The sequence below is a fragment of the Streptomyces sp. NPDC020681 genome (assembly GCF_044334895.1).
Classification (GTDB): Bacteria; Actinomycetota; Actinomycetes; order Streptomycetales; family Streptomycetaceae; genus Streptomyces.
Genome location: NZ_JBIRTX010000015.1, coordinates 113,412 through 171,082, shown reverse-complemented (window position 1 = coordinate 171,082; position 57,671 = coordinate 113,412). Strand labels below are relative to the sequence as shown.

The following is a 57,671-nucleotide window of genomic DNA, read 5'->3' as shown; positions in this document are numbered from 1 at the left end:
TCTCGTACAGGTCGCCGCCGTCGCGGGTCCAGCCACGGCCGCGCAGCGTCGTGCCGCGTACGTCCAGACCCACCGCGATCTTGTCGCCGTGCTCGGCGATGACCTTGGCGACCCACTCCGGCGTCTCCAGCGCGGCCGTGCCGAGGTTGACCCGGGTGCAGCCGGTGGCGAGGGCGGCGGCCAGTGAGGCGTCGTCGCGGATGCCGCCGGACAGTTCGACCTTGATGTCCATGGCGCGGGCGACCTCGGCGATCAGCTCCCGGTTGTCGCCGGTGCCGAACGCGGCGTCCAGGTCGACCAGGTGCAGCCACTCCGCGCCCGCGCGCTGCCAGGTGAGGGCGGCCTCCAGCGGGGAGCCGTACGAGGTCTCCGTGCCGGACTCGCCGTGCACGAGGCGGACGGCCTGGCCGTCACGGACGTCGACGGCGGGGAGGAGTTCGAGAGTGGTGCTCACAGGGTTCCGATCCAGTTGGTCAGCAGCTGGGCTCCGGCGTCGCCGGACTTCTCGGGGTGGAACTGCGTCGCCCACAGCGCGCTGTTCTCCACGGCGGCGACAAAACGCTCGCCGTGGGTGGCCCAGGTGACCTGGGGCGCGCGGATGGCGGGGTTGGTGACTTCCAGCTCCCAGTCGTGGGCGGCGTAGGAGTGCACGAAGTAGAACCGGGCGTCGGCGTCGAGACCGGCGAAGAGCCGGCTGTCGGCGGGTGCCTCCACGGTGTTCCAGCCCATGTGCGGCACGATCGGGGCCTTCAGCGGGCCCACGGTGCCGGGCCATTCGTCCAGGCCCTCGGTCTCCACGCCGTGCTCGATGCCGCGCGCGAAGAGAATCTGCATACCCACGCAGATGCCCATGACCGGGCGGCCTCCGGCGAGGCGGCGGCCGACGATCCACTCGCCGCGGGCCTTCTTCAGGCCCTCCATACAGGCGGAGAACGCGCCGACGCCGGGCACCAGAAGTCCGTCGGCGTTCATGGCCTTGTCGAAGTCCCGGGTGATCTCGACATCCGCGCCGACCCGGGCCAGTGCCCGCTCGGCGGAGCGGACATTGCCGAATCCGTAGTCGAAGACGACGACTTTCTTGGCAGCGCTCATTCCCAGATCCCCTGAATCCGCAGGACGCCGGCGACCAGGCACATCACCGAGCCTATGCCGAGGAGCACGATCAGGCCCGTGGGCATCTTCTGCTTGGAGAAGGAGTACACACCGCCGGCGAGGAAGAGACCGACGACGATGAGGATGGTGGAGAGGCCGGTCATGGGGTTACAGCGCGCCCTTCGTGGACGGAAGAATTCCGGCGGCGCGCGGGTCGCGCTCGCAGGCGTAACGCAGGGCGCGGGCCAGCGCCTTGAACTGGCACTCCACGATGTGGTGCGCGTTGCGGCCGTACGGGACGTGGACGTGCAGTGCGATCTGCGCCTGCGCGACGAAGGACTCCAGGATGTGCCGGGTCATCGTCGTGTCGTACGCGCCGATCATCGGCGCCATGTTCTCGGGCTCGGTGTGCACGAGGTACGGACGGCCGGAGAGGTCCACGGTGACCTGCGCCAGCGACTCGTCGAGCGGGACGGTGCAGTTGCCGAAGCGGTAGATACCGACCTTGTCGCCGAGTGCCTGCTTGAAGGCGGCGCCGAGCGCGAGCGCGGTGTCCTCGATGGTGTGGTGCGAGTCGATGTGCAGATCGCCCTCGGTCTTCACGGTGAGGTCGAACAGGCCGTGCCGGCCGAGCTGGTCGAGCATGTGGTCGTAGAAGCCGACGCCGGTCGCGACATCGACCTTTCCGGTGCCGTCGAGGTCGACCTCGACGACGACGGACGTCTCCTTGGTGGTGCGTTCGACACGGCCAACCCGGCTCATGCGTCGTACTCCTTCTTCAGCTCACGAACCGCGTCGAGGAACGCGTCGTTCTCTTCTGGCGTGCCTGCGGTGACGCGGAGCCACCCCGGCACTCCGTTGTCACGGACCAGGACGCCCCGGTCGAGGATCTTCTGCCAGGCCTCGTGGCTGTCGGCGAAACGGCCGAACTGGACGAAGTTGGCGTCCGATTCAGTGACCTCCCAGCCGATCGCCCGCAGCTCGCTGACCAGCCGGTCCCGCTCCTGCTTCAGCTGCTCGACGTACCCGAGCAGCGTATCGGTGTGCTCCAGCGCGGCGAGCGCGGTGGCCTGGGTGACGGCGGACAGGTGGTACGGCAGCCGCACCAGCTGTACGGCGTCGACGACCGCCGGGTGCGCGGCGAGGTAGCCGAGGCGCAGTCCGGCGGCGCCGAAGGCCTTGGACATGGTGCGCGAGACCACCAGGTTCGGCCGGCCCTCGATCAGCGGCAGCAGCGATTCGCGGTGGCTGAATTCCACGTATGCCTCGTCCACCACGACCAGCGAGGGCTTGGCCGCCTGCGCGGCCTCGTACAGCGCGAGGACCGTCTCGGCCTCGACCGCGGTGCCGGTGGGGTTGTTGGGCGAGGTGATGAAGACGACGTCCGGCGCGTTCTCGGCGATGGCCTGCCCGGCCGCCGCGAGGTCGATGGTGAAGTCGTCGTTGCGCGGGCCGGAGATCCAGCCGGTGCCGGTGCCGCGGGCGATGAGCCCATGCATCGAGTACGAGGGCTCGAAGCCGATCGCGGTACGGCCGGGGCCGCCGAAGGTCTGCAGCAGCTGCTGGATGACCTCGTTGGACCCGTTGGCCGCCCATACGTTCTCGACGGCGACGCGGTGCTTGCCGGTCCGGGTCAGATACGCGGCGAGCTCGGTGCGCAGCTCGACCGCGTCCCGGTCGGGGTAGCGGTTGAGGCCGCGCGCGGCCTCCGCGACCCGTTCGGCGATCCGCTCGACGAGCGGCTCGGGCAGCGGGTACGGGTTCTCGTTGGTGTTCAGCTGCACCGGCACGTCCAACTGGGGCGCGCCGTACGGGGACTTGCCGCGCAGCTCGTCCCGTACCGGAAGGTCGTCGATGCCCGTCATGCCCTCGGCACCTTCCACTCGAAGCGCGCCTTCATGGCCGCTCCGTGCGCCGGCAGGTCCTCCGCCTCGGCCAGCGCCACCACGTGGTGCGTGACCTCGGCGAGGGCGTCCCGCGTGTAGTCCACGACGTGGATGCCGCGCAGGAAGGACTGGACGGACAGACCGGACGAGTGGCAGGCGCAGCCGCCGGTCGGCAGTACGTGGTTGGAGCCCGCGCAGTAGTCGCCGAGCGAGACCGGGGACCAGGGGCCGACGAAGATCGCGCCGGCGTTGCGGACCCGGGCGGCGACCGCGGCGGCGTCAGTGGTCTGGACCTCCAGGTGCTCGGCGCCGTAGGCGTCGACGACCCGCAGGCCCTCGTCGATCCCGTCGACCAGGACGATCGCGGACTGCCTGCCGCGCAGCGCGGGCAGGATGCGGTCCTCGACGTGCTTGGTCGCGGCGACCTGCGGCTCCAGCTCCCGCTCGACCGCGTCCGCCAGTTCCACGGAGTCGGTGACGAGTACGGCGGCGGCCAGCGGGTCGTGCTCGGCCTGGCTGATCAGGTCGGCGGCGACATGCACCGGGTCGGCGGTGGAGTCGGCGAGGATCGCGATCTCGGTCGGGCCGGCCTCGGTGTCGATGCCGATCCGGCCGGTGAAGTACCGCTTGGCGGCGGCGACCCAGATGTTGCCGGGGCCGGTGACCATGTTGGCGGGGGCGCAGTCGTCGGTGCCGTACGCGAACATCGCGACGGCCTGGGCGCCGCCCGCGGCGTACACCTCGTCCACGCCGAGCAGCGCGCAGGCGGCCAGGATCGTCGGGTGCGGCAGGCCGCCGAACTCCTTCTGCGGCGGGGACGCGAGCGCGATCGACTCGACGCCCGCCTCCTGCGCCGGAACCGCGTTCATGATCACGGAGGACGGGTAGACGGAGCGGCCGCCGGGCGCGTAAAGCCCCACGCGCTGAACGGGCACCCACTTCTCGGTCACAGTTCCGCCGGGCACGACCTGCGTGGTGTGCTCACTGCGGCGCTGTGCGCGGTGCACGATCCTGGCCCGCCGGATCGACTCCTCCAGTGCGGCCCTGACCTCGGGATCGAGCTGCTCCAGGGCCTCGGCGAGCGCCGCCGCCGGCACCGGGATCCGCTCCAGCGTGACCCCGTCGAACTTCTCCGCGTACTCGATCAGCGCCGCCGTCCCGCGATGATGCACGTCCTCGCAGATGGGCCGCACCTTCTCCAGGGCGGCTTCCACGTCGAACTCAGCACGGGGCAGCAGGTCGCGCAGAGCGCCGCCTTCGGGGAGGGCGTCGCCGCGCAGATCGATTCGTGAGATCACGAACCAATTCTCTCAGACCGGATTCGGCCGATGGTCACGCGTATCACTGGCTGATACACATCACTGGCCGATCTTCGGCACCAGATGTTGTTCATGACCACTAGCGTTCAGTCCGTCACGCAGCGGGAAGAACAGCTGTACGAGCGAAGATGCGGAGGGGCGGCAGTGACCGAGCCGCTGGACGACGGGCCTCCGGACGGGCTGAGCCCGACCGAGGAGCGCATGTGGAACGCCTTCAGGAACGGCAGCACGTACGACCTGAGCGATCCCAATCCGCTGCTGAACGATCCGTTCTCACCGCGTCCCTGGGGCCCCGAGCGCAGCGTCCGCGCGTCCATCGTCGCCCGGCTGCTGCTCAGCGGCCCGTCCGCGCGGCCCGGCCGGGTCGCCGCGCTCAAGCTGCGCGGGGTCCAGATCACCGGCACGCTCAAGCTCGCGGGCGGCAGCGTCGCGCCCTATGTCGAGCTGAACGGCTGCCGGTTCGAGAGCGAAATCCTGATGCCCGAGGCGCACTTCACCACGGTGCGCATGGTCGGCTGCGCGATCCCGCGGATCGAGGCGGCCCGGCTGCGCACCGAAGGTGATCTGCATCTGCCGCGCTGCCGCGTCGAGCACGGCATCCGGCTCACGGACGCGCAGATCGGCACGGATCTGCTGATCAACCAGATCCATGTACGGCCGGACCGGCGGGGCCGTGCGATCACCGCGGACGGCATGTCGGTCGCCCAGGACTTACAGGCCGAACTGATCGAGACCTACGGCGAGTTCAGCCTGCGCGGCGCGAAGGTCGGGGTCTCGCTCAGTCTGCGCGGCAGCCGGCTGCGGGCCGCGGCCGAGCGGCGGGCGCTCAACGCGCCGCAGCTCAGCGTGGAGCGGACGCTCTACATGACCGGCGCTTGGGTCAGCGAGTCCACCGGAAATCAGGGCTCGACGCCGCCGTTCGGCATCGGCCGCAACGGCGCGGCGACGCGCGGCACCCGGCTTCAGCCCTTCGAGTGCCACGGCGGTGTGCGCCTCGACGACGGCCGGTTCGGCGACGCGGTCGATCTGCACCGGGCGCGCTTCGTGCTGAACTCGCGCGAGGAGCTCTCGCTGCGCCGGATCGCCACACCGGAGCTGCGGTTCAACGCGGAGCGGCCCGAGGAGGGCCGGGTCGTGCTGAACGGCGCGAAGGTGGTGACGCTGATCGACCTGGCGGCGAGCTGGCCCGGTCCGGGCGGCCTCGCGATGGGCGGCTTCGTGTACGAGAACCTCGTGCCGTACGAGGAGTTCCCGCTGGGCCGCCGGCTCGAATGGGTGGCCTCGGCGACCCCGGAGTACTCCCCGGAGCCGTACGAGCGACTCGCGACCGTGCTGCGCAACAGCGGAGAGGACGCGGACGCCCGCGAGGTGCTGCTCGCCAAGCAGCGCCGCCGCCGCGAGACGCTGCCGCTGGCCGCGAAGCTCTGGGGCTATCTGCAGGACTGGACGGTGGCGTACGGCTACCGGCCCGGGCGGGCGGCGCTGTGGATGGCGGTGCTGTGGGCGATGGGCACGGTGGCCTTCACGCAGGTGAGCCCGGCGCCGATCAAGCAGGACGAGCATCCGCAGTGGAACGCCGCGCTGTACGCGCTGGACCTGCTGGTGCCGGTGATCAACCTCGGCCAGGACGGCTACTGGCGGCTCGACGGCCACTGGCAGTGGGCATCGGCGTCGCTGGTGCTGCTCGGCTGGATCCTGGCGACGACGGTGGCGGCGGGCGCTTCGAGGCTGCTGCGGCGCGGCTGAGCGGGCGGGGGCGTCGGGAAGCGGGCCGGGAGCGTCGGGCCGGAGCGTCAGGGAGCGGACACGCAACCCGGGCGCGCGCCGGGGTGCGACAACCATGCGAGTCCCGCCCGTCACGCCGGGGCCGGGCCACTTTCTTTACGCTCTCTTGGCTTTTGCCAGGACAACCATTCTGCCCCTACCAAAGCTTCACAGCAGCCCTCTGGCGCAGCCCCCACCTGCAGCTTTCAATGGTCCGCACCATGTCATTGCTGCAAGCCATGATCCGTACCGCGCGGATGATCCGCCATACGCCGCGGCTCGCCGACGGACTGCCCCCGGACCAGGCAGTACTGCTCGACGCCCCCGACGAGCGGCTCAGCCCTGCGCTGGTCGCGGCCGCGCTCGGCGAGTACGAACCGGCCGCCAAGCTGCTGGCGACCACGCGCGAGTCGGCCGAGTGGGAGAACCGCGACCGGTACGTCATGCGGCTCGCCGCCTTCGCACACAACCGCGACGAGTGGCTCACCTCCTGGCTGGCGGCCGCGCCCCGCGACCCCGACGCGCTGGTGGTCAAGGCGGAGCTGGCGGTCCGCAAGGCCTGGGAGTCGCCGGCCCGCGCCGAACGGCTGCGCGAGGTCGGTCCGCTGATCGACGCGGCGGCGGAGGGCGATCCGAAGGATCCCGTGCCGTGGCGGATCTCGCTGGACCACGCCCGCGGCACGCACGCCACGCACACGCACTTCGAGTCGCTGTGGGAGCAGGCGGTGCGCCGCTCCTCGCACCACTACGGCTGCCATGTCGCGGCGCTGCAGTATCTGTCCGCGCAGTGGTACGGCTCGCACCGCGAGTGCTTCGACTTCGCCGAGCAGGCGGCGGCGGACGCGCTGCCGGGCTCGCTGGTGCAGGCGCTGCCGGTGCGGGCGGCCTTCGCCCAAGTGCTGAGCGGGGACACCAACTCCGTACAGGACGACCGGATCGACGCAGCGGCCGATCTGGCGATCACGCTCTCCGCGGACTACGCGGCCGGTGATCCCTGGCCGGCCGAGGTGCGGAATCTGACGGCGTACGTGCTGGTGGGGCGGGGGCGGTGGGAGGCGGCACTGGAGCAGTTCCGACTTATCGGCCCATACGCCACATCCTTCCCATGGGGCTACTTCTCGGACGATCCGCTCGGTCAGTTCCTCGACGCGCGGGACGGCGTACGGCTCCAGCTCGCGTCCGGGACGCCGCTGCGGACGAGGGTGCGCACGGGAGCGCGGACAAGGGCCGGACGAAGCGGCTCCGCGGACCATTAGGCTTGACCGTTGTGACCACCGCTCGTCTCCCCCTTTTCCCGCTGAACTCGGTACTGTTCCCGGGCCTCGTGCTGCCCTTGAACGTGTTCGAGGAGCGGTATCGCGCCATGATGCGCGAGCTGTTGAAGACCGACGAGTCCGAGCCGCGCCGCTTCGCCGTGGTCGCCATCCGCGACGGCCTCGAGGTCGCGACGACCGCACCCGGGATGCCGGACCCGACGGCGCTGCCGGAGCGCGGTCCGTCCGCGGGCTTCGGCGACGATCCCCTCAAGGCGTTTCATCCGGTGGGCTGCATCGCGGACGCGGCGACGATCCGGGAGCGCGCCGACGGCAGCTTCGAGGTGCTCGCGACCGGTACGACGCGGGTGAAGCTGCTCTCGGTCGACGCGAGCGGTCCGTTCCTGACGGCCGAGCTCGAGGAGATCCCGGAGGAGACCGGCGACAGCGCGGGCGCGCTGGCCGAAGGTGTGCTGCGGGCCTTCCGCAGCTACCAGAAGCGGCTGGCGGGGGCACGGGAGCGGTCGCTGTCCACGGGCGCGGATCTGCCGGACGACCCGTCGGTGGTGTCGTATCTGGTCGCGGCGGCGGCGGTACTGGACACTCCGGCGAAGCAACGGCTGCTGCAGGCGCCGGACACGGCGGCGAGGCTGCGCGAGGAACTGAAGCTGCTGCGCGCGGAGACCGCGGTGATCCGGCATCTTCCGTCGCTGCCCGCGGTCGATCTGACCCGGGCGCCGACGAGTCCCAACTGAGGAACCCGCAGAAACCTGAAGGACCCCGAAGGAGCTCCCTCCCGTGGCCAAGAAGGCGAAGTCACGTCCCTCCGGCGGCACACCCGCGACGGTCGCGCTGACCGCGGCGGGCACGGCCTTCACCGTGCACGCGTACGACCACGACCCCGCCTCGCCCTCGTACGGCGAGGAGGCAGCCCAAGCGCTCGGCGTCTCGCCCGACCGGGTCTTCAAGACGCTCGTCGCGGACGTCGACGGCGAACTGACGGTCGCGGTGGTCCCGGTGGCGGGCCAGCTGGACCTCAAGGCACTCGCGTCCGCGGTCGGCGGCAAGCGGGCGACGATGGCGGACCCGGCGGCCGCGGAACGGACGACGGGTTACGTCCGCGGCGGCATCTCACCTCTGGGCCAGCGCAAACGCCTGCGCACGGTGCTGGACGAGTCGGCGACGTCCCACGAGACGATCTGCGTCTCGGCGGGCCGCCGGGGCTTGGAGGTCGAACTCGCGCCGTCGGACCTGGCGACGCTGACATCGGCGGTGCTGGCGCGGATCGGGCGGGTTTAGGGTCTCGACGCTCTGCCGGTCCTCGGCTACGACCGTAGAACGCGGTACTCACTCCGAGGGGAAGGCGACCCCATGTCCAAACGCACCCGCAAGCGCAAGTGGCGCACCCGCAAAGCCAATCACGGCCGCCGCCCGGCGTAACCGGTCCTCAACCGCCGGAACACTCGCGCCGCCTCAGTGCCGCCCGTACCGACGGGGACGGCACTCGGGGCGGCCGGGGCGCGAAACTGCTCAGGTATCCCGGGCTAGTGCGGTGGCGGTGGCGGCGGTGGCGGGCCGAACGGGGGCCATTCCGGTTCCGGGTCCCTCGGGCCGAACAGCGCCGTCAGGCCGAGATGGACCACCATCGCCGCCACCGACCACGCCAGCAACGCGCCATGCGCGTTCAGCTCCAGCGGTGCGTCGAACGTGACGCCCTCGCCGACCGCCCTCGCGTGCGCCACCACGTCGCCCGTCGGGCCGAACCAGACGCCGATGCCCCATGCCAGCAGCGAGCCCAGCAGGCCGCCCAGCGCCAGGGCCACGACCAGCGCGATGCCGCCGCGGCGGCGCAGCCAGAAGACCGCTGCCGCGCTGACCGCGCCGAACCCGAGGGCCAGCAGCGCGAACGTGCCGTCCGCGCCCACCGCCTCCTCGCTCTCCGTGTCCTTGAGGAACACCGCCTTGTCGCTGGAGATCAGCGGCACCCGCGGCGCCAGCCACAGCCACAGCAACCCCAGCGCGACGCCCGCGACCGCCACGGCCACCAGCACAATGGCCCCGTCCCGCAGGTCTGTCTTCAAGTCCGGGTCAGGGTTCATCTCGTCATCCGCCTGCATGGCGTACATGGGCGCGGGGCCGTGACCGGCGCCGGGGCCGGTCGGCGGTTGAGGTCGCGGTGTCAGAGGTGCTGTCACCCCGCCATGGTGCCAGGCGTGCCTGAGCAGCGCCTCACCGGACCGCCGCACGCCGGTACGCCCATGTCGCGACCGTCAGCGAAACGACACCGACCGCCGCGCAGACTGCGAGGTCCAGTCCGACGACCGCCCAGTCCGGACGCGCGTCGAAGGTCTTGGCGAGGGCCTCGACGCCGTACGTCGACGGCAGCAAGTCACGTGCGTACGAGATCGGCCCCGGCAGCCGGTCGGCCGGCAGCACGCCCAGCAGCAGCGCAGCCGACATGCCCAACTGCCCGAGCAGCGTGGCGAGTTCCTGGCGCGGCGCGAGCAGTCCGAGAGCCGCGCCGAGTCCGGCGAGCGCGGCTCCGGAGAGCGGGATCACCGCGGCGAGCACCCACAGATGCGTCAGCGGCAGCTGGAACAGCACGCTGCCGGCGATCGCGGTGACGACCGTGCCGGGCACGGTGAAGGAGGCGTACGCACCGGCCGCGCCGAGCACGACCGCGGCCGGCGGCACCGGCAGCGTGGCGTAGTGGTCGAGCCCGCCGCCCGCCCGCAGCTGTCCGAAGTACTGAGCGAGAAGGTTGAGTGCGACAAACGCGACCACGAGCACGCTCGACCCGGCGACCACGGCCCGCGCCTCGTCGCCGCCGTCGACGACGCCACGCATCAGGACCATGATCCCGATGGACTGGAAGGTCGCCACGAAGAGCAGCGGGATCCGGGCAACCCGCGCGCGTGACAGCTGCGCGCGGTAGACGGCGCCGAGCGCGGGCAGCAGCCGCGCACGCGGCGCGAGCGGCGCGGCGACGATCGCCGCGACCCCGCTCTCCACTCTCACCTGGCTGGTTTTCCCGGACACCGCCTCCGCGGGAACGATGCTCACGCCTTGACCAGCCCCTTCGTCGCGTTCCCGCCGAGCGCCAGGTACACGTCCTCCAGGCTGGGCGTGGCCAGCGTGAAGTCGTCGAGTGCGGCGAACGCCGCGCCCCCGGTCACCGCGGCGACCGCCGCCCGCGCCTCGTCCGGCGCGAGCCTGAGCACCCAGCGGCGTCCGGATTCCTGCGCGGATCCGCGCAGCGCGGCGACCTCGGGCACGTCGAGCGGCGCCCGGTCGCGCCACACCAGCTCGACCCGTACTTCTCCGGCGACCTGTTCCTTGAGTCCGGCCGGGGTGTCGCAGGCGATGACCTTGCCCCGTTCCAGGACGGCGACCCGGTCGAGTACGGTCTCGGCCTCGATGACGTTGTGCGTGACGAGCACGACGGTCGCTCCGTGCTCGGCCCGGCGCCGGTCCACCGCGGCCCACACCGCGCGCCGCGCGACGGGGTCCATGCCGGTGGTCGGCTCGTCCAGGACCAGCAGCGGCCGCGCGCCGACCAGCGTCGCGGCGAAGCAGGCGAGCCGCCGCTGTCCGCCGGAGAGCTTCTTCAGGGAACGTCCGGCGAGGGAGGTCAGGCCGAGCTCTTCCAGTACGCCGTCCCGCTCGGCCCGGGCGTCGCGCGCGGACAGTCCGCGCAGCCGGCCCGTGGTCTCGGCGGCGAGCGCGACCGTCAGTTCGTCGAGGGCGGTGGATTCCTGCCCGAGGTAGCCGATGAGCCGGGAGGCCCGCTCCGGGTGGCGCACGAGATCGTGTCCGAGCACCTGAACGCTGCCGGAGTCCGGCCGCATCAGACCGGTGAGCTGCCGTACGAGCGTGGACTTGCCGGCGCCGTTGGGGCCGAGCAGTCCGAAGATCTCGCCGCCGAGTACATCCAGGCTGATCCCGTCGGTGGCGCGCACCTCCGGCGTCGCGGGAGTGCCCCTTCGGGCGCGCGCGGCGGGGTACGTCTTGACCAGCTCCCGCACCACGCACACCGTACTCACGAGGTACGAGACTACGGGGTCGCCCGGCCTACTCCCCTGCCGGGGCGTGTTCCGCCGCCGCCCGTACGTCGATCTCGCGCCAGAATCCGGCCCGGATCGCGTACCGGTCGTGCTCGTCGATCTGGTCGTCCTTGTGCGCCAGCAGACCGAAACGTGCTGCGTACCGCAGCAGTTCGCCGTCGATGCGGTGCGGGATGCGCGGATACATGGTGGACAGCTTCTGCACATGGCCCGTCTCCGGCAGCCGTTCCATCCAGCGGCGGGCGAACACCTGGCCGACCTCGAACGGGTCACCGCCGACGGTCGTGATGTCCTCCTCGCGGTCGGCCCAGCGCTGCTCGGCGCTGGTGAGCTGGGCCAGCGTCGGCAGCGACGCGGTCTCGGGCGGCTCGCCGACCGTGCCGCCGGGCCGTTCGACCCAGCCCTTGTCGGAGGACCAGCGCAGCGTGGCACTGGTGGGCGGGACCGCGGCGTGCTGGCCGGGGGCGCGCAGGCTCGCGAGGTCCTTGGGCGTGGGCACACCTTTGGACGTGGCGGGGGCCGCCGCCGGTTCGGAGCCGTTCTCGGAGGGCGCGGGCCCCGATCCGTTCCGTACGGCGTCGGCCGCGCGCTCCTGTGAGGCGGCGAGCGCGGACTCGGGCAGCGGCGCGGAGAGGATCGCCGCGATCTCGGGCCGGGGCACGGGCGGCGGTGCGCAGACTCCGGTGAGCTCCTTGGCGCGTACGGCGGTGGTGATCCAGGCCCGGTCGAGCACTCGCCGCTCGTCGGCCTCGGCGACCAGGTCCTCGGACTGGTTGTAGTCGCCGTCGGCGGCCTGCACCGCCCAGAGGTGGACGGCGACTCCGTGTTCCTTGGCGGACATCAGGCCGGGCAGCAGATCCCCGTCGCCGGTCACGAGGACGACGTCGGAGCAGGCGCGATTTCTGGCCAGTTCGGTGAGCTCGGCGTGCATGGCCGCATCGACGCCCTTCTGCGCCCAGCGGCCGTCGCTGCGGGTCAGTGCGCCCAGCCGGACCGTCACACGCGGCATGACGCGAAGCCGCCGGTGCTCGGGCTGCGGCACGCGGTCGGGAGCTCCGTCGAACCAGTAGATACGCAGCAGCGGGCGCTCCGTGTCGGCCTCGGCGAGTTCGCGCAGGCCCTGGATGAGGGCGGCGTGGTCGACGGTGATCCGGGAACGCGCCGGTTCCCCGGCGAGCAGGCTCGCGGCGGCGCCCAGTAGATATCCGGCGTCCACCAGGACAACGCAGCGGTCCACGCGTTCCACCCTCTTTCGGGAACTTCGGGATCGGAGAAGGGACCGGACCGGAAAAAGGTTCCGGACCGGGGATTGTTCCGGGTTTCCTTCGAGTCTGCCCGACTGCGGGAGGGTTAACGGCCGGAACTCGATCATCGGCGTGGCGGATCCCTCACGCATGTCCCAACGAGGGCCCCTTACCCACCGCAATGATCCAAAATGCGGCGTATCCTCCCATATGTGAGTCTGGTCGCGGCCCTGGCCCCTAGATCCCCAACGGAGGCATCCCATGGCCAAGAACAAGAATCGCAAGCAGGGCGGGCAGCAGGACCGGGCGTCCGCAGCCGAGCGCGGCAGCGAGCAGGCCAAGACCACTGCCTACGAGTCCCAGGCCCAGCCCCAGTCGCAGGCCCAGGGCAGCCCGGCAGATGTTGCCCGTAAGCACCAGAAGCGCTTCGGCCACAACTGATCGCGACTGTCCGCGACTGTTCGCGCCATCGCACCACAGTGAACGGAAGGGGCGCGCCCGTGACGACGGGCGCGCCCCTTCCGTATGCCTCTCTCCGTATGCCTCGCCAGGAAGCTGTCAGCCGGCCAGACAGGACGGGCCGAGCAGCACCTTCAGATCGCCGAACAGCGCCGGGTCCGGCTGGACGCGATGCCGGTCGAGCCGGAGCACCGTGGTCTTGCGCGGGCCCTGGAGCTTGATCCGCACCTCGGTGTTGCCCTTGTGATGGCTGAGGATCTCGCCGAGCCTGCTGATCATCGGCGGCGTGACCTTCACCGTCGGGATCGTGACGATCACCGGCGCGTTCGTCCCGGCGTTCGAGATGTCGGGGACCATCAGCTCCATGGCGACCAGCCGCGGCACGTCCTCGCGCTTGTCGAGGCGGCCCTTGACGAAGACCACGGTGTCCTCGACGAGCTGGGTGGAGACCAGCTGGTAGGTGGCCGGGAAGAACATGCACTCGATGGAGCCCGCGAGGTCCTCGACGGTGGCGATGGCCCAGGCATTGCCCTGCTTGGTCATCTTGCGCTGGAGGCCGGAGATGATGCCGCCGATGGTGACGACCGCGCCGTCCGCGTGCTCTCCGCCGGTGAGCTGGGCGATCGCGGCGTCGCTCTTGTCACTCAGCACATGCTCGATGCCGAACAGCGGATGGTCCGAGACATAGAGGCCGAGCATCTCGCGCTCCTGCGCGAGCAGATAGGACTTGTCCCATTCGACGTCGGAGAATTCGACATCGAGACCGAATCCCGGCTCGTCACCGGCATCGCCGTCGCCCATGCCGCCGAAGAGGTCGAACTGCCCCTCCGCCTCTTTGCGCTTGACCGCGACCACATTGTCGATCATCGGCTCGTGGTGCGCGACGAGGCCCTTGCGGGTGTGGCCCATTTCGTCGAAGGCGCCGGCCTTGATGAGGGATTCGACGGTCCTCTTGTTGCAGACGACGGCCTCGACCTTGTCGAGGAAGTCCGGGAAAGTGGAGTACTTCCCCTTCGACTTGCGGCAGCGGATGATCGAGTCGACGACGTTCGTACCGACATTGCGGACGGCGGAGAGGCCGAAGAGAATCACGTCGTCGCCCTGCGCGGCGAAGTTCGACTGCGACTCGTTCACATTGGGCGGCAGGACCTTGATGCCCATGCGGCGGCACTCGTTCAGATAGACCGCGGACTTGTCCTTGTCGTCCTTGACCGAGGTGAGCAGCGCCGCCATGTACTCGGCCGGATAGTTCGCCTTGAGATACGCGGTCCAGTAGGTGACCAGGCCGTACGCCGAGGAGTGCGCCTTGTTGAACGCGTATCCGGCGAAGGGGACCAGCACGTCCCACAGCGCCTGGATCGCCGCGTCGCTGAAGCCGTTCTTGCGGGCGCCGGCCTGGAAGATGCCGAAGTTCTTCGCCAGCTCCTCGGGCTTCTTCTTGCCCATCACCCGTCGGAGGATGTCGGCCTCGCCGAGCGAATAGCCCGCGACGATCTGGGCGGCCTTCTGCACCTGCTCCTGATAGACGATCAGGCCGTAGGTGAGGCCGAGGACTTCCTTGAGCGGCTCCTCCAGCTCCGGGTGGATCGGAGTGATCTCCTGGCGGCCGTTCTTCCGCTCCGCGTAGTTGGTGTGCGAGTTCATGCCCATCGGGCCCGGCCGATAGAGGGCCGAAACGGCGGAAATGTCCTCGAAGTTGTCGGGCTGCATCTGACGCAGCAGTGAGCGCATCGGGCCGCCGTCGAACTGGAACACACCGAGCGTGTCACCGCGGCAGAGCAGTTCGAAGGTCTTGGGGTCGTCCAGCGGGAGGGCGAGCATCTCCAGGTCGACGCTCTTGTTGGCCTTCACCATCTTGATGGCGTCGTCCATGATCGTCAGGTTGCGCAGGCCCAGGAAGTCCATCTTCAGCAGGCCGAGCGATTCGCACTGCGGGTAGTCCCACTGCGTGATCGTGACGCCGTCGGTGTGCCGCACCCAGATCGGGGCGTGGTCGACGATCGGCTCGCTGGACATGATCACGCCGGCCGCGTGCACACCCATCTGCCGGACCAGGCCCTCGACGCCCTTGGCGGTGTCGATGACCTTCTTCACGTCCGGCTCGTTCTCGTACATCCCCCGGATCTCGCCCGCCTCGCTGTAGCGCGGGTGCTTCGGGTCGGTGATGCCGCTGAGGTCGATGCCCTTGCCGAGGACGTCGGCAGGCATCGCCTTGGTGAGGCGGTCGCCCATGGCGTACGGATAGCCGAGGACGCGCGCGGAGTCCTTGATCGCGTTCTTGGCCTTGATCTTTCCGTACGTGCCGATCATGGCGACCTTGTCGGCGCCGTACTTCTCGGTGACGTACCGGATCACCTCGACGCGCCTGCGCTCGTCGAAGTCGATGTCGACATCGGGCATGGAGACGCGCTCGGGGTTGAGGAACCGCTCGAAGATCAGACCGTGCTCGATCGGGTCGAGGTCGGTGATGCCCATCGCGTACGCCACGATCGAACCGGCCGCGGAACCACGGCCGGGGCCCACCGCGATGCCGTTGTTCTTGGCCCACATGATGAAGTCGGCGACGACCAGGAAGTACCCCGGGAACCCCATCTGGATGATGATGTCCATCTCGTACTCGGCCTGCTTCTGCCGGTCGTCGGGGACACCGCCCGGGTAGCGGCGGTTCATGCCGACCCGGACCTCCTCCTGGAACCAGGTGATCTCGGTGAAGCCCGCCGGGATGTCGAACTTCGGCATGAGGTTCTTCGCCTCGAACATGCCGGTGGTGTCGATCTGCTCGGCGACCAGGAGCGTGTTGGCGCAGCCCTCCTGCCAGGCGTCCGAGGAGTCGATGGCGTACATCTCGTCCGTGGACTTCAGGTAGTAGCCGGTGCCGTCGAACTTCAGTCGGTTCGTGTCGGAGAGGTTCTTGCCGGTCTGGATGCACATGAGCGCGTCGTGCGCGGTCGCCTCGTGCGCGTACGTGTAGTGCGAGTCGTTCGTCACCAGCGGCGGGATGCCCAGCTTCTTGCCGACCCGCAGCAGGTCCTCGCGGACCTTGTGCTCGATGTCGATGCCGTGGTCCATCAGCTCCAGGAAGTACCGGTCCTTGCCGAAGATGTCCTGGTACTCCGAGGCCGCCTTCACCGCCTCGTCGAACTGGCCGAGGCGCAACCGGGTCTGCAACTCGCCGGAGGGGCAGCCGGTGGAGGCGATGAGCCCCTCGGACCACTTGGAGATCGACTCCTTGTCCATCCGGGGCCACTTCTGCAGCCAGCCCTCCGCATAGGCGTCCGAGGAGAGCTTGAAGAGGTTGTGCAGGCCCGTCTTGTTCGCCGCCCACATCGTCGCGTGGGTGTAACCGCCGGAACCGGAGATGTCGTCGCGCTTCTGGTGCGGCTGGCCCCACTGGATCTTGCGCTTGTTGCGCCGGGACTCGGGGGCGATGTACGCCTCGATCCCGATGATCGGTGTGACGCCCGCCTTCTGGGCCGAGTGGAAGAAGTCGTACGCCCCGTGGAGGTTGCCGTGATCGGTCATCGCGATGTGCGACATGCCCATCTCGTTGCACGCGTTGAACATGTCCTTGAGCCGCGCGGCACCGTCCAGCAGCGAGTACTGGGTGTGGACGTGCAGGTGCGTGAACGGCGGCTTTGTCACGGCGAAGGCCTCCAGAAGGACTGCGGCGCATTTGCGCCTCGATGAGGGGCGGTGGTCGGGAGACGGGTGGGCGGATGACGGGCAACGGGCAGTCTGGGTGGACAGCGTGGAAGTCTACGACTCCCCACTGACAACCGCGGGGCACTCCCGAGTACCTTCATGCGTTGGACGATGGAAGCGCCCTGTCCCAATTTGTCATGCACCAGGAGGCACGCAGCGATGTCGGTACCGCACCCCGGCGAGGTCACGGCTGAAGAGCGCGGCGAGGAGATCCTCACCGTCTTCGGCACCGCCTTCGGCGAACTTCTGGCCGCCGACCCGGCGGCGTTCCGGGTCAAGTTCCGGAAGATGGCCGCCTCGGCGTTCGCCTTCTACCGGGGCAGCGCCGCCCTGTTCTACAACGACCTGGAGCGGGAGCAGCACGGCGGCGGGTTCCTGGACGAGCGGACCGGCCGGGTGTGGATCCACGGCGACCTGCACGCCGAGAACTTCGGCACGTACATGAACGCCGAAGGCCGCCTGATCTTCAACGTCAACGACTTCGACGAGGCGTACGTCGGCCCCTTCACCTGGGACCTGAAGCGACTGGCCGCCTCGCTCGCGCTGATCGGCTACACCAAGGCCCTCAGCGACCAGCAGATCAGCCAGCTGGTGCGGACCTACTCCGCCGCCTACCGCGAGCGCATCCACGCGCTGGCCACCGGCGCGAAGAACGACGAGGTGCCGCCGTTCACGCTGGACACCGCCGAGGGCCCGCTGCTGGACGCGCTGCGCGACGCCCGCTCGCTGACCCGCTTCGAGCTGCTCGACTCGATGACCGAGATCCGTGACTTCGAGCGCCGCTTCGCCTCCGGCGGCGGCTCGATCGAGCTCGACGCCGCCACCCGCTACAAGGTGCTCGCGGCCTTCGACGGCTACCTGGAGACGCTGCCCGAGTCCAGCCTGACCCGGCCCGACTCGTACCGCGTCAAGGATGTGGTCGGCCGGCGCGGCATCGGCATCGGATCCGCGGGCCTGCCCTCGTACAACATCCTGCTGGAGGGCAACAGCGACGCGCTCGAGAACGACGTGATCATCTATATGAAGCAGGCGCAGACCCCGGCGGTCTCCCGGCACATCACCGACGCCACGGTCCGGGAGTACTTCCAGCACGAGGGCCACCGCACGGTGATCTCGCAGCGCGCGCTCCAGGACCACGCCGACCCGTGGCTGGGCTGGACCGAGCTGGACGGCACGGGACAGCTGGTCGCCGAGGTGTCGCCGTACGCGGTGGACCTGGACTGGTCGGACATCGACGACCCGGAGGAGATCGCGGCGGTCGTCGCGGACCTCGGCCGGGCGACGGCCACGATGCACGGAGCCGCGGACGACCAGAGCGGCCACTCGCTGGTGCCGTTCTCCACGGAACGGGCCATCGACGCGGCGATCGCGGCGGACGAGGACGGCTTCGCCGAGCTGCTGGTGGGATTCGCGCACAGCTATGGCGCGCGGGCGCGGGCCGATCACCAGATCTTTGTGGACCTGTTCCGCAACGGTCGGATCCCGGGTCTGTAGACGGCCGGATTCGTTTAGGACCCTCTCAGGCAGACATGGGACACTCCCCGGTGATGGACGTATCGGGAATGCAGCTCAGGGCGCTGCGGGCAGCGATCTTCACGGCACTGGTCGTGACGCTGTCCGCGGCCTCCCATGTGCTGCTCTCACAGGTGCCGCTCCCGCTGACCACGGTCGCCGCCGCGTCGGCGGTCGTCTTCGCCGTCGCGTTCGCGCTGTCGGGCCGGGAGCGCGGCTACTGGCGGATCGCGAGCCTGCTGGTCCCGCTGGAGCTGGCCGCGGACACCGTCTTCACCACCGGCCAGGACGTCTGCTACGGACCGGGCGGCGGGCCGGTCGCAGGCTCGCTGCGCTCGGTCGGCTTCGACGTGCTGTGCGGCGGTAGCGTCGGTTCCCAGCTGCCGGGCGTGGCAGCCGCCGAGAACGGCGCGTCCGCTCTGCTGCACTCCACCGATCCCGCGATGCCCTGGCTGCTGCTCGCCGCCCATGTCACGGTCGGGCTGCTCGCCGCGGCCTGGCTGCGGCGCGGCGAGTCCGCGCTGTCGGGTCTGGTGCGCGCGATCGGCGCCTTCGCGTTCCGGCCGCTGATGATCGCGGTCGCCGCGGCGGGAACCGCATGGCGCACCGCCCGGCGTACGGCCCGTCCGGTGCCGCCCCGCCACGCCGCCTCCCGCGCCCGCCTGCTGGTCCACTCCGTCGGACGGCGGGGACCGCCGCGCTCGGCCGCAGTCTTCGCCTGAGCCCGCAGGGCCCCCTTTCCGTATTTCGGTACTTCCCGGTATTTCCCGTGTCCTCTGGATACGGCTTCACACGGAGTGAATGAGCATGAGTGCACGTAACAGCAAGGCCAACAAGGCGGCGGCCCGCGAGCGGCTGCGCCAGGAGCGCGAGCGCCAGGCCAAGAAGGACAAGGCGCGCCGGCAGCTGATCGTCATCGGTTCGACGGTCCTGGTCCTCGCGATCGCGGGCGGCGTGGGATACGCCGTCATGCAGGCCAACAAGCCGGGCCACTGGGAGTCGGCGAAGGACGAGAAGAACGTCACCGCCCCGAAGAACACCGAGGGCGAGAACGGCACGACCGTCGTCATCGGCAAGGCGACCGCGAAGAAGACGCTGGAGCTGTACGAGGACTCCCGCTGCCCGGTCTGCGCGAACTTCGAGCAGGCGGTCGGCACGACGGTCAAGAAGGACGTCGACGCCGGCAAGTACAAGCTGAAGTACGTCGGCGCCACGTTCATCGACAACGCGGACTCGGGCGAGGGCTCGAAGAACGCGCTGAGCGCGCTGGGTGCGGCGCTCAATGTCAGCCCGGAGGCCTTCTCGGAGTACAAGGCCGCGCTGTACTCGGCGAAGTGGCACCCCGAGGAGAGCGACGACAAGTTCGCCAAGGACTCGTACCTGCTCGAGGTCGCCGACACGATCCCGGCGCTCAAGAGCAATGCCGAGTTCAAGAAGAACGTGGAGGACGGCACCTTCGACGCCTGGGCGATGAAGATGTCGGCGGCCTTCGACAAGAGCGGGGTCGGCGGCACGCCGACGCTGAAGATGGACGGCAAGAAGCTCACGGCCGACGGCACGGACAACCCGCCGATGACGGTGGAGCAGTACACCGTCGCGATCGACAAGGCGCTGAAGGGCTGACCCGCCGCCTCCGTACCGCCTGACAACAACCCGCCCTTATCGGGCGGGTTGTTGTCGTTTGTCCGTGACGTGTCGCCGACCGCCGGGGAACGGCTTGGTTGACCGTTTCCGATGCGCGGGCGAACTTTCGTCCGAACGCTCGCCCATTCGCCTACCGGCCAGTAGTCTCCTCCGCCGTGACCAGTCGACTCCCCTCAACTCCCAGCCGCCGCACGGTCGTCAAGGCCGCTGCCGCCACCGCTGTCGTCGCGGCGCCCGTCATCGCGGCCGCCACCTCCGCCACCGCGGCCTCTGCCGCGGCGGCCCCCGCCTTCCTGCACGGCATAGCCTCCGGCGACCCGCTGCCGGACGGCGTGCTGCTGTGGACGCGTGTCACTCCCACGCCCGAAGCCGTTCCCGGCTCCGGCAACGGCGCCGACACCGCCGTGAGTTGGGAGGTCGCGGAGGACAAGGACTTCACCCGCGTCGTCGCCAAGGGCACCACCACCTCCAAGGCGGCCTCCGACCACACCATCAAGGCGGATGTAAGGGGCCTGCGCTCGGCGACCGCCTATTACTTCCGCTTCACCGCCGGCGTGAGCACCTCGCCGGTGGGCCGCACCCGAACCGCCCCCGCCGCCGACGCCGCCACGCCAGGTGTCCGCTTCGGCGTGGTCTCCTGCGCCAACTGGGAGTCCGGCTACTTCTCCGCGTACCGCCACCTGGCCGCCCGCGCCGACCTGGACGCGATCCTCCACCTCGGCGACTACATCTACGAGTACGGCACCGGCGGCTACCCGGCCGAGGAGTACGTCGTACGGCAGCACTCGCCGAAGAACGAGATCCTCAGCCTCGCCGACTACCGCGTCCGGCACGCCACGTACAAGACGGACGCCGACCTCCAGGCGCTGCACGCGGCGCACCCGCTGGTCGCGATCTGGGACGACCACGAGATCGCCAACGACGCCTGGTCCGGCGGCGCCGAGAACCACACGCCGGCCACCGAGGGCGACTACGCGGCCCGCGCCAGGGCCGCGAAGCAGGCGTACTTCGAGTGGATGCCCGTACGCGCGTCCACCGAGGGCACCGTCTACCGCCGGCTGCGCTTCGGCAAACTCGCCGATCTGCACCTGCTGGACCTGCGGTCCTTCCGCTCGCAGCAGACGACGGTCGGCAACGGCAGCGTGGACGACCCGGACCGTACGATCACCGGCCGCGCGCAACTGGACTGGCTGAAGGCGGGTCTCGCCGCGTCCGACGCGTCCTGGAAGCTGGTCGGCACCTCGGTGATGATCTCGCCGGTCGCCTTCGGCTCTCTGCCGGCGCATCTGCTGGGGCCCATCGCGGAGCTGCTGGGGCTGCCCACGGAGGGTCTGGCGATCAACGTCGACCAGTGGGACGGCTACACCGACGACCGCAAGGAGCTGCTGAAGCACCTGACGGACCGCGGCATCAAGAACACGGTCTTCCTCACCGGCGACATCCACATGGCATGGGCCAACGACGTGCCCGTCAAGGCGGCGACGTATCCGCTGTCGGCATCGGCGGCGACCGAGTTCGTGGTCACCTCGGTGACCTCCGACAACCTGGACGACATCCTCCATGTCGCGCCCGGCACGGTCTCGCTGGTCGCCCAGGCGGCCGTCAAGGCGGCCAACCGCCATGTGAAGTGGCTGGACATGGACAGCCACGGCTACGGCGTCCTGGACGTCACCGCCGAGCGTTCGCAGATGGACTACTACGTCCTGTCCGACAAGACGAAGCAGGACGCGACCACCAAGTGGGCCCGTTCGTACCGGACGCTGAACGGCACGCAGAAGGTCGAGCGGGTGACTCAGCCGGTGCGCTGAGTTCCGGCCCCGTCCTCTAGCCTGGCGCCATGCAAAGGCCGGGGGATGTGATCGACGGGCGGTTCGAGCTGATCGAGCGGCTCGGCAGCGGAGGCATGGGCACGGTGTGGCGGGCTCGCGACACCGTGCTCCATCGCGAAGTCGCGCTCAAGGCGGTCAGGCCCGACGCGGAGGCGTCGAACGCCGTGCGCGAGCGTGTGCTGCGCGAGGCGCGGGCGCTCGCGCGGCTCAGCCATCCGCACGTGGTGATGATCCATCAGATCGTGGACGTAGACGCGGAACCGCATCCGTGGATCGTGATGGAGCTGATTACCGGGGTTTCGCTCAAAGACCGGCTGGACCGTGGTCCGCTGGCTCCGGTCGAGGCGGCGCGCATCGGCCGGCAGGTGCTCTCCGCGCTGCGTGCAGCGCACGCGGCGGGCATCCAGCACCGGGACGTCAAGCCCGCGAACGTGCTGCTGCGGGCGGACGGCAGTGCGGTGCTCACCGACTTCGGCATCGCGGCGCTCCAGGGCACGACGTCGCTGACCGCCACCGGTGAACTGGTCGGCTCGCCGGAGTACATGGCCCCGGAGCGGGTTCGCGGCCGGGACGACGACCCGGCCTCCGACTTCTGGTCGCTGGGACTCGTCCTCTACGTGTGCGTGGAGGGCATCAGCCCGCTGCGCCGCTCGACGACGTTCGCCACGCTGGCGGCCGTCCTCGACGACCCGGTGCCGCCGCCGGTGCGCTCGGGTCCACTCGCTCCGGTGCTTCGGGCCCTGTTGGTACGGGACGCGGCGTCGCGACCCGATGCGGAGCGGCTGGATTCGATGCTGGCCCAGGTGGAGTCGGGCGCGACGCCGTACTGGGAACAGCCGACGATGACGACGGGACCGGGCGGCGGACTCGCCTCGGGTCCCGGCGGCTCCGAGGCCCCGACGCAGGCCCGCAGGCCGGCGGCGGGGCACGGCCCCGGCGGCCCCGGCGGGCCTCATTCGGGTGGGCACACCGAGCCGCAGCCGCCCCAGCAGCGGCGGAGCCGGACGCCCGTGCTCATCGCCGTGATCTCCGTGGCCGTCGCGGTCATCGCCGCCACCGCGGTTGTGCTCGCGCTGCGCGGCTCCGGCGAGGACAACGCCGGCGGAACCGCGGGCCCGTCCGGCAGTACGACGTCCCCTCCGGGCGCGTCCTCGACGCCTCCGAGCCCGACGCCCACACCCACGCCCACACCGAGCGAGCCGCCACCCACATCCGGCCGGTGGATCGCGCAGCTCTTCTCCGAGCCCGTCGACTCGGGCACAGGCGTACGGGAACAACGCCTCGACAAGATCCGCCAGTCCATCCCTCAGGCGGTCCTCCTGCGCACCGACGACTACGCCTCCCTGCGGCCCGGCTTCTGGGTGATCTACGCTCCGGGCCCCTTCGCCGACGGCCGCGCCGTGCTCAACTTCTGTGCGCAGCACGGCCGGACCTCGCCCAACACCTGCATCGGCCGCTATCTGAGCACCAGTTCCGCGGACTACAGCCTCCAGTGCCACCCACCGGCGAACAACCCTGTCGGCCGCTGCACCCGTTCGTAACCGCTACAGCTACAGCGTTTCCAGGAACGCCAGCGCCGCCCGCCAGGTCTGCTCCGCGGCCTGATCGTCGTAGTCCGCCAGATCCGGGTCGGTGTAGAGGTGCCCGGCCCCCGGGTAGCGGTGGACCTCGACGTCCGCCCCGGCCTTGCCCATTTGCAGATACCAGGCCGTCAGCCAGTCGTGCGGCTCGGACGCGTCGGGATCGGCGACATGCAGCTGTACCGGCAGCTCGTCGACCGTCGCGCCCTCGGCGATGTCGGAAGTGCCGTGCAGAAGCAGCAGCCCACGGGCCTTCTCGTCGCCGAACGCGAGGGTTTGCGCGACGGCCGCGCCCAAGGAGAACCCGGCGTACACCAGGCCGCGCTCGGAGTGGGGCGCGGACGCCTGGATGGCGCGCTTCAGCAGCTCGTCCACGCCGACTTCGGCCTTGTACGCCCTGCCGTCCTCGATGGCGTCGAAGACCCGGCCTTCGTAGAGGTCGGGCGTCCACACCTCGTGCCCGGCGGCCCGCAGGCGCTCGGCCGCGGACTCCACTGCGGGGCGCAGACCGTAGCTCGAATGGAAAAGCATGATGTTCATGCGGCCATCGTGCCAGCTACGGTCGGGGGCATGGAGAACGTGCTGCGCCCGTTGATCGTCATCGGCGGCTCGGTCGTACTCACGCTGTTGGTGGGGTGGCTGGTCGACGTCATGCTGCGCCGGGCCGACTCCCGGCACACCGAGACACCACTGTGGGGGCTGCTGCGCCGATGCCGCCTCCCGCTCGAAGTCGTGCTGTGCACGGCTCTGCTGAGAGCCACGTTCCGGCAGGCGGAGATCGGGGTCCTCGAGGACCACAAGACGGGCATCGGACAGCTGCTGACCCTGGTGCTCGTCGGGGCATCGGCCTGGCTGGTCGTACGGATCGCGACGGCCGTCGTCGAGTCCTCGTACGCCCGCTATGCGGCGACGACCCGCGATCCGGCGCGGGTGCGCCGGGTGCGGACGCAGGTGGCGCTCATCCAGCGCGTCGTCATCGCGGTGGTCGGCGTGGTGGCGGTCGCCGCGATGCTGCTGACCTTCCCCGCGATGCGTGCGATCGGCGCTTCGCTGCTCGCGTCGGCCGGTGTCCTCGGCATCGTCGCGGGCATCGCCGCCCAGTCGACGCTGGGCAATCTCTTCGCCGGGCTGCAGATCGCGTTCGGCGACATGGTGCGGATCGGCGACACGGTGGTGGTGGACGGCGAGTGGGGCACGGTCGAGGAGATCACGCTCACCTTTCTCACCGTACGGACCTGGGACGAGCGCCGGATCACCATGCCGGTCTCGTACTTCACCAGCAAGCCGTTCGAGAACTGGTCACGCGGCGGTGTGGAGATGACCGGCACGGTCTTCTTCCATCTGGACCACTCCGCTCCGGTGCCCGAGATGCGCGAGAAGCTCCATGCCGTCCTGCTCGAATGTCCGGCCTGGGACGGCCGGGACTGGTCGCTGGCCGTCACGGACACCTCGCCGAACACGATGGTGGTGCGCGCGGTGGTCACGGCGAAGGACGCGGACGACGTCTGGACGGTGCGGTGCGCGGTCCGTGAACAGCTGATCACCTGGCTGTGCGACCACCATCCGTACGCGCTGCCGCGGATCTCCACGGCGCAGGCGGCGCAGCCGCCCGGAGAGCACCTGCCTCCGGAGGAGGGCTCGGCACGCACGGGCCGCGGCTAGGTCCGGCCCGGGGCACTTTCGTCTGATGGACGACGACCGGCCAGTGCCCGACGAACGGCTAGTGGCTGCGTTCCGCGCCGCCGTTGACCTGGATGACCTGGGCCGTGATGTGCCCGGCCGCGGACGAGGCCAGCCAGTGCAGGGTCTGGGCGACATCGCCCGGGTGACCGACGCGTCCGGTGGCGGTCTCGGCGATCAGTGCCGCGCGCCGCTCCTCGGGGATTTCGCCGCCGCCGAAGAATCCGGTCTCCTCGACGAGACCGGGCGCCACGAGGTTCACCGTGATACCGCGCGGTCCGAGTTGGCGGGCGAGCTGGAATGCGTACGGGTGGAGCGCGGCCTTCGACGCGGCGTACGGGCCCTTGCCCGAGCCCCGGTACGCGGCGATGGAGCTGAGGAACAGCACGCGGCCGCCCGGCGTGGCCAGATGGTCCCGCAGCGCCTCGGTGAGCAGCGCTGCGGTGAGGGTGTTGAGGCGGAAGTTGACGGTCCAGTCGTGCGCGAGCGCGTCCAGCGGGTCCTGGTGCTCCGGGCGCTCCTCCAGCTCGCCGTTGCCGCCCGCGCTGTGCACGAGGACGTCGACCGTGCCGTACTCGCGCACGACGAACTCCGCGACGCGGCGGGCGCCTTGGGGCTCGCTCAGATCGGCCGGACAGTAGACGGCGCCGGGAATCCGCCCGGCGGCCCGCTCCAGCACCTCCTCGCGCCGCCCGAGCAGCACCACCTGCTCGCCGTCCGCGGCGAAGATCTCCGCCGCCGCGAAGCCGATCCCGGTCCCTCCGCCACTGATCACCACGGTGCGCGCCATGTCCGGATCCTACGAGCCGACCACGCCGGCCGCAGGGTCAGCGGAGGCTGCGGACGTCCAGGTGGCGCAGCACCCGGTCCACCACCTCGGGGTCCGCGCCCGGCTCGTTGCGGGCCGAGAGCACCTCGTGGCGGGCGGCCGACATCATCTCGCGCTGGACGCGCCGCACCGTCTTGAGCCGGTCCTGCCGTTTGGCGGACCATTCGCGCCGCTCGTCGTCGACGATGTCCGGGCTGATCCGCACGCCCATGTCGAACGCGGTGCGCTGCAGCCGTTCGCTGATCTCCTCCGGCAGCTCCTCCACCTCCTCGATCTCACGGAGCCGGTGCCTGGCCGCCTTCGTCGCCCGGATCGCGAGGCTCCGCTCCAGTTCCCGCTCGGCGTCCGTGTCGGCCCGCACGCCGAGCCGCCGCACCAGCCAGGGCAGGGTGAGGCCCTGGAGTACGAGCGTGGAAAGGACGACCGCGAACGCGATGAAGATGATCTCGTCGCGGGCCGGGAAGTCCGCTCCGCCGTCCGTCTTCAGCGGAATGGCGAGCGCCAGCGCGACGGATACCACGCCGCGCATGCCGGACCACCACATGACGACGGTCTCGCGCCAGCCGACCGGGATCTCCTCGTCGTAGTCGCGGCGCGAGTGCAGTCGCTTGGCGAGCCAGGTGGCGGGCAGCAGCCACAACAGCCGCACCGCAACGACGACGCCGACGACCGCGGCACCCCAGCCCAGCATCTGCCCCAGCAGATCGTCGGCGGTGCCGAAGACGTTGTGCAGTTCGAGGCCGATGAGGCCGAAGGCCACTCCGGTCACCAGGGTGTCGATGATCTGCCAGAAGGTGTTCCCGGCGAGCCGGCCCATCACGTCGTCGGCGTCGGCGGTGCGCTCGGCGAGGTAGAGCGCGGTGGTGAGGACGGCGAGGACGCCGGAGCCCTTCAGCTCCTCGGCCAGTACGTAGCTCACGAACGGCACCATCAGCGACAGGCCGATCTGCAGCGTCGCGTCGCCGAGCAGGCCCATCAGCTTGTTGCAGAGCCAGCCGAGCACCAGCCCCACGGCGACGGCGACCACGGCGGAGAGCACGAGCTCGCCGACGGCGTCGGGCCAGGAGAAGGTTCCGCTCACGGCCGCGGCGACCGCCACGTGGTACAGCACGATCGCCGTGACGTCGTTGAACAGTCCCTCCCCTTCCAGGATGGAGACCAGCCGGCGCGGCAGCCCGAGAGATCCGGCGACGGCGGTCGCGGCGACGGGATCGGGCGGCGCGACGAGCGCACCGAGCGCGACGGCGGCGGCGATCGGCAGCCCGGGCACGACGGCGTTGGCGACGGCCGCAACGGCCACGGTGGTCACGAAGACCAGCGCGACGGCCAGCAGCAGGATCGGCCGCACGTTGGCCGTGAACTGCCGCCAGGAGGTGCGCTGTACGGCGGCGTACAGCAGTGGCGGCAGCACGAGGGGCAGGATGAATTCGGGCGGGACGTCGACGTTCGGCACGAACGGCACAAACGCGACGACGATCCCGGCGAGCGTCATCAGCACCGGCGCGGGCAGATCCAGCCGCTCGCCCAGCGGCACGGTCACCACGGCCCCGAGCACCAGCACGAACAGCAGGGCCAGTTGGTCCATGAAGCGCCCTCCGCCAGGCTCGAGCCTCAACGATCAAGGGCTCAAGCCTGCACCGGCACCGGCTCCGGCTCACGGTCCGAAACACCTCGCCGAGCGAGCGGAACGGGATCTCCGGAACGGACCTCGGGAACGGGACCTCCGGAAGAGGACCCCGGACTGGGACCTTGGTTACAAAGACCGCCGCATCGCCCGGTGGCCGATGCCCGCGTCCAGGAACTCCGGGCCGTACGCCGCGTACCCAAGCCGCTCGTAGAACCCCAGCGCGTGCGTCTGCGCATGCAGGTCCACCCACGCCAGGCCGCGCTCACGCGCCGCCGTCTCGATCGCGCGGACCAGTGCCACGCCGACGCCCAGGCCCCGCGCCCGCTGGGTCACCGCCAGCCTGCCCAGCGAACCCACCGACAGGTCGCCGTCCGTCTTGTCCGTCGCGGCCGGGCCGTGCAGCAGCCGTCCCGTGCCCAGCGGCGTACCGTCGTCGGACACCGCGAGCACATGCACCGTGTCGGCCTCGACGGTGTCGAAGTCGTCGTACTCGATCTCCGCGGGCACCCGCTGCTCGACGACGAAGACTTCCTTGCGGACCGCGAAACAGGCCTCGCGGTCGGCGGGCCCGGCCGCCACCCGCACGTCGTACGCACTCATGCGCTCTCCGCCGCGATCTTGTCCAGCGCCTGCTGCAGATCGTCCGGGTAGACGCTCGCGAACTCCACCCACTGCCCGTCCGACGGGTGCTCGAAGCCGAGACGCACCGCGTGCAGCCACTGCCGGGTCAGGCCGAGCCGCTTCGCCATCGTCGGATCCGCGCCGTACGTCAGATCCCCGACGCACGGATGCCGGTGCGCGGCCATGTGCACCCGGATCTGGTGCGTACGGCCGGTCTCCAGCTTGATGTCCAGCAGCGAGGCCGCGCGGAAGGCCTCCATCAGGTCGTAGTGCGTGACCGACGGCTTGCCGTCCGCCGTGACCGCCCACTTGTAGTCGTGGTTCGGGTGCCGGCCGATCGGTGCGTCGATCGTCCCGCTCATCGGGTCCGGATGCCCCTGCACCAGCGCGTGGTAGCGCTTGTCGACCGTACGCTCCCGGAACTGCTGCTTGAGCAGCGTGTACGCCCGCTCCGACTTGGCGACCACCATCAGTCCCGAGGTACCGACGTCGAGCCGGTGCACGATGCCCTGCCGCTCGGCCGCGCCCGACGTCGAGATCCGGTATCCGGCGGCGGCGAGGCCACCGATTACCGTCGTCCCGGTCCAGCCGGGGCTCGGATGCGCGGCCACACCGACCGGCTTGACGATCACGACGATGTCCTCGTCGTCGTGCACGATCTCCATGCCCTCGACCGGCTCGGCCACGATCTGCACCGGCGCGGGCGCCTGAGGCATCTCCACCTCGAGCCACGCACCGCCCTGCACCCGCTCGGACTTGCCCACCACCGAGCCGTCGACCTGCACCTTCCCGGCGGCGGCGAGCTCCGCCGCCTTGGTGCGGGAGAACCCGAACATACGGGAGATGGCGGCGTCGACGCGCTCGCCCTCAAGGCCATCAGGTACGGGCAGGGTGCGGATCTCGGGAAGGGTACTCACCCGTCGAGTATGCCTTGTCAGTCCTTGTGGACGGTCCCGTCGGGGTCCAGCCCGCGGAAGGAGAGGATCACAATCAGGAACCCGCCGCAGACGATCGCGGAGTCGGCGAGGTTGAAGACCGCGAAGTGCGCGGGCGCGATGAAGTCGACGACCGCGCCCTCGAAGACGCCCGGCGAACGGAAGATCCGGTCGGTGAGATTGCCGAGCGCGCCACCCAGCAGCAGCCCGAGCGCAATCGCCCAGGGCAGGCTGTAGAGCTTGCGCGCCAGCCGGGCGATCACCACGATCACGGCGGCCGCGATCACCGTGAAGATCACGGTGAAAGCCTCACCGATACCGAAGGCCGCGCCGGCGTTCCGTACCGCCTCGAACTTCAGCAGATCGCCGATGATCTCGATCGGCTCGTGGTGCTCCAGCTTGGCCACCACGAGCATCTTGCTGCCGAGGTCGAGCAGATAGGCCACGACCGCCACGCCGAAGAGGACGGCGATCCTGCGCCGGCGCCCGGTCGGCTCGGCGGACGCCGCCGCCTCGTCGGGGGCCGCAGCCTCGTCGGCTCCTGCTGAATCCGGATCCGGCGTACCGATGATGCGCTCCGCCTCTGCCACGTGAGTCCCTCAACCTAGGTGCCTGACTGAGCACGAGGGTACGGCACACACATACGGGACTCTCAGCCCCGTCGCTCCTGCTTCTGCTTGTCCTCCACACACAGTGTGGCCCGCGGGAAGGCCTGCATCCGGGCCTTTCCGATCGGCTTGCCGCACACCTCGCAGAGCCCGTACGTCCCGGCGTCGAGACGCAGCAGCGCCCGCTCGGTCTGCTCCAGCATCTCGCGGGCGTTGGCGTTCAGCGCCATCTCGTGCTCCCGCGTGATGTTCTTGGTGCCGGTGTCCGCGTCGTCGTCGCCCGCGCCGTCGCCGGAGTCCCGCATCATCCCGACCAGCGCCTCCTCGGAGGAGCTGATCTCGTTGCTCAGGCGAGTCGCCTCGCTCTCCAGCTCGGCCCGCGCGGCGGCGACCTCTTCCGGGGTCCATGGGTCCTCACCGGGCCGTACCGCCAGCTCCTGCGGAGGTGTCACGGCCAATGCGCGGGCCGTCGGGGCAGCGCTCGCGCTCTTGCCGGCCGCCGATACCGCAGCCGCGGTCTTCTTCGCTCCCACCGTCCTGGCTCCTGTCTGCTTCGCGGCCTCGGCCGCCCCCTTGGCCGCGGTCGCGGCCTTCTTCGCAGCCTTCTTGGCCACTGACTTCTTCGCAGGCGCCGTCGCCTTGGGCACGGTCGTCTCCTTCGCGGCCTTGGCCGTCTTCGAGGTCGCCTTCTTGGTGGCTGTCCTGGCGGTGGTCTTCTTGGCTGTCGTCTTCTGGGTCGCGGTCTTCGTGGCGGCCGCCTTCGTGGTCACGGTGCCTTTCTTGGCTTCGGCCCGCTTGGCTTCGGCCTTCTTGGTCGGGGTGGTTTTCCTGCCGACGGTCGTCCTCGTCGCGGTGGCCTTCTTGGTGGCGGCGGTCGTCTCTTTCCCGGCGGCCGTCTCCTTCGCCGTGGCGCTCTTGCCTGCCCCGGTGACCTTCTTCGCCGCCGCCTCCTTGGTGCCAGCCGTCTTCTTCGCCGCGGCCTGCCGCGCCACGGTGCTTTTCCTGCCGCTCGGATCCTTGGCCGCCGCCGCAGCAGAGGTGGATCTCGCGGACGCCGACTTCCTCTCGGCGGTCTTCTTCGCCACCATGGCCGCGGCCCCTTCACATATTGTGATCTTGCGCGCGAATCGTGCTGGGACGATAAATCGACCCAAGCCCCGCGGCAAACGGGGCACGCCGCCACTGCGGCCCGCCCCGGCCTGCGGCAAGACGAACCTGCATCCGTTGTGCCCAGCTCCCCGCCGGGTAATCCGCCCCGGCGACGGAGCCGGACTCCGTCGGGCCGCGACTGGCCATTCGGGTCATGTACGAGGCCCGCCGCCGCGCTCGCGAAAACCGGTCGGGCAACCTCCGTGAGGGCCCGTACACTGGGCGGAGCGAAAGGCTTGGATGGGGACGAGTAGCGTCGTACGCAGCCATGAGCGACCCGGGGACGGTGCGAGCCCGGGGGCGAGCGCGAAGTGAAGGATCACCCCGGAGCTGCCGGAAGAAAGCCGCGAGGCGAGTAGACCCGGCGTCGCGACCCCAATGAGGGGGCTCACCGGCGACGGCCGACGGGCCAAGGAGGGTGGTACCGCGGGAGCCCACGGCTCTCGTCCCTCCGACGGAAGAGAATCTGTCCGCCGGAGGAGCTCGTACATGACCCCGCCGCAGTACCGCCAGGTGCCCGCCCAGGTCGACCTGCCCGCGCTCGAGCACGCCGTGCTCGATTTCTGGCGCGAGAACAAGGTCTTCGCCAAGAGCCTCGAACAGTCCGAGGGCCGTCCGGAGTGGGTCTTCTACGAGGGCCCGCCGACCGCCAACGGCATGCCCGGCGCCCACCACATCGAGGCCCGCGTCTTCAAGGACGTCTTCCCGCGCTTCCGCACGATGCGCGGCTACCACGTCGCCCGCAAGGCCGGCTGGGACTGCCACGGCCTGCCGGTCGAGCTCGCCGTCGAGAAGGAGCTCGGCTTCTCCGGCAAGAAGGACATCGAGGCGTACGGCATCGCGGAGTTCAACGCCAGGTGCCGAGAGTCGGTGACCCGGCACACGGACGCGTTCGCCGAGCTGACGGACCGCATGGGCTACTGGGTCGACCTCGACGACGCGTACCGGACCATGGACCCGTCGTACATCGAGTCGGTCTGGTGGTCGCTCAAGGAGATCTTCAACAAGGGCCTGCTGGTCCAGGACCACCGCGTCGCCCCGTGGTGCCCGCGTTGCGGCACCGGCCTGTCCGACCACGAGCTGGCGCAGGGCTACGAGACGGTCGTGGACCCCTCGGTCTTCGTCCGCTTCCCGCTCACCTCCGGCCCGCTCGCGGGCGAGGCGGCCCTCCTGGTGTGGACGACCACCCCGTGGACGCTGGTGTCCAACACGGCGGTCGCCGCGCACCCCGACGTCACGTACGTGGTGGCGACGAACGGCGAGGAGAAGCTGGTCGTCGCCGAGCCGCTGCTGGAGAAGGCGCTCGGTGAAGGCTGGGAGGTTGCGGGCCCGTCCTTCACCGGCGCGGAGATGGAGCGCTGGACGTACGACCGTCCCTTCGCGCTCGTGCCCTTCGACCAGCCCGCCCACTACGTGGTCAACGCCGAGTACGTCACGACCGAGGACGGTACGGGTCTGGTCCACCAGTCCCCCGCCTTCGGCGAGGACGACCTCAAGGTCTGCCGTGAGTACGGCCTGCCGGTCGTGAACCCGGTCCGTCCCGACGGCACCTTCGAGGAGGATGTCCCGCTCGTCGGCGGCGTCTTCTTCAAGAAGGCCGACGAGGCGCTGACAAAGGACCTGCAGGACCGCGGTCTGCTGTTCCGGCACGTCCCGTACGAGCACAGCTATCCGCACTGCTGGCGCTGCCACACGGCGCTGCTCTACTACGCGCAGCCGTCCTGGTACATCCGCACCACCGCGATCAAGGACCGGCTGCTCCAGGAGAACGAGAACACCAACTGGATCCCGGACTCGGTCAAGCAGGGCCGGTACGGGGACTGGCTGAACAACAACATCGACTGGGCGCTGTCGCGCAACCGCTACTGGGGCACGCCGCTGCCGATCTGGCGCTGCGAGGAGGACCACCTCACCGTCGTCGGCTCGCGCGCGGAGCTGACCGAACTGACGGGCACGGACCAGTCGGAGCTGGACCCGCACCGCCCGTTCATCGACGAGGTCACCTTCGCGTGCCCGCAGTGCTCCGGCACGGCGACGCGGGTGCCCGAGGTCATCGACGCCTGGTACGACTCGGGTTCGATGCCGTTCGCGCAGTGGGGCTACCCGTACAAGAACAAGGAGATCTTCGAGAAGCGCTATCCGGCGCAGTTCATCTCGGAGGCGATCGACCAGACGCGCGGGTGGTTCTACACGCTGATGGCCGTCGGCACGCTGGTCTTCGACAAGTCCTCGTACGAGAACGTGGTGTGCCTCGGCCACATCCTCGCCGAGGACGGCCGCAAGATGTCCAAGCACCTGGGGAACATCCTGCAGCCGATCCCGCTGATGGACCAGCACGGCGCTGACGCCGTCCGCTGGTTCATGGCGGCGGGCGGCTCACCCTGGGCCGCGCGCCGGGTGGGTCACGGCACGATCCAGGAGGTCGTGCGCAAGACGCTCCTGACGTACTGGAACACGGTCGCCTTCCAGGCGCTGTACGCCCGTACCTCCAACTGGGCCCCGTCCGCGGCGGATCCGGCCCCGGCGGAGCGCACGGTCCTGGACCGCTGGCTGCTGAGCGAGCTCAACGCGCTGGTGGACCAGGTCACTTCGGCGCTGGAGTCGTACGACACCCAGCGCGCCGGCAAGCTGCTGTCGTCGTTCGTCGACGACCTGTCCAACTGGTACGTACGCCGCTCGCGCCGCCGCTTCTGGCAGGGCGACGCCTCGGCGCTGCGCACGCTGCACGAGGTCGTGGAGACCGTGACCCGCCTGATGGCCCCGCTGACGCCGTTCATCACGGAGCGGGTCTGGCAGGACCTGGTGGTCCCGGTGACGCCCGACGCCCCGGAGTCCGTCCATCTCTCGTCCTGGCCGGAGCCGGATCTGTCCGCCATCGACCCGGCGCTGTCGACGCAGATGGCGCTGGTCCGCCGGCTGGTGGAGCTGGGCCGTGCGACGCGTGCGGAGTCGGGCGTGAAGACCCGCCAGCCGCTGTCCCGCGCGCTGGTCGCGGTGGCGGGCTTCGAAACGCTCTCGCCCGAACTCCACGCCCAGATCACCGAGGAGCTCAACGTCTCGTCGCTCGCGTCCCTTTCGGAGGTCGGCGGCTCGCTCGTCGACACGACGGCGAAGGCGAACTTCCGGGCGCTGGGCAAGCGTTTCGGCAAGGGGGTGCAGGCGGTGGCGAAGGCGGTCGCAGAGGCCGACGCCGCGGCGCTGTCCCTGGCACTGCGCGAGGGCAACGCGACGGTCTCCGTGGACGGCGAGACCGTCACCCTCTCCCCGGAGGAGGTCATCATCACGGAGACCCCGCGGGAGGGCTGGTCGGTGGCCTCCGACTCGGGTGCGACGGTCGCGCTCGACCTGGAGATCACTCCGGAACTCCGCCTCGCGGGCCTGGCCCGTGACGCGATCCGGCTGATCCAGGAGGCCCGTAAGAACAGCGGCCTGGACGTGGCGGACCGGATCGCGGTGAGCTGGTCCTCGGCGGACCCGTCCACGACGGAAGCCCTCACGAAGCACGCGCCGTTGATCGCGGACGAGGTCCTGGCGACCACGTTCACGACGGACGCCGCGGACGACTCGTTCGGAACCCCGTTCACGGACGAGGGCCTGTCCCTCACCTTCCGCCTGCGCAAGGTCTGACCCCGGCCCTGACGGCCCGGCCCCCGTGTTCCGGGGTCCGGGCCGTCGCGTTTCTCCCCGCCCTGCGGGCGGCCCACAGGCCCTCCCGCGCACCGGCGTCGGCGAAGCGGGACGCATCAGCGGCCGGATTGGCACTCTCACGGCTTTCGGCCGCCGCCGTGGCGAGCGGAACCGGGCGAAGCCCGAGGACCAGCCGCGCCGGGGTCTCCACTCCCGCAGGCGCGCAGGGAAGGCCCGAAGTCTGGCGCGGAGCCGCCGAGGCAGGCGGGCGGCTCCCGGGCATGGCAAAGGGCCGGGCCCGGGACGTGAAGTCCCGGGCCCGGCCCTCAGCCTGCCGACGGCTACGCGCGATTCGCGCGAGCGGCCGTCAGTTGTCGTCCTCGTCGATCAGGAAGCCGCGCATCGGCGACGGCGCCTGCTGCATCGGCTGCGGCGCCTGCGGCCGGACCGGTGCCATCGGCTGGGTCATCGCCGGAGACATCTGCTGCTGGCCGCCGTACGACGGTCCGCCCATGGACGGGTTGCCCATCTGTCCCATCGACTGGCCCATGGACGGGTTGCCGCCCATGGTGTGGCCCATCGCACCCGCGCCGGCCGAAGCCATCGACGGGGACGGCGGCAGTGACGCGGTCGCCGGCGTACGCGGCGGAGCCAGCGAGTCGTCCGCCTGGGTCTCCAGCTGACGCAGCTGCGACTCGAGGTAGGACTTCAGACGCGTGCGGTACTCGCGCTCGAAGCCTCGCAGGTCCTCGACCTTGCGCTCCAGCGTGGCGCGGGCCGACTCCAGCGAGCCCATCGCAACGCGGTGCTTCTCCTGCGCGTCCCGCTCCAGGGCGTCGGCCTTGGCGCGGGCGTCCCGCTCCAGGCCCTCGGCGCGCGAACGCGCCTCGCCGACGATCTTGTTGGCCTCGGAACGCGCCTCGGCGATCGCCTGGTCCGCGGTCTGCTGCGCAAGCGAGAGCACCCGGGCGGCGCTGTCGCCACCAGGTCCCTGCTGCGGCATCTGCGGGCCGTGACCCATGGGGCCGCCCATCGGGCCACCCATGGGACCGCCCTGCATCGGGCCGGGGCCGTGCGGGCCCTGCGGTCCGTGTCCACCGGGGCCGGCCGGAAGCTGCGGAGCGCCACCGGGCAGCTGGGGCGGGCCCATCTGCGGGGGCTGCTGCTGGACCGGCGGTCCGGATATGGCGGCGGGCACCGGCGCGCCCGGACCGCGGCCGTCCTGCGGCTCCGGCGGCTTGCGCATGCCCTGCTGCTGCTGGTTCTGCGCGGCCGCACGAGTCGCAGCGGCCAGCTTGGCGCGCAGGTCCTCGTTCTCGCGGAGCAGGCGGGTCAGTTCGGACTCGACCTCGTCGAGGAAGGCATCGACCTCGTCCTCGTCATAGCCTTCTCGGAGGCGGACGGTCGTGAACTGCTTGTTCCGCACGTCCTCGGGGGTCAGCGGCATCTCTTCTTCACCTCTACGTAGTCGTCGGCAGTCGGCAAGACCGTATCGCTCACATCAGTTCCCCACGCCGTTGACGACAGAGATCAGAATGTAAACGATGATCATCAGAACGAAGAAGGACAGGTCGAGTGCCACGCCCCCGAGACGCAGCGGCGGAATGAACCGCCGCAGAAGCTTGAGCGGTGGATCGGTGACAGTGTAAGTGGCCTCCAGAACGACCACCATCGCCTTGCCGGGTTGCCATGAGCGCGCGAACTGGAAGACGTAGTCCATGACGAGCCGAAAGATCAGCACGACAAGGAAGCACACCAGCGCGATGTAGATCACATCCAGTGCGACGCCCATTTCCGCGCTTCCCTCTCCCCTGGCTCACATGTGTACCGGCCTCGCGGCCGGGTCGTTCCCGTGTCGTGCTCTCAGCTCTGGTTGAAGAATCCGCCCTCTGCGATGCGGGCCTTGTCCTCCGCCGTGACATCGACGTTAGCAGGCGACAACAGGAACACCTTCTGCGTCACTCGCTCAATGCTGCCATGGAGACCGAAGACCAGACCGGCGGCAAAGTCGACAAGTCGCTTCGCATCGGTGTCATCCATCTCCGTCAGATTCATGATCACCGGGGTGCCCTCGCGGAAGTGTTCCCCGATGGTACGGGCCTCGTTGTAGGTCCGCGGGTGCAGTGTGGTGATGCGGTACGGCTCCCGCTCGGACACGACCTTGGGCATGATCACCGGTGCGTTCTTCTCCAGGTTCGGACGTTCAGGTGTGATGGATGCCACGGGGGCAATTCGTGCCGGACGTCCGCTTTCAGCGGATAGCGAAGCGGAATGTGGCACTGGTTCACGTTGTGCGGGGGGCTGCACCACCCGCACCGGTTCCTCCCGCTCCACCTGATGCGGGGGCTGGTGCCGCCGGTGCTCCCGCTCGGGTTCCGGCTCGGGTTCGAAATCGTCGTCGGGATCGAAACCCCGGCCGTCGTACCCATCGTCCTCCACGAGGCCGAGGTAGACCGCCATCTTGCGCATCGCGCCGGCCATTCTCTGAGTCCTCCGCTCTGTGGTGGATCGGCATTCGTCACCAAGTGCCCGCGATCCACTAGGTCTGCCCGCATTGTGGCGGAAATGACCATATTTTCTGCTGTGGTCCGACTTGCTTCGCGACGTTACCCGAGCCGGGGTCGGACTCCGAGTACCGCAGTGCCGACGCGTACATGTGTCGCTCCGGCCGCCACTGCTTCTTCGAGGTCCGCACTCATCCCTGCTGACACCATGTTCGCAGCCGGATGCCCGGCGCGCAGGCTGGATGAGAATTCCATCAGCCGCTCGAACGCCGCCTGTTGCCGTCCCGCGTACGGTCCGGCGAGCGGCGCGACGGTCATCAGTCCGTCGAGCCGCAGTCCTGGTGAGCCGTCGATCGCGGCGGCCAACTCCCCGATGCCGTCGGGCGCGACGCCGCCGCGCTCGCCGCGTGCGCCCGAGCCGGCGTCCAGTGCGACCTGGATCAGACAGCCGAGCTCACGCTCCGCACGCACGGCCGCGGCGGAGAGCGAGTTGACCAGCCTGAGCCGGTCGGCCGACTGCACAATATCGGCATAACTCGCCACGGAACGGACCTTGTTGGTCTGCAACTGGCCGACAAAGTGCCAGCGGAGATCCAGATCCGAGCAGGCCGCCGCCTTGGGCGCCGCATCCTGATCACGGTTCTCGGCCACATGCCGCACACCGAGTTCATGGAGCAGCCGCACATCACTGGCCGGGTAGGTCTTGGTGACCACGATGAGGGTCACCTCCTCCCGCTTGCGGCCGGCGGCCACGCAGGCGGAGGCGATACGTTCCTCCACCGACGCCAGATTGTCGGCGAGTTCGGTTCTGCGGTCGGTCATGGCCCTTCCAGAAACACATATCCGGCAAGCCGCCCGGTGGTGCGGTCGCGGCGGTACGAGAAGTGGTCCCGCGATTCCAGTGTGCAGACCGCGGACGCCCGACGGTCCCGTACGCCGAGGGCTTCGAGCTGTGCGTGGACTCCGGCGGTGACGTCGACGGCCGGTGTGCCCCAGCTGGTCTCGGACCAGGCGGCCGGCTCGGCCGCGGCGACATCGGCCCGCATCTGCTCCGGGACCTCGTAACAGCGTCCGCAGACCGCGGGCCCGGTGCGGGCGATGATCCGCTCCGGCCGCGCACCCAGCGACTTCATGGCCTCGACCGTCGCCGGCACGATTCCGGCGACCATCCCGGGCCGGCCCGCGTGGGCCGCGCCCACCACTCCGGCGACCGGGTCGGCCAGCAGTACGGGAGTGCAGTCGGCGGTCAGTACCGCGAGGGCGAGGCCGCGCCGCGCGGTGACCACGCCGTCGACCGCAGGGATCGGCCCGTCCCCCCAGGCGCCGTCCACCTCGGCGACGTCCTTGCCGTGGACCTGGTTCATCCAGACGACCTCGTCCGGGTCGAGCCCCAGTTCCTCGGCGGTGATCTTGCGGTTGGTCAGTACGGCCGCGGGGTCGTCGCCGACCGCGCCGCCGAGGTTGAGCTCCTCGTACGGAACGGCGCTCACCCCGCCCCACCGGTCGGTGAAGGCGAAGTGCGCGCCGCTCGCGTGTATCGCGTCGTGCTGCACGGTCACTTCAAGAAGTCCGGTACATCCAGCTCTTCGGCCTGGGTGTCCGGGTAGGGACGGGCCGTCGGGACGTGCGGCGACGAGTTCAGGTCGCTTGCGGCCGGGGCCGGCTCCGGAGCGTGCGGCTCCTCGCGGACCGGCACGGAGCCGAGCGTCGACGAACGGGAGGACTCGGTGCCGCGGGCCGGGGTGGCCGGCGGCTCCTCGCGCTTGCTCGACGAGCCGAGCACCGTGTCGCGGCGGGTCGGCGGCTGTCCGCCGTCGAAGCCGGCGGCGATGACCGTGACCCGTACCTCGTCGCCGAGCGCGTCGTCGATCACCGCGCCGAAGATGATGTTGGCCTCGGGGTGGGCGGCCTCGCTGACCAGCTGGGCGGCCTCGTTGATCTCGAAGAGGCCGAGGTCCGAGCCGCCGGAGATGGAGAGCAGCACGCCACGGGCACCGTCGATGGACGCCTCGAGCAGCGGCGAGGAGATCGCCATCTCGGCCGCGGCCACCGCGCGGTCGTCGCCGCGGGCCGAGCCGATGCCCATGAGCGCCGATCCGGCCTCGGACATGACCGACTTGACGTCGGCGAAGTCGAGGTTGATCAGGCCCGGCGTGGTGATGAGGTCAGTGATGCCCTGGACACCCGAAAGCAGCACCTGGTCCGCGGACTTGAAGGCGTCCAGCACGCTGACCTGGCGGTCCGAGATGGACAGCAGCCGGTCGTTCGGGATGACGATCAGGGTGTCGACCTCTTCGCGGAGCTCGGCGATGCCGTCCTCGGCCTGGTTCGCGCGGCGACGGCCCTCGAAGGTGAACGGGCGGGTGACCACACCGATCGTGAGCGCGCCGAGCGTACGGGCGATGTTCGCGACGACGGGCGCGCCGCCGGTGCCGGTGCCACCGCCTTCGCCGGCGGTCACGAAGACCATGTCGGCCCCCTTGAGGACCTCCTCGATCTCCTCGCGGTGGTCCTCTGCCGCCTTGCGACCGACTGCCGGATTCGCTCCGGCGCCGAGGCCCCGGGTGAGTTCACGGCCGACGTCGAGCTTGACGTCGGCGTCGCTCATCAACAGTGCCTGTGCGTCAGTGTTGATCGCGATGAACTCGACGCCCTTGAGACCGACCTCGATCATTCGGTTGATGGCATTGACACCACCGCCGCCGACACCGATGACCTTGATGACTGCGAGGTAGTTCTGCGGTGCTGCCACGTCGAAGGCCTCTCGCCTCGAGTTACTTGTCGCCACTGCACGGTTCTCGCGCGGCGGCGGCGGATGCCGATGGGACGGTCCGAAACGCCGACCCAAACCCTAACGTTGAAGTTTAGGGTTACCAGTGTGTCTGTTCGCTGGACTCTTCCGAACAGGACACTAAGTCGACAAGTGGCGCACGTTCAATGAACACGCCGAACCTCCCGTTTTTCTTTTCACCCTATGTGATCAGCCATTGCGCTGACCAACCAGGGTGCTGGCCAGCACTTTTGTCCGTCAACTCCCTGACGCGGCAGGGGCGGTGGGCGCACTCACATCGAAGTGGCGGGCCTTCGGCGCGGCTTTCATGAGTGCGGTGAGTGCTCGCGCCTTCGCCTCGCCCTCCTCGGAGCTCCCCCACACCACGGTCCGGTCTCCGGTCAACTCCACGGTGATGTAGTCGTACGAGCGGACTACAACGGTTCTTGTGTCCGCGGCGACTTTTCCGGGGAGATCGCCCCTGATCCGTACCGCCTCGACGAGCAACCGGTCGGTGCCGAATCGACGCAGACTCGGCGACTGCTCGACGGCCAATTCAAGCAGCGGAACGGCCTTGGGAGCCTTGTCGACAGTGGCGAACCGGACGCCGTGCGCGTCCACTTCGACGAACTTTGCGCCTTTTCCGAGGAGTAGGACGGGCTTTCGCTCGGTCACTTCGATACCGATCCCGTCCGGCCATGACCGAACGACTTCCACCGAGTCGATACGCGGCAGCTGCTTGCGCAACCGGTCCTCAATGGCGTCCGTGTCGACGGAAATCAGCGGCGAACCGATCGGCACCGCCGCCGCCCGGATCACCTCGTCCGGCGTCAGAACGTCGGTGCCCGAGGCGTTCACCTGCTCAACGCGGAGCCATTCGGAGCCGTAGAGCAGCCAGATCCCGCCGGCCGCGAAAACGAAGACGGCAACGGCGAACAGCAGAGCGCGGCGGCCGGGAAGGCGCCGCCGCCGGGGTGCCAGGTCCGCTGCGGACGGGCCGGACGGCCCGTCCGACGGCTTGCGTGCACCACGTTCGGCGGTGGTCGGTCCGGCCACGCTCCCCTGCCCTTCTTACGCCTTGCGGCGTGCGGCGATCGCCTCGTACACCATGCCGACGAGCAGGTCGTCGGCGTCCCTGCGGCCGAACTCGGCGGCTGCACGGGACATCTCGTACAGCCGGTGCGGATCGGTGAGCACCGGAAGGACATTGCCGGTGACCCACTCGGGGGTGAGTTCGGCGTCGTCGACCAGCAGGCCGCCGCCGGACTTCACCACCGGCTGGGCGTTGAGCCGCTGTTCGCCGTTGCCGATCGGCAGCGGCACATACGCGGCGGGCAGCCCGACGGCGGAGAGTTCGGCGACGGTCATCGCGCCCGCGCGGCAGAGCATCATGTCGGCCGCGGCGTACGCGAGGTCCATCCGGTCCACGTACGGTACCGGTACATAGGGCGGCATACCGGGCATGTTGTCCACGCGCGGCATTTCATTCTTCGGCCCGACCGCATGCAGGACCTGGATGCCCGACTGCTGGAGCACCGGGGCGATCTGCTGGATCACCTCGTTGAGGCGGCGGGCGCCCTGCGAGCCGCCGGAGACCAGCAGCGTCGGCAGATGAGGGTCGAGGCCGAAGGCGGCGCGGGCCTCCGGGCGGACGCGAGCGCGGTCGAGCGTGGCGATGGAGTAGCGCAGCGGGATGCCGATGTAGCGGGCGTTGCGGAGCTTGCTGTCCGGAGTGGCGACGGCCACGCCGGCCGCGTACCGGGAGCCGATCTTGTTCGCGAGGCCGGGGCGGGCGTTGGCCTCGTGGACGACGATCGGCACACCGAGGCGCTTGGCGGCCAGATAGCCGGGCAGCGCGACATAGCCGCCGAAGCCGACGACGCAGTCCGCCTTCGTACGCTCCAGGATCTGCTCGGCGGCCTTGATGGTGCCGCGCAGCCGCCCGGGGACAGTGATCAGCTCGGGCGTGGGCCTGCGGGGCAGCGGCACGGCAGGGATGAGCGCCAGGTCGTAGCCCCGTTCGGGGACGAGCCTGGTCTCGAGTCCGCGCTCCGTGCCGAGGGCCGTGATCCCCACGGTCGGGTCCTGCCTGCGCAGGGCGTCCGCGAGGGCGAGCGCGGGCTCGATGTGGCCGGCGGTCCCCCCACCGGCGAGTACGACATGCACCGAAATTCACCGCTCTCCGGACGGACGCTTCTTGACACGCCGCCTCATTGTCTTCCATCTCTCCCGTGGCCGCCGCATGGCCAGGGCCGCCTTCGCGGCGGGATCCTCTCGCGCGAAGGCGATCAGCAGCCCGACAGCGAACATGGACGGCAGCAGGGCCGACCCCCCGTAGGAGAACAGCGGGAGCGGGACACCGGCGATCGGCAGCAGACCGAGCACCGCACCGATGTTGACCACGGCCTGCGCCGTGATCCAGGTGGTCACACCTCCCGCCGCGTACCTCACGAAGGGGTCCTCCGTGCGTCCGGCCACGCGGATACCCGCATAGCCTAGAGCCGCGAACAGAGCGAGTACCGACAGCGTCCCCGCCAGGCCCAGTTCCTCCCCTGCGATGGCGAAGATGAAGTCGGTGTGAGGTTCGGGGAGTTGACCCCATTTCTCCACGCTTGCACCGAGACCGGAACCGAACCATCCGCCCGAGGCAAGAGCATAGATTCCGTGCACGGCCTGCCAGCACTCGCCCTCGGGCCCGAGGTCGATCGCGCCGATGCAGGACAGCCGCGACATCCGGTTCTCATTTGTCCGGATCAGCATCAGCCCGACGAATCCGGCGACGGCGAGGACGCCGGCGAAGAGCCGGGTGGGCGCTCCCGCCAGCCACAGCAGGCCGAAGAGGATCGCGGTGAGGATGATCGCCGTGCCCATGTCGCCGCCGAGCATGATCAGCCCGAGCAGGATGAAGGCGACCGGGACGAGCGGCACCAGCATGTGCTTCCACTGGGTCAGCAGCCGCTTGTCCTGCTTGCGGGCGAGCAGATCCGCGCCCCAGAGGATCAGCGCGAGCTTGCCGAACTCACTGGGCTGGAGCTGGAACGGCCCGCCGAGATAGATCCAGTTCTGGTTGCCGTTGACCGCATGCCCTATCCCGGGGATCTGGACGAGCACCATCAGGAAGACGGTCCCCATCAGCAGCGGATACGACAGCGCCCGGTGCAGCTTGGACGGCATACGGGAGGCGAGCAGCAGCAGCCCGGTGCCGATGACCGCGGCCAGGAACTGCTTGCGGAAGAAGTACGAGGCGGGCAGCGACAGCTCCAGCGCCTTGATCATCGAGGCGGAGTAGACCATCACGAGCCCGAGCACGGTGATCAGCAGACTGCTGCCGAGGATCAGGTAGTACGCGGTCAGCGGCCGGTCCCAGGCGCGACGGACCCGCTCGTACAGCCGCCGGGCCCCATTGCCGCCGGGCGGCCCGGGCGAGCCGGTCCCCAGGCTCCCCCGCGCGGCCGGTGGCCGGCGGCGCACGGCCCCTCCGGCGCGGCTGCGCAGCGCGAGGCCGGCGGGGCCGGCGAGTGCGGGCCGGGGCGCGAGGGTGCCCCGGAGGCCCGCGGCCCAGCCGGCGGCCGTCGCGGGCCGCGCGGATCGCGCGGCTCCGGCGACGGCGGACGCGTCGGCGAGGCCTGCTCGGAGGCGTTGCACGGTGCCATCCGTCCCGGGTCGGGACGGATTGTCGTCGGCCGGCATGGTCGCAGTCCCCTCCAGTCGTGCCCGGCGCGCCGCCGGGATTCCGGGCGGTCCCGGGCTGCGCGGCACGGCGCGGGGGTCGGGCCGCTCAGGCGCGCTCGGCGGCGAGTGCGCGGACCGCGTCCGCGAACGCCTCGCCTCGCTTGTTGTAGTTGACGAACATGTCCATGGACGCGCAGGCCGGTGCCAGCAGAACCGTGTCTCCCGGCCGGGCGAGCGCCGCCGCTTCGCGGACCGCCGCCAACATCGCCCCAGTGTCTGTCCGGTCGAGGTCGACGACCGGGACCTCGGGCGCGTGTCGCGTGAGGGCTTCGTGGATCAGCGCGCGGTCCGCGCCGACAAGTACGACTCCACGCAGCCGCTTTGCCGACTTCTGGACGAGTTCGTCGAAGGTCGCGCCCTTCGCCAGGCCGCCCGCGATCCAGACGATCGGGTCGTAGGCGGCGAGAGAGGCTTCCGCGGCATGGGTGTTGGTGGCCTTGGAGTCGTCGATGTACGCGACGCCGGCCACGTCGTCGATCTTCTCGATGCGGTGCGGGTCGGGACGGAAGGCGCGCAGTCCGTCCCGTACGGCCGCGGGCGGGACGCCGTACGCACGCGCCAGCGCCGCCGCGGCCAGGGCGTTGGCGATGTTGTGCGGGGCCGGCGGGTCGACGTCGCCGACCTCGGCGAGCTCCTGGGCCTGCTGCTGCCGGTTGTCGACGAAGGCGCGGTCGACCAGGATCCCGTCGACGACGCCGAGTTGGGACGGTCCGGGTGTGCCGAGAGTGAAGCCGATCGCCCGGCAGCCCTCCTCGACGTCCGCCTCGCGCACCAGGTCCTCGGTGGCCTTGTCGGCGGCGTTGTAGACGCAGGCGACGGTGTTGCCCTGGTAGATCCGGCCCTTGTCGGCGGCGTACGCCTCCATGGAGCCGTGCCAGTCGATGTGGTCCGGCGCCAGGTTGAGCACGGCGGCGGAGTGGGCGCGCAGCGAGGGCGCCCAGTGGAGCTGGTAGCTGGAGAGTTCGACCGCGAGTACGTCGTACGTCTCGTCGCCCAGCACGGCGTCCAGCAGCGAGACGCCGATGTTGCCGACGGCGGCGGTCTTCAGGCCGGCCGCCTCCAGGATCGAGGCGAGCATCCGGACGGTCGTGGTCTTGCCGTTGGTGCCGGTGACCGCGAGCCAGGGCGCCGCGCCCGGCCCGCGCAGCCGCCAGGCCAGCTCGACATCGCCCCAGACCTCGACTCCGGCCTCGGCGGCGGCCGCGAAGAGCGGCTTGTCGGGCTTCCAGCCGGGCGCCGTGACGACCAGCTCGGTGCCCGCCGGCAGGGTGGCCCCGTCGCCGAGACGCACGGTGATGCCCAGCGCCTCCAGCTCGGCGGCCTGCGCGCGTGCCCGCTCGTCGTCGCCGTCGTTGACGACCGTGACGAGGGCACCGAAGCCGTGCAGTACGCGCGCGGCGGGGATGCCGCTCACGCCGAGACCGGCGACGGTGACGTGCTTGCCCTGCCAGTCCTGCGTACTCACTTCTCGGCCGCCCAGCCCGCGTAGAAGAGCCCCAGACCCACGATGACGCACATGCCCTGGATGATCCAGAACCGGACGACGACAAGGACTTCGGACCACCCCTTGAGTTCGAAGTGGTGCTGCAGCGGTGCCATCCGGAAGACGCGCTTCCCGGTCATCTTGAAGGAGCCGACCTGGATGACCACGGACATGGTGATCATCACGAACAGACCGCCGAGGAGGGCGAGCAGCAGCTCCGTACGGGAGCAGATCGCCAGACCCGCGAGCGCGCCGCCGAGGGCGAGCGAGCCGGTGTCGCCCATGAAGATCTTGGCGGGCGAGGTGTTCCACCACAGGAAGCCGAAGCAGGCGCCCATCAGGGCGGAGGCGACGACCGCGAGATCGAGCGGATCTCGTACCTCGAAACAGGCGTTGGGGTTGGTCAGCGTCTCCGCGTTGGCGCAGGACTCCTGGAACTGCCAGAGGCCGATGAAGGTGTACGCGCCGAAGACCATCACCGAGGCGCCGGTGGCGAGTCCGTCCAGACCGTCCGTCAGATTCACGCCGTTGGACATGGCGAGAATCATGAACAGCGCCCAGACGACGAAGATCACCGGGCCGACCGACCAGCCGAAGTCCGTGATGAACGACAGCTTGGTGGAGGCGGGGGTGTTGTCGCGCTTGTCGGCGAACTGCAGCGACAGCACGGCGAAGGCGATGCCGACGATCAGCTGTCCGGCCATCTTCGCCTTGGCGCGCAGACCGAGCGAGCGCTGCTTGACGATCTTGATGTAGTCGTCGAGGAAGCCGACCAGGCCCATGCCCGCCATCAGGAAGAGCACCAGCACGCCCGAGAAGGTCGGGTCCTCACCGGTGATCACCTTGGCGAGCGCGTACGCGACGAGCGTGGCCATGATGAAGGAGATGCCGCCCATGGTGGGCGTGCCCTTCTTGCTGCCATGGCTGCGCGGGCCGTCGTCCCGGATGAACTGCCCGTATCCCTTGCGGGCCAGGAGCTTGATCAGCAGTGGTGTGCCGATGAGCGTCAGGAAGAGCCCGATGGCTCCCGCGAAGAGGATCTGCCTCATCGGGCGGCACCCTGCCCATCCGAGGACGCCGCCGCGTTCTCGAGCAGCGCCTGCGCGACCCGTTCGAGACCGACCGACCTGGAAGCCTTCACCAGCACGACGTCTCCCGGACGCAGCTGACTTTGCAACAGGTCGACCGCCGCCTGTGCGTCGGACACGTGCACCGACTCCTCACCCCACGAACCCTCGTTATATGCGCCCAGTTGAAGCCAGGACGCTTCCCTGCCCCCGACTGCGACAAGCTTGCTGACGTTGAGCCGGACGGCGAGCCGCCCGACCGCGTCGTGCTCGGCGAGCGCTTCGTCGCCGAGCTCGGCCATCTGGCCGAGCACCGCCCAGGTCCGCCGTCCTTTGCCCATGGCCGCGAGCGCGCGCAGCGCTGCTCTCATGGACTCGGGGTTGGCGTTGTAGGCGTCGTTGACGATCGTCACGCCGTCCGGACGCTCAGTGACCTCCATGCGCCAGCGGGAGAGGGTGCCCGCCTCGGAGAGCGCGAGGGCGATCTCGTCGACGGACATGCCCAGCTCATGGGCGACGGCGGCCGCGGCGAGCGCGTTCGACACGTGGTGCTCACCGTACAGCCGCATGGTCACGTCGCTGCACCCGGTGGGGGTGTGGAGCGTGAAGGCAGGTTGTCCTTGCTCTGTGAGCCGGACATTCTCGGCACGTACGTCGGCGTCCTGGGCCTCTCCGAAGAAGACCACCCGGGCCTTGGTGCGCGATGCCATGGCGCGTACGAGCGGATCGTCGGCGTTGAGGGCGGCGATCCCGTCCTCGGGCAGCGACTCGACGAGCTCGCCCTTGGCCTCGGCGATCTGCTCGCGGCCGCCGAACTCGCCGATGTGGGCGGTGCCGACGTTCAGCACGAGTCCGACCCTCGGCGGTACGAGGCCGGTGAGGTAGCGGATGTCGCCGATGTAGCGCGCGCCCATCTCGAGGACCAGGTGCTCGGTGGACTCGTCGGCCCGCAGCGCGGTCAGCGGCAGGCCGATCTCGTTGTTCAGATTGCCCGCGGGATAGACCGTCGGGCCTTTGCGCTCAAGGAGTTGGGCGATCAGGTCCTTGGTGCTGGTCTTGCCGGCGGAGCCGGTGAGCGCGACGGTCGTGGTGCCGAGGCGTTCGACGACATGGCGCGCGAGTGCGCCGAGCGCGGCGGTCACATCGGGCACGACGACGGCGGGTACGCCGACGGGGCGGGTGGCCAGCACGGCTGCCGCACCCGCCGCGACGGCGCGCTCGGCGTAGTCGTGACCGTCGACCTGCTCGCCGGCGAAGGCGGCGAAGAGGGAGCCGGGCTGCACGGCTCGGGAGTCGATGACGACCGGACCGGTGATCCGGGCATCCGGATCCGGTATGTCGTACGACTGCCCGCCGACGATTTCGGCGATCTCGGCGAGAGAGAGGGCGATCACTTGGTCATCCCCGGGTGGTCTGAAGGGTGGCGCGGATGGCTTCGCGAAGGACCTGACGGTCGTCGAAGGCGCGGACGACTCCGGCGATGTCCTGGCCCTGCTCGTGGCCCTTGCCGGCGATCAGCACGGTGTCGCCGGGCTGGGCGCGGGCGACGGCGGACGCGATGGCCGCGGCCCGGTCGGCCTCGACGAGGACGTCTCCGCGTTCGTGGATCGGCACTTCGGCGGCGCCCGCGAGCATCGCGGCGAGGATCGCCAGCGGGTCCTCCGAGCGCGGGTTGTCGGAGGTCAGCACGGCGGTGTCGGCGAGCCGGGCCGCGGCGGCGCCCATCGGCCCGCGCTTGGTCTGGTCGCGGTCGCCGCCGCAGCCGAGGACGATGTGCACCTTGCCCTCGGTGACCTTGCGCAGCGAGCGCAGGACCGATTCGACGGCGTCGGTCTTGTGGGCGTAGTCCACGACGGCGAGATACGGCTGGCCCTCGTCCACCCGCTCGAGGCGGCCCGGTACGCCGGGCACGGCGGCGATGCCGTCGGCGGCGGTCTGCGGGTCGATCCCGGCGACGGCGAGTGTGACGACGGCGGCCAGCGTGTTGGCGACGTTGAACGGGCCGGGCAGCGGGGCCTCGGCGCGGATGCGTTCGCCGCCGGGTCCGACGGCGGTGAACGTCGAGCCGACCGCGGTGACTTCGACGTCCTCGGCGCGCCAGTCGGCGTCCGGGTGGCCCTCGGCCGAGAAGCTGGTGACCGGCACGGACGCCTCCTTGAGGAGCCTGCGCCCGTACTCGTCGTCGAAGTTGACCACCCCGAGCTTGCTGCGCAGCGGCGTGAACAGCTGCGCCTTCGCCTGGAAGTAGTCCTCCATGCCGGAGTGGAATTCCATGTGCTCGGGGCTGAGGTTGTTGAAGACGGCGACGTCGAATACGCAGCCGTCGACCCTGCCGAGCACCAGCGCGTGGCTGGAGACCTCCATGGCGACCGCCTCGACGCCGCGCTCGCGCATGACCGCGAACAGGGCCTGGAGGTCGGTGGCTTCCGGAGTCGTACGTTCGGACTTGATGCGCTCGTCGCCGATCCGCATCTCGACCGTGCCGATGAGGCCGGTGCTGCGGCCCGCTGCCCTGAGACCGCCTTCGACGAGGTAGGCCGAGGTCGTCTTGCCGGAAGTGCCGGTGATGCCGATCTGGAGCAGATCGCTGCCGGGGTGTCCGTAGATCTCGGCGGCGAGCTCGCCCATGCGGCCGCGGGGGTTTTCGGTGACCAGGACCGGCAGGCCGGTCGCCGCGGCGCGTTCGGCGCCCGCCGGGTCGGTGAGGACCGCGGCAGCGCCGAGGTCCGCGGCCTGTGCGGCGAAGTCGGCGCCGTGGAAGCGGGCGCCGGGCAGCGCGGCGTACACATCACCGGGCCGTACCGCACGCGAGTCGTGGGTGATCCCGGTGACCTCGCCCGTGCCTCCTTCGGGAATCCGTGCCCTCACCCCCAGCCGCTCGGCCAGCTCGCCGAGCGGTGTCGGGCGAGGCCGGTCCGGACGGGGCGCTCCCGGCTGCTTCGGCGGGGCGTCCTGCTGGGTGGTTCGGTACTGATCAGCTTGTGGCACGGCGGTGAGCGTACCGGGCGCACCCTGCCCGGTGCGAAATGAGGGGGCGGGCTGCGCGTGGTTCCCGGAATCGGAGGTGATCGTTGTCACTGGCGGGTTCCTCCGGATCATTCGCCGGGCTTGAAGGCGACGGGCAGCCGGGCGGGCTCGTTGCCGGTCGGTGCCACCTGCAGGGTCTTCAGGGCGAACTGCATGACCTTCTGGTAGATCGGGCCGCAGATCTGGCCGCCGAAGTAGCTGCCCTTGGTGGGGTTCTGGATGGCGCAGTAGACGGTGATCCGGGGCTTGTCGGCGGGTGCGAATCCGGCGAAGGACGCGGTGTAGCCGCGGTAGCGGCCGAGCTCCGGGTCGACGCGGTTGGCGGTGCCGGTCTTGCCGGCGACGCGGTAGCCCGGGATACGGGCCTTGGTGCCGGTGCCTTCCTCGTCGCCGACGACCGACTCCAGCATGGTGGCCAGGGTCCTGGCGGTCTGCTCGCTGACGACCCGGGTCTTCTTGGGTGCGGCGGCCGGCGTGAAGCGGCCGTCGGGGCCCTTGGTGCCGCGGACGAGGGTGGGCTCGACGCGTACGCCGCCGTTGGCGATCGTCGAGTAGACGGAGGCCGCCTGCATGGCGCTGAGGGACAGGCCCTGGCCGAACGGGATCGTGTACTGCTGCGAGGTGGACCAGTCCTGCGGCTTGGCGAGGATGCCGGGCGTCTCGCCGGGATAGCCGATGCCGCTGGGACTGCCCAGGCCGAACTTGCGCAGGTAGGAGTACAGCACCGCGTTGGCCTGCGGCTGTGTCTTGCCGAGCTGGCCGGTCGCCAGGATGGTGCCGATGTTGGACGACTTGGCGAGCACGCCGTTGAGCGTGAGGTACCAGGTCGGGTGGTCGATGTCGTCCTTGAAGAGCCGGTCGCCGCGGTGCAGCCGGTTGGGGACCACGACATGGGTGCCGGGCACGGCGGCCTTCTCCTCCAGTACGGCGGCCATGGACAGCACCTTGGCGGTGGAGCCGGGCTCGTACGCGTCCTGGAGCGCGGCGTTGCCCATGGCGGCGGAGTTGGCCTGGGAGAGGTCGTTGGGGTCGAAGCCGGGCGCGTTGGCCATGGCGAGGACCTCGCCGGTCTGGGTGTCCTGCACTATCACGTACCCGCGGTCGGCCTTGGACTTCTTGACCTGCTCGGTGATGGCGCGCTGAGCGGCCCACTGGATGTCGCGGTCGATGGTGAGCTCGATGTCGGAGCCGGGGACGGCGGGGGTCTCACGGGAGCCCGCGGTCGGCACCCGGCGGCCGCCGGACTGCGCGTAGGTGATCTTTCCGTCCTCGCCGGCGAGCGGCTTGTCGAACATGGACTCGATGCCGCCGCCTCCGCGGCCGTCGGCGTTGACGTAACCCAGTATCCCGGCGGCGAGATCGCCGTTCGGGTAGACGCGTTTGCTGCTGGGCTCCTGGAAGACGCCGAGAAGGACATTGGCGCCGGGGCCGCCCTTGCGCTTGTCGGCCGCGGCCTTCTCGGCGAAGACGCCCTTGAGGTCCTTGATCTGGTTCCAGACCTGCGGGGTCTGGCGGCGGGACAGCACGGTGTAGCGGGACTTGGCCTTGAGCTTGGTGGCGAGCTTGTTGGCGTCCTCGCCGAGGATCGGAGCGAGCAGCGCTGCCGCCTGTTCGGGGGCGTTCGGAGACTTGCTCTCCTTCGGCGTGAACAACTGCGGGTCGGCGATGATGTCGTACGCGTCGACGGTGGTGGCGAGCGCGATACCGGCCCGGTCGGTGATCTGCCCGCGCTCCGCGGTGAGCACATGGCTGAGGTAGCGATTCTTCTCCGCCTTGGCGGCGTACGCGCTGGCGTCGACGGCCTGTACCTGGAGAAGGCGTACGACGAAGGCCAGCATCACCAGGGTCAGGCCGAGGCTGACCAGGCGCAGCCGCGGACGGGGGCTGCCGAGTCTGATGGTGCGCGGGCCGGGGCGGGGGCGGCGGGACGCGGGTCGTACGGACGGCCGCCGGGCGGGGCCGGGCACCCGGCGGCGCGGAGGTTGCTTGGGCGGCACTGCGTCACCTGCCGGGATTCGTCGGGGTCGGCTTCGCGGTCGGAGTGGGCGCTGCGGGAGAGGCGGTCGTGGTCGGCGCCGGGGGCTGCTGGGCTTCCCGCGGAGTCGGCTCCGACGAGGGCAGTGCGGTGGCCCGGCCCGGAACGCCGCGGACCGTGCCGTCCGGGTCGATGAAGGCGGGGTTGCCGCCGGGCACCATGCCGAGCTGCCGGGCCCGCCGCTCCAGCGCGTCGGGTGCGGAGTAGTTGTCCACGTCCCGTTGCAGGGCCTGCTGCTCGTCGGTGAGTCCGGTGGTCTTCCGCTTGAGCTCGCTCAGCTCGAACGAGCCTTGGTTGAGTGCGGAGTTCAGCAGCAGCAGCGTGATCAGGCCGCCGCCGAGGAGCACCACGACCAGCAGCACGAACGGGGTGCGGGCGGCCGTGCTCGGCCCCGCCGGCATCAGGCGCGCGAGCCGGGCCGCACGCCCCTTCAGCTGTTTGGCCGCCGTGCTCACCGCGTCCTCCCGTTCACTTGACGTCCTCCCGGATGCGCTGTGCTCCCCTCAGACGCGCGGGCGCCGCTCTGCGGTTCTCGGCCACCTCTTCCTCGGTCGGCAGTTCCGCGCCGCGGGTCAGCAGCTTCAGCCGCGGCTGGTACTCCTCGGGGACGACGGGCAGGCCGGGCGGCGCCGTATTGGCCGCGCCCGCCGCGAAGACCTGCTTGACGAGCCGGTCCTCGAGCGAGTGGTACGACAGCACGGCGATCCGCCCGCCGACGGCGAGCGTCCCGACCGCGGCGGGGATGGCGTTCTCCAGTACGGACAGCTCGCCGTTGACCTCGATGCGCAGGGCCTGGAAGGTGCGCTTGGCGGGGTTGCCGCCGGTGCGCTTGGCGGCCTGCGGGAGCGCGTCACGGATCAGTTCGACGAGCCGGGCGCTGTTGGTGAAGGGCTCCTTCGCCCGTTCCCGTACGACGGCCGAGACGATCCGCTTGGCCTGCTTCTCCTCGCCGTACATGCGCAGGATCCGCACCAGTTCACCGGGCGGATAGGTGTTGAGGACCTCGGCGGCGCTCATGCCGGTCGTCTGGTCCATCCGCATGTCGAGGGGCGCGTCCTGGGCGTAGGCGAATCCGCGGTCGGCCTCGTCGAGCTGCATGGAGGAGACGCCGAGGTCGAACAGGATGCCCTGGACCTTCGGGATGCCCAGCCGCTCAAGGACCTCGGGCAGTTCGTCGTAGACGGCGTGCACCAGGGTGGCGCGGTCGCCGAATGGCGCGAGCCGCTCGCCCGACAGCCGCAGCGCCTCCTTGTCCCGGTCGAGCGCGACCAGGCGCGCCTCGGGGAACCGCGTGAGCAGCGCCTCGCTGTGTCCGCCGAGGCCGAGAGTGCAGTCGACGACAACGGCGCCGGGCTGCTCCAGGGCTGGTGCCAACAGGTCCAGGCACCGCTGGAGCATGACCGGGACGTGTCGGGTGTGGCTCAATGCGCCCTCTCAGGTCCGGCGCGGATGTACGTACTGCCGGGTCCCCGCCCGCTCAGACGCCGCACACGCGGGGAAAACAGCGAAAAGTTGCAGGATGTACGGGATGTGTCCGTGAACTGCGCGTCACTTTAGTCCACTGGTCCTTCCGGTCAATCAACCGGCTGGCGCGTCGCGCGGGACATGAAGGAGAGCCCGCAGGAGCGGAGGATTCACCTGTACGGGCGTGACCGCATCACACCTGTGGGTTAGCTCACAACAAGCCTCATTGATGTTCTTTGTCCCGTCTCACAGCAGGCCTCGGCGGCCTGTGACCATTACCGTCGACATCATGTCGACTTCCGCGCACCACCACCCCGAAGCAGCGCGCTCGGGCGGCACGGTCACCGATCGCCTCGTCGAAGCGAATCTGCGCTACGCAGCCGGCTTCCAGGACCCGGGAATGGACGCTCGCCCGGTTCTCCATGTGGCCGTCGTGGCCTGCATGGACGCCCGGCTCGACCTGCACGACGCGCTCGGCCTGGCGCTGGGCGACTGCCATACGATCCGCAACGCCGGCGGCGTGGTCACGGACGACGTGATCCGGTCGCTGACCATCAGCCAGCGCGCGCTCGGCACGCGCAGCGTCATACTCATCCACCACACGAACTGCGGTCTGGAGTCACTGACCGAGGACTTCCGGCACGAGCTGGAGGACGAGGTGGGGCAGCGGCCGCCGTGGGCGGTCGAGGCGTTCCGGGACGTGGACCAGGATGTGCGTCAGTCGATGCAGCGGGTGCGGACATCGCCCTTCCTCCCGCACATCGACGATGTCCGCGGCTTCGTTTTTGATGTGACTCAGGGGCTGTTGAGGGAAATCGATCCCGCCGTGTGACCAGCCGAACACTGAGAGAAACGTAGCAAACCCGGCAAATCCCTCCCACTTATCCACAGGCGAGTGACACGACGCGGTAACGGCAACAAGAATGCGTGTGGGACATCGATCCGGAACCTTCCGGGGATGGTGTTCGTGATTTGGGGTGGGCCGGGCCGTCTGAAACGCATCGGCCCGTAGAACGGGCCGAGGAGGGCCGGGTGACGACCTATGACGATCGAGCGAGCCTCACAGATCTGACCACCACAGCGGATCGTGTCCGCGGGTCGGTGGAGGGTGTGATCGAGGGCAAGCCTGAGGTCGTACGGCTTTCGCTGACAGTGCTGCTCGCCGAGGGACATCTGCTCATCGAGGATGTGCCGGGCGTGGGCAAGACGATGCTGGCCAAGGCGCTGGCGCGATCCATCGACTGTTCGGTGCGACGGATCCAGTTCACGCCTGACCTGCTGCCGTCCGACATCACCGGGGTGTCGATCTTCGACCAGCAGCAGCGCGACTTCGAGTTCAAACCGGGCGCGATCTTCGCGCAGATCGTGATCGGCGACGAGATCAACCGCGCGTCGCCGAAGACGCAGTCGGCGCTGCTGGAGTCGATGGAGGAGCGCCAGGTCACCATCGACGGCAACACGTACGAGCTGCCGAGCCCCTTCATGGTGGTGGCCACGCAGAACCCGGTCGAGATGGAGGGCACGTACCCGCTCCCGGAGGCACAGCGCGACCGCTTCATGGCCAGGGTGTCGATCGGTTACCCGAGCGCGGACGCCGAGCTGCAGATGCTCGATGTGCACGGCGGCGTCTCACCGCTCGACGATCTGCAGCCGGTGGCGCACGCGCACGACATCGTGAAGCTCATCGACGCCGTGCGCGGTGTCCATGTCGCCGACTCGGTGCGGCGTTATGCCGTGGAGCTGGTGGCCGCGACGCGCAACCACCCGGACCTCAGACTCGGCGCATCGCCGCGCGCCACCCTGCATCTGCTGCGTGCCGCCAAGGCCGCCGCCGCGCTGAACGGCCGGGAGTACGCCCTGCCGGACGACGTCCAGGCACTCGTGGTGCAAGTGCTGGCGCACCGACTGCTGCCCACCGCTCAGGCCCAGCTGAACCGCCGCACGGCCGAGCAGGTCGTGCTGGAGATCCTCCAGCGCACACCCGTGCCGACGGCCTCGGGCTCGGAGACCGCGTATGTCGCGGGCCGTCCGACCCAGCCGCCGCTCTACGGCCAGCAGCCCGGCGCACGGCGGTTGTGATGTCGGCCGGGGACCCCGCCGCCGCGGAAGGCAAGTCTGCCAAGGACGCGGGCGGACTGCGGGCGGCCCTCGGCGGGCTGACCACGCGCGGCCGCTCCTTCCTCGCGGCGGGCGTGGCCGCCGCGGTGTGCGCCTATGTCCTCGGGCAGGGCGACCTGCTGCGGGTGGGCCTGCTGCTCGCCGTGCTGCCGCTGGTCTGTGTGGCCGTCCTCTACCGCACCCGCTACCGGGTCGCGGGCAGCAGACGGCTCTCGCCGTCGCGGGTGCCCGCCGGGTCCGAGGCGCGGGTGCATCTGCGGATGGACAATGTGTCGCGGCTGCCCACCGGGCTGCTGATGCTCCAGGACCACGTGCCGTACGTGCTGGGGCCCCGGCCCCGGTTCGTACTGGACCGGGTGGAGGCGGGCGGGCGGCGCGAGGTCTCGTACCGGGTGCGGTCGGATCTGCGCGGGCGCTATCCGCTGGGACCGCTTCAGCTGCGGCTGAGCGACCCGTTCGGACTGTGCGAACTGACGCGCTCCTTCAGCGCGTTCGACACGCTCACGGTCATACCCCGGACCGAGGCGCTGCCGCCGGTGCGGCTCGCCGGCGAGGCCGCGGGGTACGGCGACGGGCGGCAGCGCTCGCTGGCGCTGGCCGGCGACGACGACGTGATCCCGCGCAACTACCGCTACGGCGACGACCTGCGCCGGGTGCACTGGCGCTCCACCGCGCGCTACGGCGAGCTGATGGTGCGCCGCGAGGAGCAGCCGCAGCGGGCCAGATGCACGGTGCTGCTGGACACCCGGCGGACCGCCTATCAGGGCTCGGGCCCCGACTCGGCCTTCGAGTGGGCGGTCTCGGGCGCGGCCTCCGCGCTGGTGCACATGCTGGAACGGGGCTTCGCCGTACGGCTGTTGACCGACACCGGAAGCTCGGTGCCCGGTGAGGGCGCCGACGGCTTCGCCGGTTCGACCCAGGAGTCCGCGGACTCCGCGGGTCTGATGATGGACACGCTCGCGGTCGTCGACCACTCCGACGGCGGCGGGCTCTCCCCCTCGTACGACGTATTGCGCGGTGGGAACGAAGGGCTGCTGGTCGCCTTCTTCGGCGACCTCGACGAGGAGCAGGCGGGGCTCGCGGCCCGGATGCGGCAGCGCAGCGGGGCCGCCGTCGCCTTCGTCCTGGACAGCGAGACCTGGGTGACGGGCGGCGCGGTGCCCGGGGCGGTCGAGGACCGGCTGCGGCTGCTGCGTGAGGCCGGCTGGACGGCACTGGCCGTGCCACCCGCGACGCCGATGTCCACGCTGTGGCAGCAGGCCGGCCGGGACCGCACTGAGTCCACCGGCAGCAGTACGAACGGTTTCTCTGGGGGTTGGTCATGAGCGGGGGTTGGTCATGAGCGGACGTGCACGGCTGGCGCTGTGCGCCTACGCCGCCACGCTGCTGGCGGCGAGCGCGATGCTGCCGCTGATCGACTCGGTCGGCTGGATGGTGCAGGCGGCGTTCCTGCTGGCGATCCAGAGCGGCGTCGGCGCGCTGGCGCGGCGGGTGCCGCTGGCCCGGCCGCTGACGGTGGCAGTGCAGGCGGTCGTCGGGCTGCTGCTGCTCACCGTGGTCTTCGCCCGGGGGCAGGCACTGCTCGGGATTCTGCCGGGGCCCGAGGCGTTCCAGCAGTTCGGCCAGTTGCTCAACGCCGGCGGCGAGGACGTCGGGCGGTACGCGATCCCGGCGCCGGCGACGGACGGCATCCGCCTCATGGTGGTCGGCGGCGTGCTGCTGATCGGGCTCACGGTGGACGCGCTCGCGGTGACGTTCCGCAGCGCGGCCCCGGCCGGACTGCCCCTGCTGGCGCTCTACTCGGTCGCCGCCGGTCTGTCCGGCGGCGGCGCGAGCTGGCTGTGGTTCCTGCTCGCGGCCTCCGGATATCTGCTGCTCCTGCTGGCCGAGGGCCGGGACAGGCTCTCGCAGTGGGGCCGGGTCTTCGGCGGCGCGTCGCCGCCGCAGGGCCGTACCACCGGAGGCTATGTGCCGCCGGGCGGCAATCCCCTGGCACCGGTCCGCACCGGCCGCCGCATCGGCGTACTCGCGCTCGGCGTCGCGCTCGTGGTCCCGGCGGCGCTGCCGGCGCTGAACGGCGGTCTGCTGGAGAGCACCGGCAGCGGAACGGGCGTCGGCCCCGGCGGCGGCACCATTTCCGCGGTGAACCCGCTGGTCTCGTTGCAGGAGAGCCTGAACCAGCCCGAGGACCGCGAGGTCATCCGCTATCGCACCAACGCCACCGACACCAAGGACATGTATCTGCGGATCGTCGCGCTCGACCAGTTCGACGGGACGTCCTGGAAGTCCTCGGAGCGCAAGGTCACGGACGTGCCGGAGCGGCTGCCGCAGCCGGAGGGACTGAGCCCCTCGGTCAGCGCCACCGAGCTCAAGACGAACATCTCGGCCGCCGGCTCCTACCGGCAGAGCTGGCTGCCGATGCCGTACCCGGCGACCAAGGTCGACATCAAGGGCGACTGGCGCTTCGAGCCCGAGGGCCGGACCCTGGTCGGCGACCGGCGCCAGACCACCCAGGGCGCGCAGTACTCCGTCAGCAGCTACCTGCTGAAGCCGAGCGCGGACCAGCTGGCGTCTGCGTCGCCCGCGCCCGCCGCGCTGCGGCGCGAGTACACGAAGGTGCCCGAGGTGCTGCCCGACGTGGTCAAGGAGACCGCGGAGCGGGTGACCAAGGGCGCCGCGAACGACTACGAGCGGGCGGTGAAGCTGCAGGACTGGTTCGCCGTCGACGGCGGCTTCACCTACGACACCCAGGTCGATTCCGGCACGGGCGTTGCCGCGATCACCAAATTCCTGGAGCAGAAGGAAGGCTTCTGCGTCCACTTCTCGTTCTCGATGGCCTCGATGGCCAGGACGCTGGGCATACCGGCCCGGGTCGCCGTGGGCTTCACCCCGGGCACCCCGCGCGCCGACGGCACCATGTCGGTCGGACTGCGCGATGCACACGCCTGGCCCGAGCTGTACTTCGAGGGCATGGGGTGGACCCGCTTCGAGCCGACGCCCAACCGGGGCAGCGTGCCCGACTACACGCGGGCCGAGTCGCCGTCCGG

Annotated in this window: 50 protein-coding genes (2 of these 50 cut by a window edge); 16 read left to right on the top strand and 34 right to left on the bottom strand. The window is 70.2% G+C overall.

The window, feature by feature from the left end; genetic code table 11:
* The 6 genes in view from priA to hisD are tightly spaced (at most 4 nt apart) and all read right to left on the bottom strand, a layout consistent with a single transcriptional unit that may run on beyond the window.
* Window positions 1-454: the 5' portion of a bifunctional 1-(5-phosphoribosyl)-5-((5-phosphoribosylamino)methylideneamino)imidazole-4-carboxamide isomerase/phosphoribosylanthranilate isomerase PriA gene (gene priA / locus ACH4YL_RS30065; RefSeq protein ID WP_398510597.1), read on the bottom strand. The gene continues 275 nt to the left of window position 1, outside the view; 454 of the gene's 729 nt are visible here — the first part of the coding sequence; its start codon is at window positions 452-454; its stop codon lies off the left edge, out of view.
* Window positions 451-1,092 carry an imidazole glycerol phosphate synthase subunit HisH gene (hisH, locus tag ACH4YL_RS30060; protein WP_398510596.1) on the bottom strand — a complete coding sequence of 214 codons (642 nt, stop codon included), beginning with the start codon at window positions 1,090-1,092 and terminating at the stop codon, window positions 451-453. Before hisH ends, priA begins: the two co-directional genes overlap by 4 nt.
* Window positions 1,089-1,256 (bottom strand): hypothetical protein, encoded by a 168-nt coding sequence (locus ACH4YL_RS30055; protein WP_398510595.1) that lies wholly within the window; start codon window positions 1,254-1,256, stop codon window positions 1,089-1,091. Before ACH4YL_RS30055 ends, hisH begins: the two co-directional genes overlap by 4 nt.
* A gap of 4 nt (window positions 1,257-1,260) precedes the next feature.
* Window positions 1,261-1,854 (bottom strand): imidazoleglycerol-phosphate dehydratase HisB, encoded by a 594-nt coding sequence (hisB, locus tag ACH4YL_RS30050; protein ID WP_398510594.1) that lies wholly within the window; start codon window positions 1,852-1,854, stop codon window positions 1,261-1,263.
* Window positions 1,851-2,957 (bottom strand): histidinol-phosphate transaminase, encoded by a 1,107-nt coding sequence (locus ACH4YL_RS30045; protein WP_398510593.1) that lies wholly within the window; start codon window positions 2,955-2,957, stop codon window positions 1,851-1,853. The genes hisB and ACH4YL_RS30045 overlap by 4 nt, the downstream gene beginning before the upstream one ends.
* Window positions 2,954-4,276 (bottom strand): histidinol dehydrogenase, encoded by a 1,323-nt coding sequence (gene hisD, locus ACH4YL_RS30040; protein WP_398510592.1) that lies wholly within the window; start codon window positions 4,274-4,276, stop codon window positions 2,954-2,956. The genes ACH4YL_RS30045 and hisD overlap by 4 nt, the downstream gene beginning before the upstream one ends.
* Window positions 4,277-4,441: 165 nt before the next feature.
* Between hisD and ACH4YL_RS30035 the strand changes: the two genes are divergently transcribed.
* From ACH4YL_RS30035 to ybaK, 4 genes are all read left to right on the top strand, one after another.
* Window positions 4,442-6,043, top strand: coding sequence for an oxidoreductase (locus ACH4YL_RS30035; RefSeq protein ID WP_398510591.1), 1,602 nt, complete (start codon window positions 4,442-4,444; stop codon window positions 6,041-6,043).
* A 227-nt stretch (window positions 6,044-6,270) separates the two neighbouring features.
* Window positions 6,271-7,317 carry a hypothetical protein gene (locus tag ACH4YL_RS30030; RefSeq protein WP_398510590.1) on the top strand — a complete coding sequence of 349 codons (1,047 nt, stop codon included), beginning with the start codon at window positions 6,271-6,273 and terminating at the stop codon, window positions 7,315-7,317.
* 11 nt (window positions 7,318-7,328) lie between these two features.
* The gene (locus ACH4YL_RS30025; RefSeq protein WP_398510589.1) at window positions 7,329-8,069 is read left to right on the top strand and encodes an LON peptidase substrate-binding domain-containing protein; all 741 of its coding nucleotides are present in this window, start codon (window positions 7,329-7,331) and stop codon (window positions 8,067-8,069) included.
* A 43-nt stretch (window positions 8,070-8,112) separates the two neighbouring features.
* Entirely contained in the window at window positions 8,113-8,613 is a 501-nt protein-coding gene (ybaK, locus tag ACH4YL_RS30020; protein ID WP_398510588.1) for a Cys-tRNA(Pro) deacylase, read from the top strand.
* Between the two features lie 245 nt (window positions 8,614-8,858).
* Here the strand turns inward: ybaK and ACH4YL_RS30015 are convergent, their stop codons facing one another.
* From ACH4YL_RS30015 to ACH4YL_RS30000, 4 genes are read right to left on the bottom strand one after another with little or no spacing between them, the layout of a single operon-like run.
* Window positions 8,859-9,509 (bottom strand): ABC transporter permease, encoded by a 651-nt coding sequence (locus tag ACH4YL_RS30015; RefSeq protein WP_398510587.1) that lies wholly within the window; start codon window positions 9,507-9,509, stop codon window positions 8,859-8,861.
* Window positions 9,510-9,543: 34 nt separating this feature from the next.
* Window positions 9,544-10,377, bottom strand: coding sequence for an ABC transporter permease (locus ACH4YL_RS30010; RefSeq protein WP_398510586.1), 834 nt, complete (start codon window positions 10,375-10,377; stop codon window positions 9,544-9,546).
* Window positions 10,374-11,348 (bottom strand): ABC transporter ATP-binding protein, encoded by a 975-nt coding sequence (locus tag ACH4YL_RS30005; RefSeq protein ID WP_398510656.1) that lies wholly within the window; start codon window positions 11,346-11,348, stop codon window positions 10,374-10,376. The genes ACH4YL_RS30010 and ACH4YL_RS30005 overlap by 4 nt, the downstream gene beginning before the upstream one ends.
* 37 nt (window positions 11,349-11,385) lie before the next feature.
* Window positions 11,386-12,624 carry an NYN domain-containing protein gene (locus ACH4YL_RS30000; RefSeq protein WP_398510585.1) on the bottom strand — a complete coding sequence of 413 codons (1,239 nt, stop codon included), beginning with the start codon at window positions 12,622-12,624 and terminating at the stop codon, window positions 11,386-11,388.
* Between the two features lie 259 nt (window positions 12,625-12,883).
* Between ACH4YL_RS30000 and ACH4YL_RS29995 the strand changes: the two genes are divergently transcribed.
* Window positions 12,884-13,063 carry a hypothetical protein gene (locus ACH4YL_RS29995; protein ID WP_398510584.1) on the top strand — a complete coding sequence of 60 codons (180 nt, stop codon included), beginning with the start codon at window positions 12,884-12,886 and terminating at the stop codon, window positions 13,061-13,063.
* 117 nt (window positions 13,064-13,180) lie between these two features.
* On the opposite strand, the gene dnaE is transcribed toward ACH4YL_RS29995, so the two are convergent.
* Window positions 13,181-16,723, bottom strand: a complete 3,543-nt coding sequence (gene dnaE, locus ACH4YL_RS29990; RefSeq protein WP_398510583.1) for a DNA polymerase III subunit alpha — start codon at window positions 16,721-16,723, stop codon at window positions 13,181-13,183.
* 219 nt (window positions 16,724-16,942) lie between these two features.
* Here dnaE and ACH4YL_RS29985 point away from each other — a divergent pair, with 219 nt between their 5' ends.
* The 5 genes from ACH4YL_RS29985 (at window position 16,943) to ACH4YL_RS29965 (ending at window position 23,309) form a co-directional block, all read left to right on the top strand.
* Window positions 16,943-18,277: a DUF2252 domain-containing protein gene (locus tag ACH4YL_RS29985; RefSeq protein WP_398510582.1), complete on the top strand. Its 1,335-nt coding sequence runs from the start codon at window positions 16,943-16,945 to the stop codon at window positions 18,275-18,277.
* Window positions 18,278-18,330: 53 nt separating this feature from the next.
* Window positions 18,331-19,017: a hypothetical protein gene (locus ACH4YL_RS29980; protein ID WP_398510581.1), complete on the top strand. Its 687-nt coding sequence runs from the start codon at window positions 18,331-18,333 to the stop codon at window positions 19,015-19,017.
* Between the two features lie 85 nt (window positions 19,018-19,102).
* The gene (locus ACH4YL_RS29975) at window positions 19,103-19,918 is read left to right on the top strand and encodes a DsbA family protein (RefSeq protein ID WP_398510580.1); all 816 of its coding nucleotides are present in this window, start codon (window positions 19,103-19,105) and stop codon (window positions 19,916-19,918) included.
* Between the two features lie 176 nt (window positions 19,919-20,094).
* Complete coding sequence (locus tag ACH4YL_RS29970) at window positions 20,095-21,747, top strand: alkaline phosphatase D family protein (protein WP_398510579.1); 1,653 nt, start codon at window positions 20,095-20,097, stop codon at window positions 21,745-21,747.
* A 29-nt stretch (window positions 21,748-21,776) separates the two neighbouring features.
* Entirely contained in the window at window positions 21,777-23,309 is a 1,533-nt protein-coding gene (locus ACH4YL_RS29965; protein ID WP_398510578.1) for a serine/threonine-protein kinase, read from the top strand.
* A 9-nt stretch (window positions 23,310-23,318) separates the two neighbouring features.
* Here the strand turns inward: ACH4YL_RS29965 and ACH4YL_RS29960 are convergent, their stop codons facing one another.
* Window positions 23,319-23,888 (bottom strand): dienelactone hydrolase family protein, encoded by a 570-nt coding sequence (locus ACH4YL_RS29960; RefSeq protein ID WP_398510577.1) that lies wholly within the window; start codon window positions 23,886-23,888, stop codon window positions 23,319-23,321.
* A 30-nt stretch (window positions 23,889-23,918) separates the two neighbouring features.
* Between ACH4YL_RS29960 and ACH4YL_RS29955 the strand changes: the two genes are divergently transcribed.
* A complete protein-coding gene (locus tag ACH4YL_RS29955; RefSeq protein ID WP_398510576.1) occupies window positions 23,919-25,010 on the top strand; it encodes a mechanosensitive ion channel family protein in 1,092 nt (363 codons plus the stop codon).
* Between the two features lie 58 nt (window positions 25,011-25,068).
* Here the strand turns inward: ACH4YL_RS29955 and ACH4YL_RS29950 are convergent, their stop codons facing one another.
* From ACH4YL_RS29950 to ACH4YL_RS29925, 6 genes are all read right to left on the bottom strand, one after another.
* The gene (locus ACH4YL_RS29950; protein ID WP_398510575.1) at window positions 25,069-25,818 is read right to left on the bottom strand and encodes an SDR family NAD(P)-dependent oxidoreductase; all 750 of its coding nucleotides are present in this window, start codon (window positions 25,816-25,818) and stop codon (window positions 25,069-25,071) included.
* Window positions 25,819-25,855: 37 nt separating this feature from the next.
* Window positions 25,856-27,442, bottom strand: a complete 1,587-nt coding sequence (locus ACH4YL_RS29945) for a Na+/H+ antiporter (protein WP_398510574.1) — start codon at window positions 27,440-27,442, stop codon at window positions 25,856-25,858.
* 168 nt (window positions 27,443-27,610) lie between these two features.
* Complete coding sequence (locus tag ACH4YL_RS29940; RefSeq protein ID WP_398510573.1) at window positions 27,611-28,084, bottom strand: GNAT family N-acetyltransferase; 474 nt, start codon at window positions 28,082-28,084, stop codon at window positions 27,611-27,613.
* Window positions 28,081-29,022 (bottom strand): RluA family pseudouridine synthase, encoded by a 942-nt coding sequence (locus ACH4YL_RS29935; RefSeq protein ID WP_398510572.1) that lies wholly within the window; start codon window positions 29,020-29,022, stop codon window positions 28,081-28,083. The genes ACH4YL_RS29940 and ACH4YL_RS29935 overlap by 4 nt, the downstream gene beginning before the upstream one ends.
* Before the next feature lie 17 nt (window positions 29,023-29,039).
* Window positions 29,040-29,630 (bottom strand): signal peptidase II, encoded by a 591-nt coding sequence (gene lspA, locus ACH4YL_RS29930; protein WP_398510571.1) that lies wholly within the window; start codon window positions 29,628-29,630, stop codon window positions 29,040-29,042.
* Window positions 29,631-29,692: 62 nt separating this feature from the next.
* On the bottom strand, window positions 29,693-30,736 hold the full coding sequence (locus tag ACH4YL_RS29925) for a TraR/DksA family transcriptional regulator (protein ID WP_398510570.1): 1,044 nt from the start codon (window positions 30,734-30,736) through the stop codon (window positions 29,693-29,695).
* Window positions 30,737-31,286: 550 nt separating this feature from the next.
* Here ACH4YL_RS29925 and ileS point away from each other — a divergent pair.
* Window positions 31,287-34,424, top strand: coding sequence for an isoleucine--tRNA ligase (ileS, locus tag ACH4YL_RS29920; RefSeq protein ID WP_398510569.1), 3,138 nt, complete (start codon window positions 31,287-31,289; stop codon window positions 34,422-34,424).
* Window positions 34,425-34,791: 367 nt separating this feature from the next.
* Here ileS and ACH4YL_RS29915 read toward each other — a convergent pair whose 3' ends face one another.
* The 16 genes from ACH4YL_RS29915 to rsmH form a co-directional block, all read right to left on the bottom strand.
* Window positions 34,792-35,871: a DivIVA domain-containing protein gene (locus ACH4YL_RS29915; protein WP_398510568.1), complete on the bottom strand. Its 1,080-nt coding sequence runs from the start codon at window positions 35,869-35,871 to the stop codon at window positions 34,792-34,794.
* 54 nt (window positions 35,872-35,925) lie between these two features.
* Window positions 35,926-36,216: a YggT family protein gene (locus ACH4YL_RS29910; RefSeq protein ID WP_398510567.1), complete on the bottom strand. Its 291-nt coding sequence runs from the start codon at window positions 36,214-36,216 to the stop codon at window positions 35,926-35,928.
* Between the two features lie 71 nt (window positions 36,217-36,287).
* Window positions 36,288-36,905 carry a cell division protein SepF gene (locus ACH4YL_RS29905; protein WP_398510566.1) on the bottom strand — a complete coding sequence of 206 codons (618 nt, stop codon included), beginning with the start codon at window positions 36,903-36,905 and terminating at the stop codon, window positions 36,288-36,290.
* Between the two features lie 125 nt (window positions 36,906-37,030).
* Entirely contained in the window at window positions 37,031-37,750 is a 720-nt protein-coding gene (locus tag ACH4YL_RS29900; RefSeq protein ID WP_398510565.1) for a YggS family pyridoxal phosphate-dependent enzyme, read from the bottom strand.
* Complete coding sequence (gene pgeF, locus ACH4YL_RS29895; protein WP_398510564.1) at window positions 37,747-38,487, bottom strand: peptidoglycan editing factor PgeF; 741 nt, start codon at window positions 38,485-38,487, stop codon at window positions 37,747-37,749. Before pgeF ends, ACH4YL_RS29900 begins: the two co-directional genes overlap by 4 nt.
* A complete protein-coding gene (gene ftsZ / locus ACH4YL_RS29890) occupies window positions 38,484-39,716 on the bottom strand; it encodes a cell division protein FtsZ (RefSeq protein ID WP_398510563.1) in 1,233 nt (410 codons plus the stop codon). The genes pgeF and ftsZ overlap by 4 nt, the downstream gene beginning before the upstream one ends.
* A 240-nt stretch (window positions 39,717-39,956) precedes the next feature.
* On the bottom strand, window positions 39,957-40,754 hold the full coding sequence (locus tag ACH4YL_RS29885; RefSeq protein ID WP_398510562.1) for a cell division protein FtsQ/DivIB: 798 nt from the start codon (window positions 40,752-40,754) through the stop codon (window positions 39,957-39,959).
* A gap of 15 nt (window positions 40,755-40,769) precedes the next feature.
* Window positions 40,770-41,864 carry an undecaprenyldiphospho-muramoylpentapeptide beta-N-acetylglucosaminyltransferase gene (gene murG / locus ACH4YL_RS29880; protein WP_398510561.1) on the bottom strand — a complete coding sequence of 365 codons (1,095 nt, stop codon included), beginning with the start codon at window positions 41,862-41,864 and terminating at the stop codon, window positions 40,770-40,772.
* Window positions 41,865-41,870: 6 nt separating this feature from the next.
* Window positions 41,871-43,388, bottom strand: a complete 1,518-nt coding sequence (ftsW, locus tag ACH4YL_RS29875; protein ID WP_398510560.1) for a putative lipid II flippase FtsW — start codon at window positions 43,386-43,388, stop codon at window positions 41,871-41,873.
* 88 nt (window positions 43,389-43,476) lie between these two features.
* The gene (murD, locus tag ACH4YL_RS29870) at window positions 43,477-44,895 is read right to left on the bottom strand and encodes a UDP-N-acetylmuramoyl-L-alanine--D-glutamate ligase (RefSeq protein WP_398510559.1); all 1,419 of its coding nucleotides are present in this window, start codon (window positions 44,893-44,895) and stop codon (window positions 43,477-43,479) included.
* A complete protein-coding gene (mraY, locus tag ACH4YL_RS29865; protein WP_398510558.1) occupies window positions 44,892-45,962 on the bottom strand; it encodes a phospho-N-acetylmuramoyl-pentapeptide-transferase in 1,071 nt (356 codons plus the stop codon). Before mraY ends, murD begins: the two co-directional genes overlap by 4 nt.
* On the bottom strand, window positions 45,959-47,374 hold the full coding sequence (murF, locus tag ACH4YL_RS29860) for a UDP-N-acetylmuramoyl-tripeptide--D-alanyl-D-alanine ligase (RefSeq protein WP_398510557.1): 1,416 nt from the start codon (window positions 47,372-47,374) through the stop codon (window positions 45,959-45,961). Before murF ends, mraY begins: the two co-directional genes overlap by 4 nt.
* A 4-nt stretch (window positions 47,375-47,378) precedes the next feature.
* Entirely contained in the window at window positions 47,379-49,058 is a 1,680-nt protein-coding gene (locus ACH4YL_RS29855; protein WP_398510556.1) for a UDP-N-acetylmuramoyl-L-alanyl-D-glutamate--2,6-diaminopimelate ligase, read from the bottom strand.
* A gap of 17 nt (window positions 49,059-49,075) precedes the next feature.
* Complete coding sequence (locus tag ACH4YL_RS29850) at window positions 49,076-51,004, bottom strand: peptidoglycan D,D-transpeptidase FtsI family protein (RefSeq protein WP_398510555.1); 1,929 nt, start codon at window positions 51,002-51,004, stop codon at window positions 49,076-49,078.
* 4 nt (window positions 51,005-51,008) lie between these two features.
* Window positions 51,009-51,497 carry a septum formation initiator family protein gene (locus ACH4YL_RS29845; RefSeq protein ID WP_398510554.1) on the bottom strand — a complete coding sequence of 163 codons (489 nt, stop codon included), beginning with the start codon at window positions 51,495-51,497 and terminating at the stop codon, window positions 51,009-51,011.
* A 13-nt stretch (window positions 51,498-51,510) separates the two neighbouring features.
* On the bottom strand, window positions 51,511-52,467 hold the full coding sequence (rsmH, locus tag ACH4YL_RS29840; RefSeq protein WP_398510553.1) for a 16S rRNA (cytosine(1402)-N(4))-methyltransferase RsmH: 957 nt from the start codon (window positions 52,465-52,467) through the stop codon (window positions 51,511-51,513).
* Between the two features lie 328 nt (window positions 52,468-52,795).
* On the opposite strand from rsmH, the gene ACH4YL_RS29835 reads away from it, so the two are divergent.
* The 4 genes from ACH4YL_RS29835 to ACH4YL_RS29820 all read left to right on the top strand — a co-directional run.
* Window positions 52,796-53,338, top strand: coding sequence for a beta-class carbonic anhydrase (locus ACH4YL_RS29835; RefSeq protein WP_398510552.1), 543 nt, complete (start codon window positions 52,796-52,798; stop codon window positions 53,336-53,338).
* Window positions 53,339-53,538: 200 nt separating this feature from the next.
* Window positions 53,539-54,585 (top strand): AAA family ATPase, encoded by a 1,047-nt coding sequence (locus tag ACH4YL_RS29830; RefSeq protein ID WP_398510551.1) that lies wholly within the window; start codon window positions 53,539-53,541, stop codon window positions 54,583-54,585.
* On the top strand, window positions 54,585-55,949 hold the full coding sequence (locus ACH4YL_RS29825; protein ID WP_398510550.1) for a DUF58 domain-containing protein: 1,365 nt from the start codon (window positions 54,585-54,587) through the stop codon (window positions 55,947-55,949). Before ACH4YL_RS29830 ends, ACH4YL_RS29825 begins: the two co-directional genes overlap by 1 nt.
* A gap of 13 nt (window positions 55,950-55,962) precedes the next feature.
* A protein-coding gene (locus ACH4YL_RS29820; protein ID WP_398510549.1) for a DUF3488 and DUF4129 domain-containing transglutaminase family protein crosses the window boundary here: on the top strand, window positions 55,963-57,671 show its 5' portion. 715 nt of this gene lie beyond the right edge of the window; only the first 1,709 of its 2,424 coding nucleotides appear in the window; its start codon is at window positions 55,963-55,965; the stop codon falls past the right edge of the window.

What these genes read in the sequence shown, in the direction of transcription:
- ACH4YL_RS30055 (WP_398510595.1), bottom strand. Translation starts at nt 1,256, where the DNA reads ATGACCGGCCTCTCCACCATCCTCATCGTCGTCGGTCTCTTCCTCGCC.
- ftsW (WP_398510560.1), bottom strand. Translation starts at nt 43,388, where the DNA reads ATGCCGGCCGACGACAATCCGTCCCGACCCGGGACGGATGGCACCGTG.
- ACH4YL_RS29945 (WP_398510574.1), bottom strand. Translation starts at nt 27,442, where the DNA reads ATGGACCAACTGGCCCTGCTGTTCGTGCTGGTGCTCGGGGCCGTGGTG.
- ACH4YL_RS29940 (WP_398510573.1), bottom strand. Translation starts at nt 28,084, where the DNA reads ATGAGTGCGTACGACGTGCGGGTGGCGGCCGGGCCCGCCGACCGCGAG.
- hisH (WP_398510596.1), bottom strand. Translation starts at nt 1,092, where the DNA reads ATGAGCGCTGCCAAGAAAGTCGTCGTCTTCGACTACGGATTCGGCAAT.
- ACH4YL_RS29955 (WP_398510576.1), top strand. Translation starts at nt 23,919, where the DNA reads ATGGAGAACGTGCTGCGCCCGTTGATCGTCATCGGCGGCTCGGTCGTA.
- ACH4YL_RS29910 (WP_398510567.1), bottom strand. Translation starts at nt 36,216, where the DNA reads ATGGGCGTCGCACTGGATGTGATCTACATCGCGCTGGTGTGCTTCCTT.
- ACH4YL_RS29900 (WP_398510565.1), bottom strand. Translation starts at nt 37,750, where the DNA reads ATGACCGACCGCAGAACCGAACTCGCCGACAATCTGGCGTCGGTGGAG.
- ACH4YL_RS29985 (WP_398510582.1), top strand. Translation starts at nt 16,943, where the DNA reads ATGTCGGTACCGCACCCCGGCGAGGTCACGGCTGAAGAGCGCGGCGAG.
- ACH4YL_RS29835 (WP_398510552.1), top strand. Translation starts at nt 52,796, where the DNA reads ATGTCGACTTCCGCGCACCACCACCCCGAAGCAGCGCGCTCGGGCGGC.
- hisB (WP_398510594.1), bottom strand. Translation starts at nt 1,854, where the DNA reads ATGAGCCGGGTTGGCCGTGTCGAACGCACCACCAAGGAGACGTCCGTC.
- ACH4YL_RS29905 (WP_398510566.1), bottom strand. Translation starts at nt 36,905, where the DNA reads ATGGCCGGCGCGATGCGCAAGATGGCGGTCTACCTCGGCCTCGTGGAG.
- ACH4YL_RS29825 (WP_398510550.1), top strand. Translation starts at nt 54,585, where the DNA reads ATGTCGGCCGGGGACCCCGCCGCCGCGGAAGGCAAGTCTGCCAAGGAC.
- ACH4YL_RS29975 (WP_398510580.1), top strand. Translation starts at nt 19,103, where the DNA reads ATGAGTGCACGTAACAGCAAGGCCAACAAGGCGGCGGCCCGCGAGCGG.
- ACH4YL_RS30030 (WP_398510590.1), top strand. Translation starts at nt 6,271, where the DNA reads ATGGTCCGCACCATGTCATTGCTGCAAGCCATGATCCGTACCGCGCGG.
- mraY (WP_398510558.1), bottom strand. Translation starts at nt 45,962, where the DNA reads ATGAGGCAGATCCTCTTCGCGGGAGCCATCGGGCTCTTCCTGACGCTC.
- ACH4YL_RS29915 (WP_398510568.1), bottom strand. Translation starts at nt 35,871, where the DNA reads ATGCCGCTGACCCCCGAGGACGTGCGGAACAAGCAGTTCACGACCGTC.
- ACH4YL_RS29925 (WP_398510570.1), bottom strand. Translation starts at nt 30,736, where the DNA reads ATGGTGGCGAAGAAGACCGCCGAGAGGAAGTCGGCGTCCGCGAGATCC.
- ACH4YL_RS29965 (WP_398510578.1), top strand. Translation starts at nt 21,777, where the DNA reads ATGCAAAGGCCGGGGGATGTGATCGACGGGCGGTTCGAGCTGATCGAG.
- ACH4YL_RS29950 (WP_398510575.1), bottom strand. Translation starts at nt 25,818, where the DNA reads ATGGCGCGCACCGTGGTGATCAGTGGCGGAGGGACCGGGATCGGCTTC.
- ACH4YL_RS29995 (WP_398510584.1), top strand. Translation starts at nt 12,884, where the DNA reads ATGGCCAAGAACAAGAATCGCAAGCAGGGCGGGCAGCAGGACCGGGCG.
- ACH4YL_RS29980 (WP_398510581.1), top strand. Translation starts at nt 18,331, where the DNA reads ATGGACGTATCGGGAATGCAGCTCAGGGCGCTGCGGGCAGCGATCTTC.
- ACH4YL_RS29960 (WP_398510577.1), bottom strand. Translation starts at nt 23,888, where the DNA reads ATGAACATCATGCTTTTCCATTCGAGCTACGGTCTGCGCCCCGCAGTG.
- ACH4YL_RS30045 (WP_398510593.1), bottom strand. Translation starts at nt 2,957, where the DNA reads ATGACGGGCATCGACGACCTTCCGGTACGGGACGAGCTGCGCGGCAAG.
- ileS (WP_398510569.1), top strand. Translation starts at nt 31,287, where the DNA reads ATGACCCCGCCGCAGTACCGCCAGGTGCCCGCCCAGGTCGACCTGCCC.